This is a genomic window from Enterobacter quasihormaechei (assembly GCF_004331385.1).
Classification (GTDB): Bacteria; Pseudomonadota; Gammaproteobacteria; order Enterobacterales; family Enterobacteriaceae; genus Enterobacter; species Enterobacter quasihormaechei.
The window spans coordinates 1-57197 of the sequence record NZ_SJON01000013.1 but is presented as its reverse complement, the minus strand read 5'-3'; the positions used below and the strand labels follow the sequence as shown (position 1 = coordinate 57197).

General features: G+C 55.9%; 54 protein-coding genes and 1 pseudogene (1 of these 55 running past the window's edge). 27 read left to right on the top strand and 28 right to left on the bottom strand.

Annotation, left to right across the window (positions count from 1 at the left end):
• The 5 genes from E0L16_RS16180 to rhaM form a co-directional block, all read left to right on the top strand.
• Positions 1–1149, top strand: the 3' portion of a protein-coding gene (locus E0L16_RS16180; RefSeq protein WP_131637396.1) for a sugar ABC transporter ATP-binding protein. 354 nt of this gene lie to the left of the window's left edge; only the last 1149 of its 1503 coding nucleotides appear in the window; its start codon lies beyond the left edge, outside the window; the stop codon is at positions 1147–1149.
• On the top strand, positions 1150–2154 hold the full coding sequence (locus tag E0L16_RS16175) for an ABC transporter permease (protein ID WP_131637394.1): 1005 nt from the start codon (positions 1150–1152) through the stop codon (positions 2152–2154).
• Positions 2151–3155, top strand: coding sequence for an ABC transporter permease (locus E0L16_RS16170; protein WP_131637392.1), 1005 nt, complete (start codon positions 2151–2153; stop codon positions 3153–3155). The genes E0L16_RS16175 and E0L16_RS16170 overlap by 4 nt, the downstream gene beginning before the upstream one ends.
• Before the next feature lie 97 nt (positions 3156–3252).
• Positions 3253–4401, top strand: a complete 1149-nt coding sequence (gene fucO / locus E0L16_RS16165) for a lactaldehyde reductase (RefSeq protein WP_131637390.1) — start codon at positions 3253–3255, stop codon at positions 4399–4401.
• Entirely contained in the window at positions 4398–4712 is a 315-nt protein-coding gene (gene rhaM / locus E0L16_RS16160) for an L-rhamnose mutarotase (RefSeq protein ID WP_063449695.1), read from the top strand. The genes fucO and rhaM overlap by 4 nt, the downstream gene beginning before the upstream one ends.
• 38 nt (positions 4713–4750) lie before the next feature.
• Here rhaM and E0L16_RS16155 read toward each other — a convergent pair whose 3' ends face one another.
• The 5 genes from E0L16_RS16155 to E0L16_RS16135 form a co-directional block, all read right to left on the bottom strand.
• A complete protein-coding gene (locus E0L16_RS16155; protein ID WP_165498417.1) occupies positions 4751–5689 on the bottom strand; it encodes an Abi family protein in 939 nt (312 codons plus the stop codon).
• A 200-nt stretch (positions 5690–5889) separates the two neighbouring features.
• A complete protein-coding gene (locus E0L16_RS16150; RefSeq protein ID WP_131637386.1) occupies positions 5890–7161 on the bottom strand; it encodes an MFS transporter in 1272 nt (423 codons plus the stop codon).
• Positions 7162–7205: 44 nt separating this feature from the next.
• Positions 7206–9329: an alpha-galactosidase gene (locus E0L16_RS16145; RefSeq protein ID WP_131637384.1), complete on the bottom strand. Its 2124-nt coding sequence runs from the start codon at positions 9327–9329 to the stop codon at positions 7206–7208.
• Positions 9330–9433: 104 nt separating this feature from the next.
• Positions 9434–10429 (bottom strand): LacI family DNA-binding transcriptional regulator, encoded by a 996-nt coding sequence (locus E0L16_RS16140; RefSeq protein WP_107534245.1) that lies wholly within the window; start codon positions 10427–10429, stop codon positions 9434–9436.
• A gap of 17 nt (positions 10430–10446) precedes the next feature.
• Positions 10447–10995: a helix-turn-helix domain-containing protein gene (locus E0L16_RS16135; protein ID WP_003861973.1), complete on the bottom strand. Its 549-nt coding sequence runs from the start codon at positions 10993–10995 to the stop codon at positions 10447–10449.
• 103 nt (positions 10996–11098) lie between these two features.
• On the opposite strand from E0L16_RS16135, the gene E0L16_RS16130 reads away from it, so the two are divergent.
• Positions 11099–11758, top strand: a complete 660-nt coding sequence (locus E0L16_RS16130) for an AzlC family ABC transporter permease (protein WP_063449690.1) — start codon at positions 11099–11101, stop codon at positions 11756–11758.
• Complete coding sequence (locus tag E0L16_RS16125; protein WP_006808703.1) at positions 11758–12081, top strand: AzlD domain-containing protein; 324 nt, start codon at positions 11758–11760, stop codon at positions 12079–12081. The genes E0L16_RS16130 and E0L16_RS16125 overlap by 1 nt, the downstream gene beginning before the upstream one ends.
• 43 nt (positions 12082–12124) lie before the next feature.
• On the opposite strand, the gene E0L16_RS16120 is transcribed toward E0L16_RS16125, so the two are convergent.
• The 6 genes from E0L16_RS16120 to fdhD all read right to left on the bottom strand — a co-directional run bounded on the left by E0L16_RS16120 (position 12125) and on the right by fdhD (position 18247).
• Positions 12125–12724 carry a DUF1120 domain-containing protein gene (locus E0L16_RS16120; RefSeq protein WP_131637382.1) on the bottom strand — a complete coding sequence of 200 codons (600 nt, stop codon included), beginning with the start codon at positions 12722–12724 and terminating at the stop codon, positions 12125–12127.
• The gene (locus E0L16_RS16115; RefSeq protein ID WP_131637380.1) at positions 12715–15141 is read right to left on the bottom strand and encodes a fimbrial biogenesis usher protein; all 2427 of its coding nucleotides are present in this window, start codon (positions 15139–15141) and stop codon (positions 12715–12717) included. The genes E0L16_RS16120 and E0L16_RS16115 overlap by 10 nt, the downstream gene beginning before the upstream one ends.
• Positions 15142–15170: 29 nt before the next feature.
• Positions 15171–15854 (bottom strand): fimbria/pilus chaperone family protein, encoded by a 684-nt coding sequence (locus E0L16_RS16110; RefSeq protein WP_131637378.1) that lies wholly within the window; start codon positions 15852–15854, stop codon positions 15171–15173.
• A 64-nt stretch (positions 15855–15918) separates the two neighbouring features.
• Positions 15919–16635, bottom strand: a complete 717-nt coding sequence (locus E0L16_RS16105; RefSeq protein WP_131637376.1) for a DUF1120 domain-containing protein — start codon at positions 16633–16635, stop codon at positions 15919–15921.
• 448 nt (positions 16636–17083) lie between these two features.
• Entirely contained in the window at positions 17084–17296 is a 213-nt protein-coding gene (locus tag E0L16_RS16100; protein WP_003861966.1) for a YdgH/BhsA/McbA family protein, read from the bottom strand.
• 114 nt (positions 17297–17410) lie between these two features.
• A complete protein-coding gene (gene fdhD / locus E0L16_RS16095; RefSeq protein ID WP_107534255.1) occupies positions 17411–18247 on the bottom strand; it encodes a formate dehydrogenase accessory sulfurtransferase FdhD in 837 nt (278 codons plus the stop codon).
• 371 nt (positions 18248–18618) lie between these two features.
• Between fdhD and fdnG the strand changes: the two genes are divergently transcribed.
• Genes fdnG through fdhE form a run of 4 tightly spaced genes read left to right on the top strand, consistent with a single transcriptional unit; the run spans position 18619 to position 24142 of the window.
• Positions 18619–21669, top strand: a complete 3051-nt coding sequence (gene fdnG, locus E0L16_RS16090) for a formate dehydrogenase-N subunit alpha (protein WP_131637374.1) — start codon at positions 18619–18621, stop codon at positions 21667–21669.
• Positions 21670–21681: 12 nt separating this feature from the next.
• On the top strand, positions 21682–22584 hold the full coding sequence (gene fdxH, locus E0L16_RS16085) for a formate dehydrogenase subunit beta (RefSeq protein WP_003861960.1): 903 nt from the start codon (positions 21682–21684) through the stop codon (positions 22582–22584).
• The gene (fdoI, locus tag E0L16_RS16080) at positions 22581–23216 is read left to right on the top strand and encodes a formate dehydrogenase cytochrome b556 subunit (RefSeq protein ID WP_015569914.1); all 636 of its coding nucleotides are present in this window, start codon (positions 22581–22583) and stop codon (positions 23214–23216) included. Before fdxH ends, fdoI begins: the two co-directional genes overlap by 4 nt.
• Positions 23213–24142 carry a formate dehydrogenase accessory protein FdhE gene (fdhE, locus tag E0L16_RS16075; protein ID WP_023315053.1) on the top strand — a complete coding sequence of 310 codons (930 nt, stop codon included), beginning with the start codon at positions 23213–23215 and terminating at the stop codon, positions 24140–24142. Before fdoI ends, fdhE begins: the two co-directional genes overlap by 4 nt.
• 39 nt (positions 24143–24181) lie before the next feature.
• Here fdhE and E0L16_RS16070 read toward each other — a convergent pair whose 3' ends face one another.
• Both E0L16_RS16070 and E0L16_RS16065 read right to left on the bottom strand, forming a co-directional pair.
• The gene (locus tag E0L16_RS16070; RefSeq protein ID WP_077221056.1) at positions 24182–24553 is read right to left on the bottom strand and encodes a type II toxin-antitoxin system VapC family toxin; all 372 of its coding nucleotides are present in this window, start codon (positions 24551–24553) and stop codon (positions 24182–24184) included.
• Between the two features lie 2 nt (positions 24554–24555).
• Entirely contained in the window at positions 24556–24798 is a 243-nt protein-coding gene (locus E0L16_RS16065; protein ID WP_063449683.1) for a ribbon-helix-helix domain-containing protein, read from the bottom strand.
• Positions 24799–24996: 198 nt separating this feature from the next.
• Between E0L16_RS16065 and E0L16_RS16060 the strand changes: the two genes are divergently transcribed.
• Complete coding sequence (locus E0L16_RS16060) at positions 24997–25917, top strand: alpha/beta hydrolase (RefSeq protein ID WP_131637372.1); 921 nt, start codon at positions 24997–24999, stop codon at positions 25915–25917.
• A gap of 8 nt (positions 25918–25925) precedes the next feature.
• Here the strand turns inward: E0L16_RS16060 and fabY are convergent, their stop codons facing one another.
• The 6 genes from fabY to E0L16_RS16030 form a co-directional block, all read right to left on the bottom strand.
• Positions 25926–26867 carry a fatty acid biosynthesis protein FabY gene (gene fabY / locus E0L16_RS16055; protein ID WP_063449681.1) on the bottom strand — a complete coding sequence of 314 codons (942 nt, stop codon included), beginning with the start codon at positions 26865–26867 and terminating at the stop codon, positions 25926–25928.
• 44 nt (positions 26868–26911) lie between these two features.
• Positions 26912–27349 carry a D-aminoacyl-tRNA deacylase gene (dtd, locus tag E0L16_RS16050; protein ID WP_063449680.1) on the bottom strand — a complete coding sequence of 146 codons (438 nt, stop codon included), beginning with the start codon at positions 27347–27349 and terminating at the stop codon, positions 26912–26914.
• Positions 27346–28227, bottom strand: a complete 882-nt coding sequence (locus E0L16_RS16045) for a virulence factor BrkB family protein (RefSeq protein ID WP_063449679.1) — start codon at positions 28225–28227, stop codon at positions 27346–27348. The genes dtd and E0L16_RS16045 overlap by 4 nt, the downstream gene beginning before the upstream one ends.
• A complete protein-coding gene (gene yihX / locus E0L16_RS16040; RefSeq protein WP_063449678.1) occupies positions 28221–28820 on the bottom strand; it encodes a glucose-1-phosphatase in 600 nt (199 codons plus the stop codon). Before yihX ends, E0L16_RS16045 begins: the two co-directional genes overlap by 7 nt.
• Positions 28821–28938: 118 nt before the next feature.
• Positions 28939–29739, bottom strand: coding sequence for a DeoR/GlpR family DNA-binding transcription regulator (locus E0L16_RS16035; RefSeq protein ID WP_063865422.1), 801 nt, complete (start codon positions 29737–29739; stop codon positions 28939–28941).
• 34 nt (positions 29740–29773) lie between these two features.
• The gene (locus tag E0L16_RS16030; protein WP_131637370.1) at positions 29774–30670 is read right to left on the bottom strand and encodes a sugar kinase; all 897 of its coding nucleotides are present in this window, start codon (positions 30668–30670) and stop codon (positions 29774–29776) included.
• A gap of 155 nt (positions 30671–30825) precedes the next feature.
• Here E0L16_RS16030 and yihU point away from each other — a divergent pair, with 155 nt between their 5' ends.
• The 7 genes from yihU (at position 30826) to ompL (ending at position 39563) form a co-directional block, all read left to right on the top strand.
• Positions 30826–31716 (top strand): sulfolactaldehyde 3-reductase, encoded by an 891-nt coding sequence (gene yihU, locus E0L16_RS16025; RefSeq protein WP_041911769.1) that lies wholly within the window; start codon positions 30826–30828, stop codon positions 31714–31716.
• A gap of 17 nt (positions 31717–31733) precedes the next feature.
• A complete protein-coding gene (gene yihT / locus E0L16_RS16020) occupies positions 31734–32609 on the top strand; it encodes a sulfofructosephosphate aldolase (protein ID WP_045260226.1) in 876 nt (291 codons plus the stop codon).
• A 14-nt stretch (positions 32610–32623) separates the two neighbouring features.
• Entirely contained in the window at positions 32624–33865 is a 1242-nt protein-coding gene (gene yihS / locus E0L16_RS16015; RefSeq protein ID WP_131637368.1) for a sulfoquinovose isomerase, read from the top strand.
• A 16-nt stretch (positions 33866–33881) separates the two neighbouring features.
• Positions 33882–35906: an alpha-glucosidase gene (locus E0L16_RS16010; protein ID WP_112792722.1), complete on the top strand. Its 2025-nt coding sequence runs from the start codon at positions 33882–33884 to the stop codon at positions 35904–35906.
• 45 nt (positions 35907–35951) lie between these two features.
• Positions 35952–37334, top strand: a complete 1383-nt coding sequence (locus E0L16_RS16005; RefSeq protein ID WP_049138041.1) for an MFS transporter — start codon at positions 35952–35954, stop codon at positions 37332–37334.
• Positions 37335–37377: 43 nt separating this feature from the next.
• On the top strand, positions 37378–38802 hold the full coding sequence (locus E0L16_RS16000; protein WP_131637366.1) for an MFS transporter: 1425 nt from the start codon (positions 37378–37380) through the stop codon (positions 38800–38802).
• Positions 38803–38876: 74 nt separating this feature from the next.
• Positions 38877–39563, top strand: a complete 687-nt coding sequence (gene ompL / locus E0L16_RS15995; protein ID WP_063865415.1) for a porin OmpL — start codon at positions 38877–38879, stop codon at positions 39561–39563.
• A 79-nt stretch (positions 39564–39642) separates the two neighbouring features.
• Here ompL and typA read toward each other — a convergent pair whose 3' ends face one another.
• Entirely contained in the window at positions 39643–41466 is a 1824-nt protein-coding gene (gene typA, locus E0L16_RS15990; RefSeq protein ID WP_006808726.1) for a ribosome-dependent GTPase TypA, read from the bottom strand.
• A gap of 377 nt (positions 41467–41843) precedes the next feature.
• On the opposite strand from typA, the gene glnA reads away from it, so the two are divergent.
• From glnA to E0L16_RS15970, 4 genes are all read left to right on the top strand, one after another.
• A complete protein-coding gene (gene glnA, locus E0L16_RS15985) occupies positions 41844–43253 on the top strand; it encodes a glutamate--ammonia ligase (RefSeq protein WP_003861925.1) in 1410 nt (469 codons plus the stop codon).
• A 167-nt stretch (positions 43254–43420) separates the two neighbouring features.
• Entirely contained in the window at positions 43421–44470 is a 1050-nt protein-coding gene (gene glnL / locus E0L16_RS15980) for a nitrogen regulation protein NR(II) (protein WP_003861923.1), read from the top strand.
• A gap of 11 nt (positions 44471–44481) precedes the next feature.
• Complete coding sequence (gene glnG, locus E0L16_RS15975) at positions 44482–45894, top strand: nitrogen regulation protein NR(I) (RefSeq protein ID WP_063449670.1); 1413 nt, start codon at positions 44482–44484, stop codon at positions 45892–45894.
• A gap of 109 nt (positions 45895–46003) precedes the next feature.
• Positions 46004–46114: a YshB family small membrane protein gene (locus E0L16_RS15970; protein ID WP_017382667.1), complete on the top strand. Its 111-nt coding sequence runs from the start codon at positions 46004–46006 to the stop codon at positions 46112–46114.
• A 100-nt stretch (positions 46115–46214) separates the two neighbouring features.
• Here E0L16_RS15970 and hemN read toward each other — a convergent pair whose 3' ends face one another.
• The 3 genes and pseudogenes from hemN to E0L16_RS22365 form a co-directional block, all read right to left on the bottom strand.
• Positions 46215–47588, bottom strand: a complete 1374-nt coding sequence (gene hemN / locus E0L16_RS15965; protein ID WP_131637364.1) for an oxygen-independent coproporphyrinogen III oxidase — start codon at positions 47586–47588, stop codon at positions 46215–46217.
• Positions 47589–47776: 188 nt separating this feature from the next.
• Complete coding sequence (gene yihI, locus E0L16_RS15960; RefSeq protein WP_006808729.1) at positions 47777–48292, bottom strand: Der GTPase-activating protein YihI; 516 nt, start codon at positions 48290–48292, stop codon at positions 47777–47779.
• Positions 48293–48486: 194 nt separating this feature from the next.
• A pseudogene (locus E0L16_RS22365) lies at positions 48487–48573 on the bottom strand (hypothetical protein); the annotation flags it as partial.
• A gap of 299 nt (positions 48574–48872) precedes the next feature.
• On the opposite strand from E0L16_RS22365, the gene yihA reads away from it, so the two are divergent.
• Positions 48873–49502, top strand: coding sequence for a ribosome biogenesis GTP-binding protein YihA/YsxC (yihA, locus tag E0L16_RS15950; RefSeq protein WP_003861913.1), 630 nt, complete (start codon positions 48873–48875; stop codon positions 49500–49502).
• 97 nt (positions 49503–49599) lie between these two features.
• Here the strand turns inward: yihA and spfP are convergent, their stop codons facing one another.
• Entirely contained in the window at positions 49600–49647 is a 48-nt protein-coding gene (spfP, locus tag E0L16_RS22380; RefSeq protein WP_071892919.1) for a small protein SpfP, read from the bottom strand.
• A gap of 166 nt (positions 49648–49813) precedes the next feature.
• On the bottom strand, positions 49814–52606 hold the full coding sequence (polA, locus tag E0L16_RS15945; RefSeq protein ID WP_131637363.1) for a DNA polymerase I: 2793 nt from the start codon (positions 52604–52606) through the stop codon (positions 49814–49816).
• 439 nt (positions 52607–53045) lie between these two features.
• On the opposite strand from polA, the gene E0L16_RS15940 reads away from it, so the two are divergent.
• Positions 53046–53954: a 1-acylglycerol-3-phosphate O-acyltransferase, YihG family gene (locus tag E0L16_RS15940; RefSeq protein WP_131637361.1), complete on the top strand. Its 909-nt coding sequence runs from the start codon at positions 53046–53048 to the stop codon at positions 53952–53954.
• Between the two features lie 22 nt (positions 53955–53976).
• Here the strand turns inward: E0L16_RS15940 and dsbA are convergent, their stop codons facing one another.
• The 3 genes from dsbA to E0L16_RS15925 form a co-directional block, all read right to left on the bottom strand.
• Entirely contained in the window at positions 53977–54600 is a 624-nt protein-coding gene (gene dsbA / locus E0L16_RS15935) for a thiol:disulfide interchange protein DsbA (RefSeq protein WP_063449666.1), read from the bottom strand.
• A 27-nt stretch (positions 54601–54627) separates the two neighbouring features.
• Positions 54628–55614 carry a serine/threonine protein kinase gene (locus E0L16_RS15930; protein WP_107534275.1) on the bottom strand — a complete coding sequence of 329 codons (987 nt, stop codon included), beginning with the start codon at positions 55612–55614 and terminating at the stop codon, positions 54628–54630.
• Positions 55615–55689: 75 nt separating this feature from the next.
• A complete protein-coding gene (locus E0L16_RS15925; RefSeq protein ID WP_003861904.1) occupies positions 55690–55959 on the bottom strand; it encodes a YihD family protein in 270 nt (89 codons plus the stop codon).
• A 68-nt stretch (positions 55960–56027) separates the two neighbouring features.
• Between E0L16_RS15925 and mobA the strand changes: the two genes are divergently transcribed.
• Positions 56028–56612 (top strand): molybdenum cofactor guanylyltransferase MobA, encoded by a 585-nt coding sequence (gene mobA / locus E0L16_RS15920; protein WP_131637359.1) that lies wholly within the window; start codon positions 56028–56030, stop codon positions 56610–56612.
• A complete protein-coding gene (mobB, locus tag E0L16_RS15915) occupies positions 56609–57112 on the top strand; it encodes a molybdopterin-guanine dinucleotide biosynthesis protein MobB (protein ID WP_131637357.1) in 504 nt (167 codons plus the stop codon). The genes mobA and mobB overlap by 4 nt, the downstream gene beginning before the upstream one ends.
• Positions 57113–57197: the final 85 nt, after the last annotated feature.

The window sequence follows — 57197 nt, the reverse complement described above, 5'->3', positions numbered from 1 at the left end:
ATGCACCGCCGGGCGCAGGCCATCCTCACGCGGCTGGAAGTGCAAATCGACCCGCGCGCGACGCTGAAAACCCTGAGCATCGCCCAGCGTCACATGGTAGCGATTGCCCGCGCGCTCTCCTTTGAGGCGCAGGTGGTTATCCTTGATGAACCCACGGCGGCGCTGTCGCAGCATGAAATCCTCGAGTTTTACCAGATTGTGGAGCGCTTAAAGCAGGAGGAAAAAGCCATCCTGTTTATCTCCCACAAGTTCGACGAGATTTTTGAGCTGGCGGATCATTACACCATTTTGCGCGACGGCGCATTCGTCGGCGCAGGTGCAATAAATGAGATCACCGAGGAGCGCATGGTGTCGATGATGGTCGGGCGCGCCATTACGCAAACCTTCCCGAAAATCGACTGCGAGAAGGGCGAAACGGTGCTGGAAGTGAAAAACCTCTGCCACCCGACCGAGTTCGCAAACATCTCCTTCTCCCTGCATAAAGGCGAAATCCTTGGCTTCTACGGGCTGGTCGGTGCCGGGCGTACCGAACTGATGCAGGCGCTTTCCGGCGTTACGCGGCCAGCGTCCGGGGAAATTATCCTCAATGGTCAGCCCCGTCGCTTTCGCCAGCCTGCGGATGCCATCAAAGCCGGTATTGTCTGCGTGCCGGAAGAAAGGCAGAAACAGGGGGCGATTATCGCGCTGCCGATTGCCCAGAACATCAGCCTGCCTCAGCTCAGCACGCTCAATCCGAGCGGCGTACTGCACGACGACCGCGAATGGAAGCTGGCAGACGAGTATGCCAAACGTCTGCACGTGAAGGCCTTCAGCTGGAAGCAGGCGGTAGAGACCCTCTCCGGCGGCAACCAGCAAAAGGTCGTTATCGGCAAATGGCTGGCAACGCACCCTGATGTGATCATCCTTGATGAGCCGACAAAAGGCATCGATATCGGCTCAAAGGCAGCCGTTCATCAGTTTATGTCCGAGCTGGTCAGTCAGGGGCTGGCGGTGATTATGGTTTCGTCCGAACTACCGGAAGTGATGGGCATGGCGGACCGCATCATCGTAATGCACGAGGGGCTGATGGTCGCCGAATACCAGGCGGGAGATGCGACGGCGGAAACCATCGTCAGCGCCGCCAGCGGTGCAAAACAGGAGGCGGCATAAATGCTGAGCTCACTCTTAAAACACCGTGAAGCGCTGCTTGGCGCGGTGATTGTACTGATGATCGTCGCCATCGGCAGCCGCGTACCGTCGTTTGTCGCGCCGGGCAACCTGGTGGAAATGTTTAACGACACCGCCATTCTGATCGTCCTCGCGCTCGGGCAGATGATGGTGCTGCTCACCAAAGGCATCGACCTGTCGATGGCGGCCAATCTTGCCCTGACCGGGATGATTGTCGCCCTGATTAACTTCCACTACCCGGACGTGCCCGTCTGGGCGCTGCTTATCCTGGCAAGCACGCTTGGGCTGCTGATGGGCGCGATGAACGGCCTGCTGGTGTGGAAGCTGGGCATTCCGGCGATTGTGGTGACGCTCGGCACCATGAGCATCTACCGCGGAATTATCTTTTTGCTCTCCGGCGGCGGCTGGGTGAACGCCAACCAGATGAGCGCCGACTTCCTCGGGCTGCCGCGTGCCTCTTTGCTGGGCTTGCCGGTACTGAGCTGGTGCGCCATCGCCGCGCTGCTGCTGGTGGGCTACTTCCTGCGCTACAGCCGCACCGGACGGGCGCTCTATACCGCAGGGGGCAACGCGACGGCGGCGTACTATACCGGGATCAACGCCGGGAAAATGCAGTTCATCAGCTTTTGCCTCTCCGGACTGCTGGCCGGGTTCTGCGGCTACCTGTGGATCTCGCGCTTTGCCGTTGCGTATGTCGACGTCGCTAACGGTTTTGAATTGCAGGTAGTAGCCGCCTGCGTGATTGGCGGGATCAGCACCATGGGCGGCACCGGGCGCGTGCTCGGCTGTCTGTTTGGCGCCCTGTTCCTCGGGGTGATTAATAACGCCCTGCCGGTGATCGGCGTCTCCCCGTTCTGGCAGATGGCCATTTCCGGCACGGTAATTGTCGTTGCAGTGCTGCTGAACGAGCGCGGCAACAGGCGCAAAGGCAGGCTGATCCTGCGCGACGCCGCGCTGGCGCGTCAGAAACTGGCGGTGAAATCATGAGCAAAATGATGACATCTGAAGCAATCGAACCGACCTCTGCGACGGGCATCTTCCGGCGCCTGCTGTGCTGGGAAGGTTTCCTGCTGGCGGTGACGCTGGCGGTATTCGTGGTGAACGCGCTCGCCTCGCCTTACTTCCTCAACGTCTGGAACCTCTCCGATGCGACGTTCAACTTCACCGAAAAGGCGATCATCGTGCTGCCGATGGCGATGCTGATCATCGCCCGGGAAATTGACCTGTCGGTGGCCTCCACCATCGCGCTCAGCTCCACGGTGATGGGCTTTTGCGCGGCGGCGGGCGTCGATACGCCGCTGCTGGTCTGCGTGGGACTTGGCGTCGGGCTGCTGTGCGGACTGCTTAACGGCATCCTGGTGACGCGCTTTAATCTGTCGTCCATCGTCATCACCATCGGCACCATGAGCCTGTACCGTGGGATCGCCTACATCCTGCTCGGGGACCAGGCGCTGAACAGCTATCCGGAAAGCTTCGCCTGGTTCGGCCAGGGCTACGTCTGGGGCGCGCTGTCGTTTGAGTTCGCGCTGTTTATCGTGCTGGCCGCTCTGTTTGCCTTTGTGCTGCACCGCACCAACTTTGGCCGCCGCACCTACGCCATCGGCAATAACCCGACCGGCGCGTGGTTTTCCGGCATCAACATTAAACGCCACAATCTGATGCTGTTCGCGCTGGTGGGGCTAATGTCCGGCCTGGCGTCAGTGCTGCTCACCTCGCGTCTGGGCAGCACTCGCCCGACGATTGCGATGGGCTGGGAGCTGGCGGTGGTGACGATGGCGGTGCTCGGCGGCGTCAATATTCTCGGCGGGTCCGGCAGCATGGTGGGCGTGATTATCGCCGCCTTCCTGATGGGGCTGGTGACCTTTGGCCTGAGCCTGCTCAACGTGCCCGGCATTGTGATGTCGGTAATTATCGGCGCGATGCTGATTGTGGTGATTTCACTGCCGATTATTACCCGCCGGGTGATGCAGCGAAGACGGATCTCATAGCCGGGTGGAACTGCGTTTACCCGGCCTGCTTAACCGTAGGCCCGCGCAAGCGCAGCGCCGCCGGGCATAAAATTCACAGTAATTAAGGAGAATTATCATGAGCTTTATGTTGGCACTTCCAAAAATCAGCCTGCACGGCGCGGGTGCAATCGGCGATATGGTCAATCTGGTGGCGAACAAGCAGTGGGGAAAAGCGCTGGTTGTCACCGACGGCCAGCTGGTGAAGCTCGGCCTGCTCGACAGCCTGTTTACCGCGCTGGACGCCCATCAGATGTCGTATCACCTGTTCAATGAGGTATTCCCGAACCCGACGGAGGCGCTGGTGCAGAAAGGCTTTGCCGCTTACCAGGACGCGGAATGCGATTACATCATCGCCTTTGGCGGCGGCAGCCCAATTGATACCGCCAAAGCGATAAAAATCCTCACCGCCAACCCGGGTCCGTCAACCGATTATTCCGGCGTCGGCAAGGTGAAAAACGCGGGCGTGCCGCTGGTGGCCATCAACACCACCGCAGGCACGGCGGCGGAGATGACCAGCAACGCGGTGATCATCGATTCCGCGCGCCAGGTGAAAGAAGTCATCATCGACCCGAACATCATCCCGGATATCGCCGTGGACGATGCCAGTGTGATGCTCGATATTCCGGCCTCCGTGACCGCCGCAACCGGCATGGACGCATTAACCCACGCCATTGAAGCCTACGTGTCCGTTGGCGCGCATCCGCTGACCGATGCCAATGCGCTGGAGGCGATTCGCCTGATCAACCTCTGGCTGCCGAAAGCGGTCGACGACGGTCATAACCTGGAAGCGCGCGAGCAGATGGCCTTCGGTCAGTACCTGGCGGGTATGGCGTTTAACAGCGCCGGGCTGGGGCTGGTACATGCTCTGGCGCACCAGCCGGGGGCAACTCACAACCTGCCTCATGGCGTATGTAATGCCATCCTGCTGCCGATCATCGAAAACTTTAACCGCCCGAACGCGGTCGCGCGTTTTGCCCGCGTGGCGCAGGCAATGGGCGTTGACACGCGCGAAATGAGCGACGAAGCCGCCAGCATGGCAGCGATTCAGGCGATTCGTGACCTGAGCGCCCGCGTCGGCATTCCGTCCGGCTTCAGCCAGCTCGGCGTCACCAAAGCCGACATTGAAGGCTGGCTGGATAAAGCCCTCGCCGATCCGTGCGCGCCGTGCAACCCGCGCACCGCCAGCCGCGACGAGGTCCGCGAGCTGTATCTGGAGGCATTATGATCCGCAAAGCGTTTGTGATGCAGGTAAACCCGGACGCGCACGAAGAGTACGCCCGACGCCACAATCCGATCTGGCCCGAACTGGAAGCGGTGCTGAAAGCCCACGGCGCGCACCACTACGCCATTTATCTCGACAGAGAACGCAACCTGCTGTTTGCGACGGTGGAGATTGAGTCGGAGGAGCGCTGGAACGCGGTGGCGAATACCGACGTCTGCCAGCGCTGGTGGAAACATATGGCTGACGTCATGCCGTCGAACCCGGATAACAGCCCGGTGAGTTCGGATCTGAAAGAGGTGTTTTACTTAGCGTAACGGCAAAGCGGGTGATGCAACGCACGCGTCACCTGCTTTTAGCGCAAAGTTCTCAATCCATAAACTACCGTATCATGCTCCCAGATGATGGTTTCGTTCCTCTCTTTCGCATCGTGACAGTACTGTTCAATAACGGCAATCTGCTCGGGCGATAACGCACAAAACGGTTTCGTATAACGATAGATATTGAGCTCTTCTAGTGAGCAAACGCGTCTGGCATTCTCAAACAGCCCTACCTTTTTCATCACCTTAAGCAGATTAATATCAAGGGCTTCGATGATAAGTTCAATCTTGTTTATCTTGACTCTTATCGTATCAATCGCCGTTCTTGCGTCATTCACGTTTGGCGCTTTAACCCAGATAGGTTCGTGATGGAAAATACGGTTTCGATACTCTCTCAGTTCAAAGATGAGATCGATCAGCGCTTTTCTGACTTTTTGCGGGTTCGTGTTAATTCTGGCGTAATTTTTAAAGACTTTACTCAATGATTTTGGCCATAAATACCCATGGTTATCTCGCGGCGCGGGAGCGTTAAATTCATTGTTCAAAACATAATGCCAGGTACTAAAATCCGTTGAGGCAATAATCCGATCGTGACTCCATTCCGGGACCGGTTGCACCTGAGTATAAGCTCCTCGCCTGCGTCCCATCTCTTTTTTGCGCCATTCACGGGTAAGGCACTCTTTAGCCTTCTCGATGTTTTTATAGAAATGACACTCATCCCGATCTTTTGTGCAGTGAATCGTTTCCCACCACATATCGCCAAATCTCATCCTGGCTTCTCTGTCGACGGCGTTTCTTAAAGAGATCTCAAGGTTTTGGAGGAGAGGATAAATGGACGCTGCTGCATGCTGAGACCAGATGTATATACCGTATAATTCGCATTCATTATTTGGACGAAACGTTGTGCGATATCCGTCCAGACGTATTGATGAGATCAATGAAATAATCGGTTTATAATTAGTTACTTGCGGCATTTTTTCGTGCTCCCAGAACGATGTGCCGAAGCATACCATAGACCTGTAGATACAGTTGACGGTGGATCCTTCAACCGTTAGAATTTGGTCCTGAAAGCCTGTACTGTCTACTTCCCCTTTTTATAGGTTCTGGTTGCGTACACCATAGGCAAAGCGATTTATGAAACCCACCTCTGGTGGGTTTCGTCGTTTTACAGCGCCTATGCCTGGTTCGCCTCCACCGTGTTACTTCGTGCAGCAATCTCCCGCCTGCTGCTCAGCGTAAACGCCGACACCACCGTAATCGCCAGCACGAAACAGCCCAGCATCAGGTACGTCTCCTGAAAGCCGATCCGGTCATACATATTTCCGGCAAAGGCGGAGAGGAAAATCGCTGCCGACTGTTTGGCAAACTGGAAGCCAATCAGGTAGATAGTGGCCGACAGGCGCGTATCAAACACTCCGGTAATGTATTTGAATGCCCCCACCAGCAGGAACGGGACCTCCAGCGCGTGCAGCATCTTCAGGGCGATCACCTCCACGGCGGTGGTGGCAAACGACGAACCGATGATGCGCGTCGCCATAATTACCCCGGCAATCAGCAGCGTGTTTTTCGCGCCGATGCGGTTAATGATCCACGGCGAGCAGAACATGATAATGGCGTTACAAATCTCCCCCGCCGTGGTGGCAAAACCGAACGCCCGGGTGCCCGCTTCCGGCGTGGCGAAGAAGGTTTTAAAGAAGGTGGCAAACTGCTGGTCGAAAACGTCATACACGCAGGCCACACCAATCACGTACAGGATGAACATCCACATTCTGCGCTGGCGGAACAGGTTGAACACGGTTTTAGCGGTGATCTGCGGCTGGTTCGCACCCAGGGCGTTCATCACCTGCGCCGTCTGGTTGGGCTTCGGTTTCGCGACCACCAGTAGCAGCATCAGCAAAAGCGCCGCCGCCGATCCCATCCAGAAAACATACGACGGGTCGATGCCGAACAGGATGCCGCCCGTTGAGGCGCACAGCCCCCAGCCGAGGCAGCCAAACATGCGCGCCTTGCCGTACTCAAAGAGGCTGTTGCGGCTCACGCGTTCAATGTAGGCCTCAATCGCCCCGGATCCGGCTGAAAAAACAAAGCCGATATACAGCCCGCCGCTCAGCGCGCCCAGCCAGATATTGGTTTTCAACAGTGGCGCGAAGACGTACAGGAAAAACGGCGCGAACAGAAACAGCAGCACTGAGATTATCCACAGCAGGTGTTTTTTCAGCCCCAGCTTGTCCGAAATGACGCCCAGCACCGGCTGGAAGGCAATGGCCGACAGCGAGATGCAGGAGAAGACAATCCCGGTATGGGTTTTGTTCAGACCGATGATGTCCGACAGCCAGATCGGCAGGAACGGAAAGCAGGTGGCCATGATGAAGAAGTAGAGAAAGAAGAACAGCCCGAAGATCCAGAAGTTAGGGTTGTCTTTGTGGGTACAGGTTGTTGTGTTCATTATTTTTATCCTCAACGGAGGGCCGGCTGCCCGGCCCGTCACCTTTACACGCGTTCCACGCCAATCAGAATGGCGGTTTCCGGATCCAGAATCGGCAGCGCAATACCCGCCCGCATCAGCCATTCGCCGCTTGCCGTTTGCGGGGCTTCCATCCACGCCGGCAGCTTGCGCATGGTGTGCCCACCCTCGCCCGTGATCTGAATGTTCGGATGATCCAGCAGCGTGATGCGGTACTGCGCGCTGGCGTCTAACCCCGGCATGCGCAGCGGCATCATCAGGGTGTAATCCGGCATCGCGAGCTGGCTGACCATAAACAGCCCCTGCGTTTTGTCTTCACTCACTATACCCTGCGCCAGCGTAGTGGCATCCGGCATGTCCACGCGCCACTGGGTACCGTGATGAATCACCTCGCGCCACCGCTTATACAGCGCGGCGTAATGGCGATAACCCTCACGCTCCTGCGCATCCACGGTGAGCGGATCCAGCTCCAGCCCCATATGCCCAAACAGCGCCGTCAGCCCACGGAAAGCGATGCTGTGCTGGCGGAAGGTGGCGTGACATTTATGATGACCGATATGCGCCCCCATCACCTCCGGCGGGAAGAAGTAGCTCATGCCGCGCTGGATCGTGTTGCGCTCCAGCGCGTCGTTGTTATCAGACGCCCAGAAGCGGTGGCTGCGGGTCAGCACTTCATAATCGATTCGCCCTCCGCCAGAGGAGCAGGATTCAAACTCAATGTGCGGGAAACGCTCGCCCAGCACGTCCAGCAGGCGGTAAAACTGGCGGGTCTGCGCGTCGGCGGCGGCTTTACCGTTATGCCCGGGCTGCACCAGCTCGCGGTTCATGTCCCATTTCACGTAGTCGACAGCATGTTCGCCAAGCAGCCAGCTCATGCGCTCCACGAGATAATCAAAGGCCTGCGGGATGTTCAGGTTGAGCACCAGCTGGTGCCGCCCGGTCGCCTGCGCGTAGCCCGGCAGCGCCAGCACCCAGTCAGGATGCGCGCGATACAGATCGGAATCCGGGTTAATCATCTCCGGCTCGATCCAGATGCCAAACTCCATGCCGAGCCGTTTAACGTGACTGATGACCGGCGTCAGGCCGTTCGGGTATTTTTTTTCATCCAGGTACCAGTCGCCCAGTGCGGCGCGATCGTCGTTGCGGCCTTTGAACCAGCCGTCGTCAATAATAAAGCGCTCCACGCCCAGCGCGGCGGCCTCATCGGCCATGCGCATGATGTAGTCCGGATCGTGATTAAAGTAGATGCCTTCCCAGGTATTGAGGTGGACCGGGCGCGGTTTGTTTTCCGGGAAGCGGATGATGTTGTCGCGCAGGTAGCGGTGGAATTGCTGGCTCATGCCGTTCAGCCCGTGCGGGGAGTAGCTGGCATACAGGCGCGGCGTCCAGAGCGTTTCGCCCTCTTCAATCGCCATTTCACCCGGCAGGTAAAGCGCTTCGGCCTGTATATAACGGCGACCATCGGTTTTCGCTTCGGCGCGCAGGCGGTGGTTGCCGCTCCAGCCCAGATGCACGCCCCAGACGTCGCCCTGCATTTCGCTGAACGATGGCGTACCGGCGATCAGCGCCGGGAAATGTTCGTGGGACGTTTTACCCCGACGGTTTTCAATGACAACGCTGTCGTGTTCAAGCGTGACGCGGTGCGGCTGAAATTCCCTGATCCAGCGTCCGTGAAAGGCCATTACCTCCTGCGCGCGCTCGGCCACCGGCAGCGTGACGGCGAATCGGTCCACCTGCCACGCCTGTGCTTTCAGGTTGGTTAACCCGTGGCGCACCACCAGCACGCCGCTGGCCTCCAGCACCAGCTCGCTGGTCAGGCGCAGGCCCGCCTGTTTATCCTCCGCCGTTACCGTCAGGGTGTGTCCCTGCTGCTGCATGTCTGTAGTGGTAAAGACGGGGGAACCGTCCAGCCCCTCGCGATGCCCCTCAATACCGGGCGAGCCAAACAGCCCGTGCCCCAGCTCGGCCATCAGCGTCACCGGGGAGTCCACGTCCAGCCTGCCGTTTGCCACCGGCCGCGCCAGCGTAGCGACATCCTGCGGCGAAAAGTGCTGAAGGTGCGGTCCCCAGTAGAGAATTTCGGCGAACGGATGGGTTTTTAGCACCACGTCAACCGTGGTGCTTTCGAGTCGTAAAATGGCCTCTTGCATCAGACATCTCCTGTCGTCGGGATGCCTTGAGTGTTGATCCGAAACGTTTCGGATACAAACCAAAACGTTTCGGATCTGTGATCGGGTTTGGAAATTTGCCCGGTTTAGGCCGTCTGGCCCGGGAAGAATTCCGGCTGCCAGAGCACCTGGAGCCGTTCGACGTCATCGCCGTTGATCAGCTGGCGCACCATGTCCGCAATCTGCTTTCCAACGCCCTGGCGGGTGGACTGGATCACCGCCGCCACGTCAATATCGACAATGCTGTCCTGCGGTAAACCGTCGTAAACCACCAGCGAGATGGCCTCGTCGCCGGACAGGCGCCCCATCTGCGCCAGCGCCATCGCCGCGCCGTCGCCGTGGGTGTTGCAGTCGGTAATGATGGCCGTGGGCGGCTGCGGCAGAGAGAGAAGTTCTTGCGTGGTCGCATAGCCTACGCGGCGCGAAGGGGGCATAGCGCGCAGCCATTCGCTGGAGAGCCCGGCTTCCCGCAGCGCGTCCAGGTAGCCCTGCCGCCGCTGGGTGATGAATGCCTGATTGTTGCTTTCGCCCAGCAGGGCGATGCGGTGATGGCCTTTCTCGATCAGCCAGCGGGTGGCCTGGTACGTGCCGGCATAGTTGTCGAAATCGAACCACGCGTACGGCTGCGGTAGCTGGCTGCGGCCAAGCGCCAGGAACGGGAATCCGGCGGCCTGAAGCTGCTCAAGACGCGGGTCGCGATCCAGCGTATGGGCCACAATCAGCGCATCCACGCGCCGGCTTTGCACCATGCGCATATAGCTGTGTTTGTCCGCCAGATCGTCGTCAGCGATGAGCAGCAGATCGATCTCATGTCGCGCCAGTTCGTGGCTAATTTCGCCGACCATGTCCATAAAAACGCTGTTATTGAGCGGAACAGGATGCACGGGAAAAACGAGGCCGACGGCATCAATTTTGCCCATCTTCAGGCGGCGCGCAAACGTATTAGGTCGGTAGCCACGGCGCTGGGCCTCCGCCTCCACGCGGGCGCGCGTCTCAGCAGAAACGTCGTCATACCCGTTGAGGGCGCGGCTGACGGTAGTGACGGACAGCCCCAGTTCTTTAGCAATGGCTTTGAGCGACATGATTTTCCGTATCTTCGTTAATTTTGTTCCGCCACCAGAAGGGCGTGCGTATCCGGCTCCAGCGCCTTAAAAATATGCGGCTGGTCGGCGGGGTAGCAAATGTAATCGCCCGGGCCGAGTTCTTCCGCCGCGTCGATCAGGCCGACCATCGCCCGCCCCTGGGTCACGATAATGTGCTCAACCGACCCCGGCGGATGCGGCTGGGAAATACGGTCTGCGCCCGGCTGCGTCAGCAGCAGATAGATATCACGACGCGCCCCCGGCGGACACGCCGCCAGCAAAATCGCCTCGTAGTTCGCCTGCCCGGCAACCACCTTTGTGCCCTCGCCGCGGCGGATCACCTGCGTGACGGGTTGCTGCGGCTCCAGTAGCCGGGCAAACGGAATATCCAGCGCCACGCAAAGCGACCAGAGCGTTTCCAGGCTGGGATTGCCGTTGCCAGACTCCAGCTGGGAAAGCGTGGATTTGGCGATCCCGGCACGGCGGGCAATTTCCGCCAGCGATAGCCCGGTTCGCAGGCGTTCCCGCACCAGGCTTTTGGCGATCACGCTGATTGGCTGCGTCATAAAAACGGCCTCTGTCTCTCTATAACGAACGATTCGTTCATCTTGTAAAACGATCTTGATGCGTTCATTATAATGGAAATACGTTCGATATGGCTAAAAGGGTATGAAGAATCACCTCTCTTGTCTGAAAGGCGACACGATAAAAGCGATAATTTTGGTCTGCCTCGCGGTAGGCGTGGTCGGCATGTCTTACGGCTCGCTGGCGATGGCCTACGGCTTCCCGCTGTGGGTGCCGTTTGTGCTTTCCCTCACGGTGCTGGCGGGCGCATCCGAGTTTATGTTCATCGGCATCGTGGCGAGCGGCGGCAATCCGCTGGCAGCGGCGGCGGCCGGTTTGCTGGTTAACGCCCGCCATGTGCCGTTCGGCGTGACGGTACGTGAGCTGGTGGGCAAGCGCGGCCTGAGCTTTCTGGGCTGTCATATCATGAACGATGAAAGCGTGGTGTTCGGCCTGTCGCAAAAAACCGCCGAGCAGCGTAAGGCGGCCTACTGGCTGTGCGGGCTAGGCGTGGCAATCATCTGGCCGCTGGGGGCGGTGCTGGGGGCAATGGTCGGCAAGCTGCTGCCGGACCCGGAAACCATCGGGCTGGACGCGGTGTTTCCGGCGATCCTGCTGGCGCTAGTCGTGCCGGCATTCAAAAACCGCACCACGCTGATCCGCGCCTGTAGCGGCGCGGTGTTGTCGCTGGCAGCGGTGCCGTTTGCGCCGGTGGGCCTGCCGGTGCTGCTCTCTTTGCTCGGTCTCGCCGCGAGGAAAAAATAATGGAAAACATGACGGTCTTTATTCTCGGCATCGCCATTCTTTCTGCCGGAACCTATCTGATGCGTCTTGGCGGAGCAAAGCTCGGCAACCGGCTGGCGCTTTCTGAACGATCGCAGGCGCTGCTTTCCGATGCGGCTACCGTTTTGCTGTTCTCCGTCGCGCTGGCAACAACGTTTTATGAAGGGGAACATTTTGCGGGGATGGCGCGCGTGTTGGGCGTGGGGTTCGCGGTGTTTCTGGCCTGGCGAAAAATGCCGTTAATTGTGGTGATCGTCGCGGCGGCGGTGGTGACGGCGCTGCTGCGTCTGGCGGGGATCCACTAAAAGAAATGCCCGGCATAGTCGGTCTGCCGGGCATCAGCGGGGATTACTGCGCCGGAAGGGTGTCGGCGCTCAGCGTCAGCGTCTCGGTAAAATCGGTCTCGTTGGTTGTGCTAAAAGCTTTATCTGACAGGTAGGTTGTCACCATCATCGTTGCGGTGAACTGCTCCCCCGCGACTTCCGTTCCGTTAACGGCAGCCAGCGTTTTTTCCGGCGGTAACGTCACCTCTGACGCTCCACCCTGAACGGCCACCGCGCCGGTATCAACAGCGGCCAGTTGCACCGTATTCCCGTCCACGCGGCCATCCCTGAACGCAATCTTCATTGCGCCGTTATCTGAATATCGCCAGGCCCTGTTTTGTCGGGCCGCGCCGGTGATGGAGATGCGCATTTTACGCGCATCCGGGCATATCACCGACACCTGAAGTTCCCGCGTGACCGAGGCATAACCGTTATAGACCTGGCCCACATGCTCAGCAGAACCCTTTCGCATATCCTCTTTACGGTAACGACCATAGTCGACGGTCTTTACGGCGGACATCATTTCACACTCGCCCTCATCGGCCTGCGCGGCTGCCGGCATCCCCGCCCCGCCGCAAAGCAGCGCGACCATCATCACGTACTTATGAACGTTATTTAGAGACATGTCCCTGTCACCTCTTCATAGAATTTATTCGGTTCTGCCTCCGGCAGGGTATACGTCAGCCTGCATCGCCCCTCATCCAGCTTCGCGTAGAGCTGCTGGTTGGCGGAGATATCGTTGAGGAAGATCACGCCGTCTTCGGGTGCTGTCGTGACGTACTCACCCGCTCCGTCCACGATGGAGACGCCTTCCGGCAGCGGCGTACCGTCCGCGCGGCTGATAGCCAGCAGCACGCGGCGCTGGCTTAACGTCGCAAACTCCCACTTCGCCACGGCACCGTGAGAAGCCTTGATCGCCGTTCTGCCGTTTCGCACATCCAGGTTGCCAGGCAGTTTTTGGGTGTTGACCTCAATCGTGCTTTCGCGGAACGGTGACAGTGCGGGGATCACCGCCTGGCCCCATTTATCCGTCCATACCGGACCACGTGAGGTGCCAATCTCGACGCCTGCCACCGGTTTATCCAGCTTAGCGATGGCATAGGTGTCAGCCACGCGGTACGGCGAGAAGGTCACGCCATCGCCGTGCGCCACAATCCCGCCGCTCAGCGCTGCGGAGTAGTTGGTATTGCTGTCGTTATCGCCCCCTGCCGCCAGCGACAGGCTGGTGTAATGCAGGTTGCTGCTCAGCGAGCTGTCCCAGCTGGTGGTGTTATTGTCCTGATCCTGAGAAACGCCAACCGTGTACTGGTTCGCCTCGTTAAGCGATCCCATTGCGCGCGTGCCGTACGAGCTCTTACCTTCACTCTCACGATACCAGGAGCTGGTATTTACGCCCGTACGTCCAAGTGGGATCGACACGTTCACGTAAAACAGATCGTTATCGCTGTCATCGTTACGGCTGACGTCCGATTCCCAGTTCACGCTTACGTTGAAATACTTAAAGGACTGGGACCACGAAGAGATGAAGCGGCGGCTGTCGTACTCGCTGTTCCAGCTCTCGTTGCGGTAGTAGCTGAGGGAGAAACGGCCGAGCAAGCTGCTAGACCAGTTGATACCCACGTTGGTGTCATATTTGGTTTGCGACATATCGTCGTCGTCACCGTACAGCTCCGTCATCTCGCGATAATCCGGCGTGCCGTAGCTGCCGCCCATCGAGAGGCCGATGCCCCACGGCAGAGAATATCCCAGGTCGAGCGTGGTTTTGTTGCCGTCCGTTTGCGACTGGTTGTCTATCGACGCCAGAAAACCGAGCGAGGCATACAGGTTCTGCATCGGTACGGTGTCCAGATTGCCGGAGAAACCGTAATAGTGATTATCCGCCATCACCATTCCGGCGAGGAAATTGACGCGCTTGTTGATGGACCAGCCGTTATTGGCAGAGACCACCCACGGTTTTTCGTAGCGCGAATCCATGTCGTCTTCAACACGGCCTACCGCCATGGTAAAGCCCGGTGCGCGGCCCACGTGGTTGCTGCGGAACGTACTCGCCGACACGGTAAAACGGTTTTCGCTGCCGTCTGTCTCGGTCACCGTCACGTTCAGGTCGGTGTTGAGGTTAGCCAGCGGTACGTCATCCAGGTTAAACGGCCCGGCAGGCACCAGCGTCGAGTAAATCAACTGTCCGCCCTGGCGGATATCTACACGCGCCTGAGGGTTGCGGGCGATACCGCTAACTTCCACGCCCGTACCGCCCTGAGGCAGGAGGGCGGTATCCGGCATCATCTGTACCCCATAGATAGACGGAATACTGAAGCGGCTGTTGGCCACGTTAATCTGGCCGCCCTGCACCATCACGCCATAGTCGGTGAAGGTACGCTGGGCGTAAGTATAAAGGGATTCAACGTCAAAGCTTTGATCGCTACCGTCGCTGACGAACTGCGTGCTGCGCACAATCCAGTCCCCGGCGTTAAAGCCCATTTCGAAGGTGGACTGAAAACGGTCGGCTTTTTCATCGTCATACTGGTTATGGGTGCCGAACATGGAATAATTCAGCATTGCCGCACGGCCACCCTGAACTTCCGCGAACTGGCGTCCGAAATCAGGATCCAACGCTTCCGGTGGAACCACGACCGATATCTCTTCAATATCCGGTGAAGACTGAATAGTCGATCCGGACCAGTACTGATGAATTTTAGGGCAGGTACCGCGTCTGGTTTTTTTAATCAGACCCGCATTTTCCAGAAACTCGTCATCAATACAGGGCGTACCGTCCTCATCAAACTTCACCGGCATCAGCGTTCGCTTATTCCCGTTAATATTCACGGTTACGTTATGGTAGCCGGGAGAAAAACGAGGAGCCATGGAGTAGTATTCAGCAATCGCAGGATCCAGCCCCTGATTTTTTAATGCGTCGGTGTCGAATATCGCTCTCGCCAACTCCATTGATTCATTTGCGGTAGGGGTTATTTCCGCCCGAATGCTGAAAGCCAGCGCCGTAAGGCAAAACGCCAGCATTCCCTTTTTACAGGAAACCGTTAACATAACCACTCCATGTGCTGTTAAATTAATTGTTATTTTAAATCGGCAATATAACTTTGAGCTTTGTAGCCATAACGGGTAGCGGGATAAATTTCAATCTGCTTTTCTGAGGGCGTTATTTTCCCTTTTATGCTTACCGTCATTTTTTCGCCAGGCAATATATAGGGCTTCGAGAATTGTGCAGCCGTACCTGATGGCAATAATTTTGCTTTTTGTTCCATACGCACAACGTAAGGGGTTTTATTCTCGACGGTGACGCTGCCGTTGTTAACCTGCCATTTTAAGTCTTTCCATGGCTCCAGATTTACCGCCAGCCCGGCCGGACGAATAATAACGGGCAGATTCTGGCTAAAGGTGACCTTCACCTTGTTTTTTTCACGCTGCGGAATAGCGGTAAAAATAACGCGCTTTAAATGTTCCACCTTCAGCGGCTCGGCGCTGTTTTTTAGCACAAAACGCACGCGCTGGGTTTTACCCGCGTCCACGCGCACCACCGGCTGCGTCACAATCAGGCCGGGTTTAGGATCATCGGGCAAATCAACCAGTTTCGTGTACAACAACTGGGCGTCGGCATCCGTGTTTTTGACGTCCATACTGGCACCCTGCTCGTCTTCTTTCACAATCAGCAGTGAGGTTTCCGGCACCATTCCGGCTGCCAGCGTGTTAAAAGAGGCGAACAGGCAGGCACAAATCAGCGTTCTTTTTAAAAGCGGCATAATATTAGTCCATTAATATTTAAATAACACTCCACTGACGTGGAGTGTTGAGTCTGTGACGTTATTACAGATAAACCAGCTCTACGTTGGTTAAACCGTCCAGCGTGGCTTCGTCGACAATATTGAGATCGTTGGTTGGGTTGATCTGCGCTCTGATGCCCACGTTGAAGTTAATCTGTTTCTGTGCAACAGGTGCATCACCACTCTCACTGTCGGTGAAAGAGTACGTCTCACTTTTATCCGTAGAAATTTGCATATAATGCATGCCGGATTTTATACCCCAACCAGAAGCTGCGCCGGCAACCTTCGTGAAAATTGGATACAGATTATCACCCGTATCATTTGTCACTGTACCCTCATCCTTCTGAATACCCATTGCATAAGCACCAATCTTCTGGCCGTTATACATACCCAGCCCTGCTGTATTATCAACGGCTGTTCCAAAATCCAGATCGCCAAAATTGACTGGCAGAATGTCGGTTGGCGCTGAGTCAGCATGCGCATCGTTAAACGTTACGCCAATACGTGTAGGAGATTCGCAGGAGATGGAAATAGGGATAATTTTAGTCTCCGCCAGCGCTGTTGCCGTGGTGTCATTCAAAGAAGCAGCTTTTATCGTACCATAATCAGCAATACCGCCCCCGCTCACAAAAGAAGGCGTACAGGAAGCTGGCACAATTTTACCTGTAACCTGAATATCAATGCTGGATGCCGCCATGGCAGAAGACGCCGCTACAGCCAGCACGGACGCCAGCATTCCTTTTTTAAACATCGCGTTCATTTAATTTCCTTATATAAGTGAAATACAAAATAAACCAGATAATAAATATCTGGCCTGGGGTTATTACCTAAAACAGTTTGTTCTGGGAAAATAGCATCACAGATAAACTCAATCAATGCTTCAAAATCCTTTTAGGATTTACACCTGAGGAATTCCTTAAAACTCAAGATCAATCATATTTGCGCTGAATGTGAAACCGGTAATACAGCATCAAAAAAACACAATTCATTCTTTTGATAAATATATGCAGAAAGCTGGTCTGACCTTATATTTGAAATGTGTATGGAACTGTTCTATTTCAAACAAAAGTAACTAAAGAAGGGAAACTTTTACAGTTATTGTTTCGTTAATCAGGATTATCCTGGAAGACAGGCGGGAGATTCGGGGAAGAAACAGCAGAAAATAAACCTGTCCCGGCTCCGAAGAGCAGGGACAGCGGCGGCATAACTTATTTGTTCAGTTCAGCGGTCATGTGTACGCGGTTACCGGTGAACGCCTGGGTAATTTTATAGGATGACGCGCCCGCTTCCTGAGCCTGTGCAGCGATTTTAGCTTCAGCACCGTCCAGCGTAGAGGCGGATGCGGTCACTGTCTGCGCAGCGAAAGAACCAAAAGAAGTAGCCAGAGCGATTACTGCGACAAAAGTTTTGATGCTTTTCATGAGATAAACCCTTTCGTTAAGTTGTTTTGGTAAGGCACCGTGCCTTGATGAGATAAATAGTAGTCCTCATCCCGATCAACTAAAAGCGGAAGGATTTGCCTATATTATTCAAAATTACTGATCAACAATTAACCGCTGAGGATGGGTGTAAATGGTTGCCCTACCCGGCTTGCAGAACCCCACCAGCGTCAGGTTACAGCGCTCCGCCACGTCCACCGCCAGCGTGGTTGCCGCCGACACCGCAAACAGGATTTCCACGCCGCACATGGCGGACTTTTGCACCATCTCATAGCTGGCACGGCTGGAAACGAGCGCCGCGCCCTGCTGCCAGACGTTGTTTTCCCGTGCGCGGCGGCCTAACAGCTTGTCCAGCGCCACGTGGCGGCCAACGTCTTCATGCCCGCCTGCAATACTCCCCGACGGCAATACCCACGCCGCCGCATGCGTACAGCCGCTGAGCTGGCCGATGGGCTGAACGTCGTTCAGATGCTCAAGCGCCCGGTCAAGATGCGCCAGATTAAACGTCTGGGTGAACGGCAGGGGAACAATCGGTTTACCAATATCGTTAAGCTGTTCAACGCCGCACACGCCGCAGCCGGTACGTCCGGCCAGCGCCCGTCGACGCTCTTTAAGCCCCATAAAGCGGCGGCTGGAGAGTTCGATTTGCACTTCGAGACCGTTGCAGGCTGGCACGACGTCCATGCCGTAGATCTCCTGCGGATGGGCAATGATGCCTTCCGAGAGGGAGAAACCGATGGCGAACAGCTCAAGATCTTTCGGCGAGGCCATCATCACCACATGCGAAATACCGTTGTAAACCAGCGCAACGGGGACTTCTTCCGCCAGAAAATCTGGCGTGGCATCTGAGATATGGGGCGGTCTGTGTACCGACAGTTCCACAATGCCCGCAGGCAGTGTCGACGCGTGGGCAGCACGGTTTTGTTTAGACACAACGGTATTCCTGAACAACCACGGAAGTGAGCCTGCTATTGCAACACAAACAGCAGACCTTACGCATAGTATGGATCAACTTTTCAGCAACCATTCTCCTACTCAATTCGGAGGGGTGCAACCGGTCGCCTGCTACACACCCTTAACATCCCCAGAGAAAAATGTGACTGATATCACATTTTATAATCAATGCCGTGATAATACGTTCACTTTGTTTTAACGCCGTTGGAACAGGCGTACCGACATTGTGGTATTCTGCGCTTATCCCTCGGAGAAATGGGGGTTTAATGCAAATTTTTCTCCTTTGCGGTTAATTCTCAACCGCAAAGTAAAACTACATAGCAATGTCGTAATGAACCAAGGAGTGACCCATGCAGGTCAGCAGAAGGCAGTTCTTTAAGATCTGCGCTGGCGGTATGGCAGGCACCACGGCGGCGGCACTGGGCTTTGCGCCCGGCGTAGCGCTGGCGGAAACGCGGCAGTATAAACTGCTGCGTACCCGCGAAACCCGTAACACCTGTACGTACTGCTCCGTCGGCTGTGGGCTGTTAATGTATAGCCTCGGCGACGGTGCGAAAAACGCCAAAGCATCTATTTTCCACATTGAAGGCGATCCGGATCATCCGGTCAACCGTGGTGCGCTGTGTCCGAAAGGGGCCGGTCTGGTAGATTTTATCCACTCCGAGAGCCGCCTGAAGTTTCCTGAGTATCGCGCGCCAGGCTCTGATAAATGGCAGCAAATCAGCTGGGAAGAGGCGTTCGATCGCATCGCTAAGCTGATGAAAGAAGACCGCGATGCCAACTTTATCGCGAAGAATGCCGAAGGCACCACCGTTAACCGCTGGCTCTCCACCGGGATGCTGTGTGCTTCAGCCTCCAGTAACGAAACCGGCTATTTAACCCAGAAATTTACGCGCGCACTCGGTATGCTCGCGGTCGACAACCAGGCGCGTGTCTGACACGGACCAACGGTAGCAAGTCTTGCTCCAACATTTGGTCGCGGTGCGATGACCAACCACTGGGTCGACATCAAGAACGCCAACCTCATTGTGGTGATGGGCGGTAACGCCGCTGAAGCGCACCCTGTCGGGTTCCGCTGGGCGATGGAAGCCAAAATCCACAACGGTGCAAAACTGATTGTGATCGATCCCCGCTTTACGCGTACGGCGTCAGTGGCGGATTTCTACACCCCTATTCGTTCAGGTACTGACATCACTTTCCTGTCAGGCGTATTGCTGTACCTGATGACCAACGAAAAATATAACCGCGAATACACCGAAGCCTATACCAACGCCAGCCTGATCGTGCGTGAGGATTACAGCTTCGAGGATGGCCTGTTCAGCGGTTATGACGCCGAAAAACGCAAATACGACAAAACCAGCTGGAACTACGAGCTGGACGAAAACGGCTTTGCGAAGCGCGACACCACCCTGCAACACCCGCGCTGCGTGTGGAACCTGCTGAAAGAGCACGTTTCCCGCTACACGCCGGACGTTGTCGAGAACATCTGCGGGACACCGAAGGCAGACTTCCTGAAGGTGTGCGAGCTGATTGCGGAAACCAGCGCGAAAGATAAAACCGCGTCGTTCCTGTATGCGCTCGGCTGGACGCAGCACTCCATCGGCGCGCAGAACATCCGCACCATGGCGATGGTTCAGTTGCTGCTCGGCAACATGGGGATGGCTGGCGGCGGCGTAAACGCCCTGCGCGGTCACTCTAACATCCAGGGTCTGACCGACCTCGGCCTGCTGTCTCAGAGCCTGACGGGCTACATGAACCTGCCAAGCGAAAAACAGACTGACCTGCAAACTTACCTGACGGCCAGCACGCCAAAACCGCTGCTCGAAGGCCAGGTTAACTACTGGGGCAACTATCCGAAGTTCTTCGTCTCGCTGATGAAAGCCTTCTACGGCGACAAGGCGACGGCGGAAAACAGCTGGGGCTTTGACTGGCTGCCGAAGTGGGACAAAGGTTACGACGTCCTCCAGTACTTCGAGATGATGCACCAGGGGCAGGTCAACGGCTATATCTGCCAGGGCTTTAACCCGGTCGCGTCATTCCCGAACAAGAACAAGGTTGTCGAGTCTCTGTCGAAGCTGAAATTCCTGGTGACGATTGACCCGCTCAATACCGAAACCTCGACCTTCTGGCAGAACCACGGTGAGTCGAACGACGTCGATCCGTCGAAGATTCAGACCGAGGTGTTCCGTCTGCCGTCTACCTGTTTCGCGGAAGAGAACGGTTCTATCGTCAACTCTGGCCGCTGGTTGCAGTGGCACTGGAAAGGCGCGGACGCCCCGGGCATTGCCCTGAACGACGGCGAGATCCTGGCCGGCATCTTCTTACGCCTGCGTAAGATGTACGCCTCTGAGGGCGGCGCAACGCCTGAGCCGGTGCTGAACATGACCTGGAACTACTCGACGCCGGAAAACCCTGCGCCGGAAGAAGTGGCCATGGAGAGCAACGGTAAGGCGCTGGCGGACGTTATCGACCCGGCGACCGGTGCGGTTCTGGCGAAGAAAGGCGACCAGCTCAGCACCTTCGCGCACCTGCGCGATGATGGTACGACGTCAAGCGGCTGCTGGATCTTTGCCGGTAGCTGGACGCCGAAAGGCAACCAGATGGCCAACCGCGACAACGCCGACCCGTCGGGCCTCGGTAATACGCTGGGCTGGGCATGGGCGTGGCCGCTTAACCGCCGCATCCTCTATAACCGTGCCTCCGCTGACCCGCAGGGCAACCCGTGGGATCCGAAGCGTCAGCTTCTGAAGTGGGACGGCGCGAAATGGGGCGGCGTGGATATTCCGGACTACAGCACTGCCGCACCGGGCAGCGACGTTGGGCCGTTTATCATGCAGCCTGAAGGGATGGGGCGCCTGTTTGCTATCGACAAGATGGCGGAAGGGCCGTTCCCGGAACACTACGAGCCGTTTGAGACGCCGCTGGGCACCAACCCGCTGCACCCGAACGTGGTCTCTAACCCGGCAGCCCGTATCTTCAAGGGCGACTTTGAAGCGCTGGGTAAAAAGGACAAGTTCCCGTACGTGGGCACCACTTACCGTCTGACCGAACACTTCCACTACTGGACCAAGCACGCGCTGCTTAACGCCATCGCGCAGCCGGAACAGTTTGTGGAGATCGGCGAGAAGCTGGCGAACAAGCTCGGCATTGCCCATGGCGATACCGTGAAGGTCTCTTCCAACCGTGGCTACATCAAAGCCAAAGCGGTAGTGACCAAGCGTATTCGCACGCTGAACGTTCACGGTCAGCAGGTGGATACCATCGGTATTCCGATTCACTGGGGCTATGAGGGCGTGGCGAAGAAAGGGTTCATTGCGAACACCCTGACGCCGTTCGTCGGCGATGCGAACACGCAGACGCCGGAGTTTAAGGCCTTCCTCGTGAACGTGGAAAAGGTGTAACGGAGACGACTTATGGCTTATCAATCTCAAGACATTATCCGTCGTTCCGCGACTAACGGTTTCACGCCCGCGCCTCAGGCGCGGGACCACCAGCAGGAAGTGGCGAAGCTTATCGACGTGACCACCTGTATCGGCTGTAAAGCCTGTCAGGTGGCCTGTTCAGAGTGGAACGACATCCGTGACGAAGTGGGTCACAACGTCGGGGTGTACGACAACCCGGCAGACCTGACCGCCAAGTCCTGGACGGTAATGCGTTTCTCGGAAGTGGAGCAGAACGACAAACTGGAATGGCTTATCCGCAAAGACGGCTGTATGCACTGTGCGGATCCGGGCTGCCTGAAGGCGTGTCCGTCAGAAGGGGCTATCATTCAGTATGCCAACGGCATCGTCGACTTCCAGTCCGAGCAGTGCATTGGCTGCGGCTACTGCATCGCGGGTTGTCCGTTCGACGTGCCGCGCATGAACCCGGAAGACAATCGCGTCTACAAATGTACCCTGTGCGTAGACCGCGTAAACGTCGGCCAGGAGCCAGCGTGCGTGAAGACCTGCCCAACCGGCGCTATCCACTTTGGCTCCAAAGAGGATATGAAAACGCTGGCGGCAGAGCGCGTGGGCGAGCTGAAAACCCGTGGTTACGATAACGCAGGCCTGTACGATCCGGCCGGGGTTGGCGGGACGCACGTGATGTACGTGCTGCACCACGCCGACAAGCCGAACCTGTATCACGGCCTGCCGGAGAATCCGGAAATCAGCGCCACCGTGAAGTTCTGGAAAGGCATCTGGAAACCGCTGGCCGCGGTCGGTTTTGCGGCTACCTTTGCAGCGAGCATCTTCCACTACGTCGGCGTCGGTCCGAACCGCGCGGAAGAGGAAGACGATAATCTGCATGAAGAGAAAGACGAGGTGCGCAAATGAGAAAACGTGACACCATCGTGCGCTACACCGCGCCGGAACGCATCAACCACTGGGTCACCGCCTTCTGTTTCATGCTGGCGGCGATAAGCGGGCTGGGGTTCTTTTTCCCCTCCTTCAACTGGCTGATGCAGATCCTGGGCACGCCGCAGCTGGCGCGCATCCTTCACCCGTTCGTGGGTGTGGTGATGTTTGCCTCGTTTATCATCATGTTTTTCCGCTACTGGCACCATAACCTAATCAATCGGGATGATATCTTTTGGGCGAAGAATATTCGTAAGATCGTCGTCAACGAGGAAGTGGGTGATACCGGGCGTTATAACTTCGGTCAGAAATGCGTATTCTGGGCGGCGATTATCTTCCTGGTCCTGTTGCTGGTGAGCGGCGTGATCATCTGGCGTCCGTACTTTGCGCCTGCTTTCTCAATCCCGGTGATCCGATTTGCGTTAATGCTGCATTCATTTGCCGCAGTGGCGTTAATTGTGGTTATCATGGTGCATATTTACGCCGCCCTTTGGGTGAAAGGCACCATTACCGCGATGGTGGAAGGATGGGTAACCAAAACGTGGGCGAAGAAACATCACCCGCGCTGGTACCGTGAAGTCCGCCAGAAACAGGAAAAGTCATCTGAATGAGTATTCGCATAATCCCGCAAGATGAGCTGGGGTCGAGCGAGAAACGTACGGCGGAGTATATTCCGCCGTTGTTATTCCCCAGACTCAAGAACCTCTACAACCGCCGCGCAGAGCGTCTGCGCGAGCTGGCAGAGAACAACCCGCTGGGCGATTTTCTGCGTTTTGCCGCGCTGGTCGCCCATGCGCAGGAGGTGGTGCTGTACGATCACCCGCTGCAAATGGACCTGACCGCGCGCATCAAAGAAGCTAACGAGCAGGGCAAGCCGCCGCTGGATATTCACGTCCTGCCGCGCGACAAGCACTGGCATAAGCTGCTGCATTCGCTGATTGCCGAGCTGAAGCCGGAGATGAGCGGCACGGCGCTGGCGGTCATTGAGAACCTGGAAAAAGCGTCAGAGCAAGAGCTGGAAGAGATGGCGAGCGCGCTGTTTGCCTCCGACTTCTCGCTGGTCAGCAGCGATAAAGCGCCGTTTATCTGGGCCGCGCTGTCGCTTTACTGGGCGCAAATGGCGAGCCTGATCCCGGGCAAAGCCCGCGCCGAATACGGCGAAGCGCGCCAGTTCTGCCCGGTATGCGGCTCAATGCCGGTCTCCAGCATGGTGCAGATTGGCACCACGCAGGGGCTGCGCTACCTGCACTGCAACCTGTGTGAAACCGAGTGGCACGTGGTGCGCATCAAGTGCAGCAACTGCGAGCAGACTCGCGATCTCAACTACTGGTCGCTGGAAAATGAAGACGCGGCGGTGAAAGCCGAAAGCTGCGGCGACTGCGGAACTTACCTGAAGATTCTGTATCAGGAAAAGGACCCGAAAGTCGAAGCGGTGGCCGACGATCTCGCCTCGTTGATTCTGGACGCCAAAATGGAGCAGGAGGGCTTTGCCCGTAGCTCGATTAACCCGTTCCTGTTCCCGGGTGAAGGGGAGTAATCTCCTGTAAGCGTGCCGGGCGGCGCGAGCTTGCCCGGCCTACAGTTGGTAAGGGGAAACAACCCCGGCTATTCCGGCAAAGTCTTTGGTATTGCGGGACACCAGGGGACAATTTCTGCTCTGGGCTGTGGCCAAAATGATGGCATCAGGTAGTTTCATCCCGTGTTTCTCACGGAGCACAACGCTTCTTTCAGCGATATCCCGCGAAACGTCGATAATTTCAAAAGCGCCCATGACAGCTGCCGTTTTCGCTTCATGACCATGCCTGCGCGCGCCGACCATGACCTCCATCCACGTGATAAGGCTAATCGCCCGATGCGAGGCCGTACGATCGATCGTATCGGCAGCTTCTACGTGATTGTTAAAGAGATCGATGAGAATATTGGTATCAAACACTGCCATGTGTTCCATGATTACCACTCCTCACGCAGCTTGCGTTCGTACTCCAGCCCATCTTCTTGCTGATTTCCCCACAAACCAAGCGCATCACGAATTACCGAAGAACTCTGCTGATCGAGATATTGTTCAATGGCTTCCCGAAGCAATTCGGCGCGGGGCTGGTTACGCAGCTGCTTCAGGTTATCCAGCCGTTGAATTACGTCATCAGACAAATCAATCAGTATTCTGCCCATCTCAAAATCCGCCAAAAGACTCATATATCACCTTAGTATATCATCTGCGGTTAATTTTCAGGCAAAATACGCTTAAATACTTTAGGGTTAAAGTGCATTTTTTTGGGAAGAATGAATTTTGCGAGCCGCTTTCCAGAACGTCCACCTTTTCACATTTCTCTGTTTTCATCTGTTGTAAATCAGGTTATAAACTGTATAAAAACACAGTAAAAGGACGTAGCCATGGCGCTGGAAAAGGGTATTGATAAGCTTGTACAAGAGTTTATTGCAGCAGGACGGCCTTCCTTTCGGAAACAGAGTATTGATGACCGGAGAGCCGGGTATGTAGCCAGCACAGCGCTGGCTGGGGTGACAGAAACGCGCGTCCAGATTGAAACGCTTGTTCTTGAGGATCTGACCTTTCGGGTATTTTCACCTCTCAATGCTCCTGAAACGTTACCGTCTGCCCTTTACTATCATGGAGGATGTTTTGTCAGCGGTGGGTTTGAAACCCATGATAATCAGCTTCGCCAGCTGGCGTTTTACGGTAATTGCCGGGTCATTGCGGTTCAGTACAGACTCGCCCCCGAACACACGTTCCCCGCTGCGCATGACGATGCAGAGAGAGCGGCAGAACTTGTCTGGCAAAACGCAGAGAAGTTAGGCGTGGATAAAAACCGGATTACGCTTTGTGGAGACAGTGCGGGAGGACATATTGCGCTGGTAACCGCGCTTCGGCTCAAGGCCAAAGGTCTCTGGGATCCGGCGCAGCTCATTCTTATCTACCCCATGCTTGACGCCACGGCCAGTTTTGAAAGCTATACCCTCAATGGCATAGATTATGTGATTACTCGCGATACCCTTCTGAGCGGCTATGAAATGTATCTGGCCGGAGCCGACCGCCAGCATCCTGAGGTCAGCCCCCTTTGGCGCAAGGACTTTAGCGGCCTGCCGAATGTCCATATTGTTATCGCTGAGTATGATCCGTTATGCGACGAAGACGAGGCGCTTTATCAGCGCCTCACCGAGCAAGGCGTGAAATGTACCGCTCAGCAATGGCAGGGTGTAATACACGGCTTCTTCCAGTTGGGTGGAATTAGCCACTCAGCACGAGACGTAATGCGGGATATTGCCTGGCGCATTCAGCATGCCGGGCGAGAGTAAAGAGGAGGTTACTCCTCCTCGTTCCCCCCCTCTTCATACGCGCCATACGGCTTCGCAGGAAGAACGATATAGGTGCCTTCAAACACCGCGCCTGGCGTATCATCGCCAAACAGCTCAACCTGCATCTGCACGCGTGCTTTACGTCCGCGCGCCAGGCGGTCGAGATCGCCGCCCAGAGCGCCCAGGTCGGCCACCGCGCTCGGCTTGCCGCTGATCGGCGCGCTGTAACGAATATGGGCATCGGCAAGAATAATAGTGCCGCCGAGATGACGCTCGCGCAGCATCAGCCAGATCAGCCCCCAGCCGGTGAGCGTGGCGAGAGAAAACAGGCTGCCGGCAAACAGAGTATGGTGCGGGTTCTGGTTGCCGGTTTCCGGCATGGTGGTGATAAATTTTTGCCCGGTATACTGCTGAATACGCACGCCCATTTTTTCACTGAGCGGTATGTGCTGATACCACGCCTGCTGGAGCTGTCCGCACCAGTCGGCGCGATGGAGAATATCATCCAGGGTGGCGATAGGTTTGATCATCAAAAAGTGACGAATCGGCGTGGTTTGCGGGGCGCTGATTTCACCCTGATTCACAAAACCGAGCTTGGCAAAGAACTCAACGGCATCTTCGCGGGCGCTACAGGTGACGCGCTTAACCCCTTCCTGACGGGCAACGGATTCCAGCGTCATCGCCATCAGCGTTCCGAGGCCTTTGTCCTGCACGGAGGGGTGAACGGCCATAAAGCGAATAGAGGCTTCGTTGTCGGCATTGATATACAGACGCCCCACGGCGACGAGGTTGCCCTCTTCATCCACCACCATCTGATGATGCGCCATCGCATCCCAGGCGTCGCGTTCAGATCCTTTCGGCTGATGTAATGGCTTGCGCAGCATTTCCCAGCGGAAATGGTAATAAACCTCTAACTCTTCTTCCGTTTGCGGTACTCGAAGGTGATACATAGCTGTACTCTCTCTTGTTACCCGCGGCCAGGCCGCCAGCTGGCTCAAACCTGGAGCCAGAATGTGACGGGGCCATCGTTCACCAGCGAAACCTGCATATCCGCAGCGAATCGTCCGGTTTGTGTATTCATGTCCTGTTGGCGACAGCGCTCAACAAAATACGCGTAAAGGGCTTCTGCGCGATCCGGTGCCGCGCCCTTCGAAAAACTCGGGCGCATGCCGCGCTCGGTATCGGCGGCCAGCGTAAACTGGGAGACCACCAGCACGCTGCCGCCAGCCTGCTGAACGTTCAGGTTCATCTTGCCTTCCGCATCGCTGAATATGCGGTAGCCCAGCACGCGCTCGCACAGGCGGTTGGCTTTTTGTTCGTCATCATCCTTTTCGACACCCAGGAGCACCAAAAGTCCTGGGCCAATTTCACCCGTCACCTCATCCTCCACGGTGACGCTGGCACGGGTTACGCGCTGAATCAATGCAATCATGGTTGGTCTGCTTCTTGTTGTTTTTCAGCTTCTGCTGCTTTTTTGAGTTCGCGGTAGACCCCGAGAGTGACAGTTATTTCGGCGCCAAGCAAGACGATACACCACGTCCAGTAGACCCAGACAAACAAAATGGGGATCACCGCCAGCACGCCGTAAATCAGCTGATAAGAGGGGAACATGGTGATATAAAGCGCGAATCCCTTTTTCCCCAGCTCAAAGAGCAACGCCGCGACCAGCGCGCCAACCACGGCATCCCGGTTAGGTACACGCGTGGTTGGCACCACGCTATAAAGCAGCCAGAACGAAAGCCACGATAAAATCAGCGGGAAGATGCGCAGCATGTTATCGATCACGCTGTTTAAGTCACTCGCCCAGCGCAGCGAAAGAAGGTAGGAACTGATCGCCAGGCTCGCCCCCGCCAGCAAGGGGCCGAGGGTTAATATCATCCAGTAGACGGCAAAGGAATAGACCTTCGGGCGAACTTTTTTGCTCCGCCAGATGGTGTTGAGCGCGCTGTCGATGGAGTACATCAGCAGCAGCGCGGTGACAATCAGCCCACACGCACCCACTGCCGTCATCTTGCTGGAGTTAGCGACAAACTGTTCGATGTAGTTCTGGATCACGTCGCCGGTGGCAGGAATGAAGTTCGCAAAGACGAAATGACGAAGCTGCATACTCACATCGGCAAACATCGGAAACGCCGAAAAAAGCGCAAAAATCACCGCCACCAGCGGAACCAGCGAGAGCAATGACACGTAGGCGAGATTGCCTGCCAGCGTGGTCATGTTGTCCTCGTCAATGCGGTGCCAGAGGAGTTTCAGCCACGCCCTGAGCGGGCGCGTGTGGTGGTTGGCTTTTTGATGAACGGTTTTTAGCATAACTGCTTCGCAAAGTAGTTCGGTATCGTCTCTTTTCCGGTCACCAGAACGGAGGTGATGCCTAACTGGTTAGCCCCTTCTATATTATCGGCGTTGTCGTCAAAAAAGACCGCATCCGCCGCCGTGAATCCTTCTTCCTGCAACACCGCCTGGTAGATGCGCGCCTCCGGTTTACGCATCCCCATCTCCTGGGAGAGATACACTTTATCAGCCGCAGCGTGGATCTCCGGGTATTCATCCGGCCAGAAGGTGGTATGCAGGCGGTTGGTATTAGACAGCACAACAACGCGATGCCCCTGCTCGCGCAGCTTGTGCATGATGTCGATCACTTCGGGGCGGATCGCGACAAATATGGCCTGCCAGCCGTGGGAAAACTGCTCGTAGCTTAACGAGAGACCCATTTCCTGACAGAAACGCTCTGCGAACGTTTCATCGCTGATCTCACCGCGCTCGTGTAGATGGAAAGTCTCGCCCATCGCGAAATTCTGCTTTAACGTCGCCAGCGGAACACGGCTAAAATCGCTCCATGCGCCCAGCACCCGGTTAAAATCGATATCGACGATTACATTTCCTAAGTCAAAGATATAAAGCATGTTTATCTCCTTTCGCCGTGGAAAAGTAACTGTAGCGGGAAAGAGAAACTTTAGCTATGCGCCAGATTCAGCTTAGAGAAAGGAAAGGCCCGAATCGACATATCGGGCCATCAGAAGGTCAGCCAGCCTGCTGCTCTTCTCCGGAATTGACTTCGACAACCTCAACCTTGCTGGATTTGAGGTGGTTTTGCAGCGCCGAGCCGGGCAGCTCATCGGTGAACAGCGCCGTCGCCTGCGCCACGTTGCCAATTTCAACCGCCGCGGAGGCGTGGTATTTCGTATGATCGGCCGCCAGTAAAATGTGGCGGGAGTGGGCAATCATGGTTTTCACCACGCTGGCTTCGTTGACGTCAAACTCCATCATCGCGCCGTCGTGTTCAATTGCCCCGACGCTGGTCACGAGATAGTCCGCCCGAAAGCCCGACACAAACGCCGTCGCCGCCGGGCCGATAATGCCGCCGTTGTGCGGGCGCAGCGTGCCGCCCGGCACCATCACTTCAAAGCGCGGGTTCTTATACAGAATATGCGCCACCCGCAGGCTGTTGGTGATGATGCGCAAATGATTATGGTTAAGCAGCGCCCGGGCAACGTGCTCCACGGTCGTGCCGATGGTGATGAAGATGGTGGAGCCATCGGGAATATAGTCCGCAATCGCCTCGGCAATCGCCCGCTTCTCTTCGGTCAGCGAGACTTCGCGCTGCTCGAACGCCGTATTTACCACGCTGGACGCCCTGCCCGCGCCGCCATGATGACGCGTAATCAGCCCCTGCTCGCTGAGCTTACGGATATCCCGGCGCACCGTTTGCGTCGACACGTCCAGCAGCTGCGCCAGTTCATCAATGTTCATATAGCCACGATCGGCAATCAGCGTCAGCAGCTGATCGTGACGCGGGTTGCCGGTCAGTTCGGTAAGGCTCATGGGCTGTCCTCTGAAAACCATCACGCCCCGCATTTTATACAAAAAGTGACAAAAAAGAGCGGGTTTGATCACAGTCGGGTATACCTGCGCGCCCGCCGGGCTTTGTGCATTTCAGCGCTGCGACGGCGCTGGCAAAACGCACGGCGTCTGCGGCGGTGGATTGCTGTCCCAGGCTGAACGCCAGCGCACCGTGGAAAACGTCGCCCGCCCCGGTGGTATCAATGACGTTCACCTCAAAGCCAGGCTGATGACATAGCGTGTCATTTTCCAGCCAGAAGCAGCCCTCTCGCCCCTGCGTGACATACACATGTCCATTTGTGAGCGTTTGTGCTTTTCTCAGGGCATTTTCCGTTTCGTCCCGCTGCGTAAGGCGGCGCAGCCCCGGCGCGGAGAAGGCCGCGTGGTCGCTTAAGGCGATCAGCTCCGCGATATCCTGCGGGGTAACATCCGCATCAAGTACCGTCGGTACGCCCTGCTGACGGGCCAGGGTAAATGCCTGTTTTGCCCCGTCATGCCAGCGCACGTCTGCTAATACAATATCCCACTGGGAGAAGTCGATTTCATGCAGCCAGTCTGCCTCGGCAGGGAGATCGGGGCTGGGGTAATTCGCTATAACGCGCTCCCCGCTGCCATCCACCAACACCGCCGATTGTGACGATCGGGCACCGTTAAACACGCGCGTGTAACGGGTGTTCACCCCTAGGGATTCCAGCTCCGCGAGCAGCCGTCTGCCGGTATCGTCGTCCCCCACCCGGCCAATAAAATCCACTTCAGCACCCAGCTTTGCCGCTGCCACCGCCGCCGTGGCCGCCGGGCCGCCGCCCACTTCCGTGTAGTCTTTTGCGACATATTTCCCACCTTCTTTCGGTAAATCATCGAGATACCAGATGCGATCCAGCACGGTAATGCCGACACAAACGATGCGAGTCATGGTGATTCCTTCTGCGATTTCTGATGCCTTCATTTTAATTTCACCAAATGTTTAAAAAGTGACCCGTGTCAATTTTTTGACTATAAATTACAAATACGATCAAAAACAGACAACACAAACGCGCAGAAATTGACACGATGTGACAGGAGAGAGGCATGTCAGCAATCGCATTTATCGGTTTAGGGCAGATGGGCGCGCCAATGGCGAAGAATCTGTTGAAGCAAGGTCACCAGCTTAACGTCTTTGACGTGAACCCGCAGGCGGTTCAGGCGCTGGTGGAGAGCGGTGCACGGGCGGCGGCTACGCCCGCTCAGGCCGCAACGGACGCCGAATTCGTCATTACCATGCTGCCAAACGGCGACCTGGTGCGCAGCGTACTGTTCGGCGAGCACGGCGTGTGCGAAGGGTTATCCCGCGACGCGCTGGTGATTGATATGTCCACCATCCACCCGCTGCAAACCGACGCGCTGATCCGCGACATGGCTGAGCGGGGCTTCAGCCTGATGGACGTGCCCGTGGGACGCACGTCTGACCATGCCATCGCCGGCACGCTGCTCCTGCTGGCGGGCGGCACCGCGCAGCAGGTGGAACGCGCCACCCCCGTCTTAATGGCGATGGGCAATGAGCTGATTAACGCCGGCGGGCCGGGCATGGGCATCCGCGTGAAGCTCATCAATAACTACATGAGCATCGCCCTGAACGCGCTTTCCGCCGAGGCGGCGGTACTGTGTGAAGCGCTTGGCCTCTCCTTTGACGTGGCGCTGAAGGTGATGAGCGGCACGCCGGCGGGTAAAGGCCACTTCACCACATCATGGCCGAACAAGGTACTGAAAGGGGATCTTTCACCCGCCTTCATGATCGACCTTGCGCATAAAGATCTGGGGATCGCCCTGGACGTGGCTAACCAGCTCCACGTTCCGATGCCGCTGGGCGCGGCGTCCCGCGAAGTTTACAACCAGGCTCGCGCCGCCGGGCGCGGGCGCGAAGACTGGACGGCCATTCTTGAACAGGTTCGCGCATCTGCCGGGCTGAAAAAATCACACTGATACGAAAGGACTGAGGAATGACGATGTACACCCTGAAAGATATCACCCGACCTTCCGGCGGTTTTGCAATGCTGGCCGTGGATCAGCGCGAAGCGATGCGCCTGATGTTTGCCGCCGCAGGCGCGCCGGTGCCGGTAACCGACCAGCACCTGACGGATTTTAAGGTCAACGCGGCGAAAATTCTGTCGCCGTACGCCTCTGCGATCCTCGTCGACCAGCAGTTCTGCTATCGCCAGATTGTCGAGCAGCAGGCCGTAGCCAACAGCTGCGCGATGATTGTGGCCGCCGACGAGTTCATTCCGGGGAACGGTATTCCGGTCGACAGCGTGGTGATCGACAAAAGCATCGACGCCCAGGCGGTCAAACGCGATGGCGGCAAGGCGCTGAAGCTGCTGGTGCTGTGGCGCAGCGATGAAGATCCGCAGCAGCGCCTGGAGATGGTGAAAGCGTTCAATACACTGTGCCACGACAACGGGCTGCTGAGCATTATCGAGCCGGTGGTACGTCCGCCGCGTCGCGGAGCCGAATTTAACCGCGAACAGGCGATTATTGATGCGGCGAAAGAGCTGGGCGACAGCGGTGCCGACCTCTACAAGGTGGAGATGCCGCTGTTTGGCAAGGGCACGCAGCAGGAACTGCTGGCGGCCTCGCAGAAGCTGAACGAGAACATCGCCATGCCGTGGGTGATCCTCTCGTCCGGCGTGGACGATAAGCTGTTCCCGCGCGCCGTGAGCGTGGCGATGCAGGCAGGGGCATCGGGCTTTTTAGCCGGTCGCGCCGTCTGGTCCTCGGTGATTGGCCTACCGGATACCGAGCTGATGCTGCGTGACATTTCCGTACCAAAACTTCAGCGTCTGGGTGAGATTGTCGACGAAATGATGGCTCGCCGTTAAGAAAGGACCCGAACATGAAATGGTTTAACACCCTGAGCCACAACCGCTGGCTCGAACAAGAGACCGACCGCATTCTTGATTTCGGCAAAAACGCCGCCGTACCGACCGGCTTTGGCTGGCTGGGCAATAACGGGCAGGTTCGCAGCGATATGGGCACGCATCTGTGGATCACCGCCCGTATGCTGCACGTGTACGCGGTAGCGGCGAACATGGGCCGTCCCGGCGCGTATGCCCTGGTTGAGCACGGCATTAATGCCCTCAACGGCCCGCTGCGCGACAAACAGCACGGCGGCTGGTACGCCTGCGTAAACGATGAAGGCGTAATGGATGCCTCCAAGCAGGGCTATCAGCACTTCTTCGTCCTGCTGGGCGCGGCGAGCGCCGTCACCACCGGTCACCCGCAGGCACGCAAGCTGCTGGACGATGCCATCGAGGTGATTGAGCGCTACTTCTGGAGCGAACAGGAGCAAATGTGCCTTGAGTCCTGGGATGAAGCCTTCAGCAAAACGGAAGATTACCGCGGCGGTAACGCCAACATGCACGCCGTGGAAGCCTTCCTGATTGTCTATGACGTAACTCACGACCGTAAGTGGCTCGACCGCGCCCTGCGCATCGCCTCGGTGATTATTCACGACGTGGCGCGCAAGGGCGAGTATCGCGTTAACGAGCATTTCGACACCAACTGGAACCCGATCCGCGATTACAACATCGATAACCCTGCTCACCGCTTCCGCGCTTACGGCGGCACGCCGGGACACTGGATTGAGTGGGGCCGCCTGATGCTGCACCTGCGCGCCGCGCTGGAAGCGCGCTTTGAAACCCCGCCGGAGTGGCTGCTGGAAGATGCGAAAGGCCTGTTCCACGCCACCATCCGCGACGCCTGGGCACCCGACGGCGCCGACGGGTTTGTCTACTCCGTGGGCTGGGACGGCAAGCCTATCGTTCGCGAACGCGTGCGCTGGCCCATCGTCGAGGCGATGGGCACGGCCTATGCCCTCTATACCGTGACCGGCGAAGCGCAGTACGAAGCCTGGTATCAGAAGTGGTGGGATTACTGCATCACGTACCTGATGGATTACGAAAACGGTTCCTGGTGGCAGGAGCTGGACACCAATAACGAAGTGACCACCAAGGTCTGGGACGGTAAGCAGGATATTTACCATCTGCTGCACTGCCTGGTGATCCCCCGCCTGCCGCTGGCGCCGGGCTTAGCGCCTGCCGTCGCCGCCGGATTGCTGGATAGCCAGGCCAAATAATAAAGACGGAGTTTTTATGCGTACCCTACACAATATTGACCTGAAAAATAACGAACGTGGCTTCACCCTGCGCTGGCAGGATCGCCTGATTTTGTCCCACTCCGAAGAAGCGCCTTGCCTGTGGATCGGAGCAGGCGAGGCCGATATCGAGATGTTTCGCGGCAATTTCAGCATTAAAGACAAGCTCAACGAAAAGATTGCCCTGACGGACGCGACCGTCACGCAGCAAAGCGCGGGCTGGGCCATCCGCTTTACCCGCGGCGATGCGGTGAGCGCCACGCTGCTGGTGGGCGTGGATGCGGAAGGCCGTCTGGAGCTGAAGCTGAAAAATGATGCCGCCAGCCATAACCGCATCTGGCTGCGGCTGGCGGCGCAGCCGGAAGATCATATCTACGGCTGCGGCGAGCAGTTCTCGTACTTCGATCTGCGCGGCAAGCCGTTCCCGCTGTGGACCAGCGAGCAGGGCGTGGGCCGCAACAAGCAGACCTACGTCACCTGGCAGGCCGACTGCAAAGAGAACGCGGGCGGCGATTACTACTGGACCTTCTTCCCGCAGCCTACCTTCGTGAGCACCCAGAAGTACTACTGCCACGTGGATAACAGCTGCTACATGAACTTTGACTTCAGCGCGCCGGACTTCCACGAGCTGGCGTTCTGGGAAGATAACGCCACGCTGCGCTTCGAATGTGCACAAACCTACGTCGATCTGCTGGAAAAACTCACCGGCCTGCTGGGGCGCCAGCCTGAGCTGCCGGACTGGGTTTACGACGGCGTGACGCTGGGCATTCAGGGCGGCACCGAGGTGTGCCAGCAGAAGCTCGACGCCATGCGCGAGGGTGGCGTGAAGGTGAACGGCATCTGGGCGCAGGACTGGTCCGGCATCCGCATGACCTCCTTCGGCAAACGCGTGATGTGGAACTGGAAGTGGAACAGCGAGCTCTATCCGCAGCTTGACGAGCGGATCGGGCAGTGGAAGCAGGAGGGCGTACAGTTCCTCTCCTATATCAACCCGTACGTCGCCAGCGATAAAGATCTCTGCGAAGAGGCGGCGAAACGCGGCTATCTGACCAAAAACGCCGACGGCGAGGATTACCACGTTGAATTCGGCGAGTTCTACGCGGGCGTTATCGACCTGACCAACCCGGAAGCCTACGGCTGGTACAAAGAGGTCATTAAAAAGAACCTTATCGAGCTGGGCTGCGGCGGCTGGATGGCCGATTTCGGGGAATATCTGCCGACTGATACCTTCCTGCACAACGGCGTGAGCGCAGAAATCATGCATAACGCCTGGCCTGCCCTGTGGGCGAAGTGTAACTACGAGGCGCTGGAAGAGACCGGCAAGCTCGGAGAGATCCTGTTCTTCATGCGCGCGGGCTACACCGGCAGCCAGAAGCACTCGGTGATGATGTGGGCGGGGGATCAGAACGTTGACTGGAGCCTGGACGACGGTCTGGCGTCCGTCGTACCTGCGGCTCTGTCGCTGGCGATGACCGGGCACGGCCTGCACCACAGCGACATTGGCGGCTATACCACCCTGTTCGAGATGAAGCGCAGCAAGGAACTGCTCCTGCGCTGGTGCGACTTCAGCGCCTTTACGCCGATGATGCGTACCCACGAGGGCAACCGCCCTGGCGACAACTGGCAGTTCGACGGCGATGCGGAAACCATCGCGCACTTTGCGCGCATGACCACCGTGTTCACCACCCTGAAGCCGTATATCAAAGCTGCGGTTGCGCAGAACGCGAAAAGCGGCCTGCCGGTGATGCGTCCGCTGTTCCTGCACTACGAGGACGACGCGCGCGCCTACACGCTGAAATACCAGTACCTGTTTGGCCGCGATCTGCTTGTGGCACCGGTTCATGAAGAGGGCCGCCGGGACTGGTCGCTCTATCTGCCGCAGGACAGCTGGGTCAATGCGTGGACGGGGGAAATCTGCCAGGGCGGTGACGTGACCGTTGATGCCCCGATCGGCAAGCCGCCGGTCTTCTATCGCCAGCACAGCGAATGGGCAGATCTGTTTAGCACCTTACGTGATATCTGATAAGGCTCGCCCGCAGGGAAACCTGCGGGCAGACGGAGAACAATAATGAGTCAACATACTTCCGATCCGGCAACCCTACGCCTGCCGTTTAAAGAAAAACTCGCCTACGGGATGGGCGATCTCGGCTCTAACATCCTGCTGGATATCGGCACGCTCTATTTGCTGAAGTTTTACACCGACGTGCTGGGGCTGCCCGGCACCTACGGCGGGATCATCTTCCTGATTGCGAAGTTTTTTACCGCCTTCACCGATATGGGCACCGGGATCATGCTCGACTCCCGGCGCAAAATTGGCCCGAAAGGGAAATTCCGCCCGTTCGTGCTGTATGCCGCCTTCCCGGTGACCTTACTGGCGATTGCCAACTTCGTCGGTACGCCATTTGAGATGACCGGCAAAACGGTGATGGCGACGGTGCTGTTCATGCTGTACGGCCTGTTCTTCAGCATGATGAACTGCTCTTACGGCGCGATGGTGCCCGCCATCACCAAAAACCCGGACGAGCGCGCCTCGCTGGCGGCCTGGCGTCAGGGCGGCGCCACGCTCGGCCTGTTGCTCTGTACGGTGGGCTTTGTCCCGGTGATGAACCTGATTGAGGGTAACGACCAGCTTGGCTACATCTTTGCCGCCACCCTCTTCTCGCTGTTCGGGCTGTTCTTTATGTGGTGGTGCTATAAGGGCGTCACCGAGCGTTACGTCGAGACGCAGCCTGCTAACCCGGCGCAAAAGCCGGGGCTGTTGCAGTCGTTTCGCGCCATTGCCGGGAACCGTCCGCTGTTTATCCTGTGCATCGCGAACCTGTGCACGCTGGGCGCGTTTAACGTTAAGCTCGCCATTCAAGTCTACTACACGCAGTACGTGCTGAACGACCCGATCCTGCTGTCGTACATGGGCTTCTTCAGCATGGGCTGTATTTTTATCGGCGTCTTTATGATGCCCGGCGCGGTGCGGCGCTTCGGCAAGAAAAAGGTCTACATCAGCGGGCTGATGATTTGGGTGGCGGGCGATCTGCTCAACTACTTCTTCGGCGGCGGCTCGGTGAGCTTTGTGGCGTTCTCCTGCCTGGCGTTCTTCGGCTCCGCGTTCGTGAACAGCCTGAACTGGGCGCTGGTGTCCGATACCGTGGAATACGGCGAGTGGCGCACCGGCGTACGCTCCGAGGGGACAGTCTATACCGGCTTTACCTTCTTCCGTAAGGTCTCGCAGGCGCTGGCGGGCTTCTTCCCGGGGATCATGCTCACGCAGATCGGCTATGTGCCCAACGTGGTGCAGTCCGCCGGGACGGTTGAAGGGCTGCGGCAGCTGATATTTATCTACCCGAGCCTGCTGGCGGTCATCACCATCGTGGCGATGGGCTGCTTCTACAACCTCAACGAGAAGATGTATGTGCGCATCGTGGAAGAGATCGAACTGCGCAAACGTACGGCATAAATGACGTGATAGAGCGCCCTGCGGGGCGCTCTGAGGATCGACCATGACACACAATACTGATCCGTTAACCCTGAAATTGAGCCTGCGAGAGAAGTGCGCCTACGGGATGGGCGATTTTGGCTCGAATCTGATGCTGTGTATTGGCACGCTGTACCTGCTGAAGTTTTACACCGATGAACTGGGGATGCCCGCGTTCTACGGCGGCATTATTTTCCTGGTGGCAAAGTTTTTTACCGCCTTTACCGACATGCTTACCGGGGTGCTGCTGGATTCCCGGCGAAACATCGGCGCGCGGGGAAAATTCCGGCCATTCATTTTGTATGCCTCCGTGCCGGTGGCGCTGGTCGCGACGGCGCAGTTTATGGCCAACGACTTTAGCCTGACGGTCAAAACGGCTATCGCCACCGTGCTGTTCATGATGTTTGGGCTCTGCTACAGCCTGATGAACTGTGCCTACGGTGCGATGGTGCCGGCTATCACCAAAAACCCGAACGAGCGCGCGCAGCTTGCCGCGTGGCGTCAGGGCGGTGCAACGGTGGGGCTGTTGCTCTGCACCGTCGGCTTTATGCCCATTCAGGCGCTGTTCGTCAGCCAGCCTTCTCTCGGCTATCTGGTGGCCGCGCTGGTGTTCGTCACCGGCGGCCTGTTCTGCATGTGGTGGTGCTACAGCGGGGTGAAAGAGCGCTACGTCGAGATCACGCCCGATCACCATAAGCCCGGCATTCTGAAATCGTTCTGCGCGATTTTCCGCAATCCGCCGCTGCTGGTGCTGTGCATCGCCAACCTCTGCACCCTCGCCGCGTTTAACATCAAGCTGGCGATTCAGGTCTATTACACCCAGTACGTGCTAAACGATCTGCATTTACTGTCGTGGATGGGCTTTTTCAGCATGGGCTGCATTCTGATTGGCGTGTTTCTGGTGCCCGGCGCGGTGAAGCGCTTTGGCAAGAAGCCCGTCTATCTGGGCGGGCTGGCGCTGTGGGCGGTGGGCGACGTGCTGAACTTCTTCTGGGGAACCAGCTCCCTGCTGTTCGTGCTCTTTTCCTGCATGGCCTTTTTCGGCACCGCATTTGTAAACAGCCTGAACTGGGCGCTGGTGCCGGATACCGTTGATTACGGCGAGTGGAAAACCGGCATCCGCGCCGAGGGATCGGTTTATACCGGCTACACCTTCTCACGCAAAATCTCCGCCGCCCTCGCCGGCTTCCTGCCTGGCATCATGCTGACCCAGATCGGCTACGTTCCCCACGCCGTGCAGAGCGCGGGCACGCTGCTGGGTTTGCGTCAGCTTATTTTCCTCTGGCCGTGCGGTCTGGCAATCATCGCCGCCGTGACCATGGGGCTGTTTTATAAACTCAACGAAGCGCGCTTCGCCTTTATCATCGAGGAGATTGGAAAACGGAAAAAACAGTCAGCGAATTCCCCTGAGATAACATCCAACAATAAAGCGTCAGCAGTCACTTTATAACAATAAATTCGGCCCGTATTTCCTTCCTGTTCATCAGGAGGGAGGCCTTTCTGTACCTGATACATGGACAAATTATGAAAAGAATCATCACTGTACTGATCGTGTCGTCTGTGTCCTGCCCGGTATTCGCCGGGGCCTATGTTGAAACCCGTGAAGCCTACAATACGGCCTCTGAGCTGCACGAAGTGATCCTGCGTGCCGGCTATAACTTCGATATGGGCGCGGGGCTGATGTTCACCAACGCCTACAACGTGGGGAGATGGGATGAGCTCAAGCACAGCTATAACGAAATAGAGGGGTGGTATCCGCTCTTTAAACCGACGGATAAACTCACCTTTCAGCCCGGCGGGTTGATCAACGACAGCAGCGCCGGTTCGGGTGGCGCGGTGTATTTAGATACCAACTATAAATTCACGGACGGGTTTAATCTGACGTTCCGCTATCGCTATAACCGTAACAATTACGATACGCCGGACTATAACGGGCAGATGGATAAGAACGACACGCACGAATTCGCCAACTACTGGAATTTCAAAGTGACGGATGCGTTTTTCTACACCTTTGAGCCGCACTTTTTCCAGCGGATAAATGATTACCACAGCAAAAATGGCAAAGACCATCACTGGGAAATAACCAACAAGTTCAGCTATAAGATCGACAGAAACTGGCTGCCGTACCTCGAACTTCAGTGGCTGGACCGATGGAATGATTACAACCGCGAGCAGTACCGGATTCGGTTAGGGTTAAGGTATTCGTTCTAATAAAAAAGCCGCTGATCGCTCAGCGGCTTTTTCGTTGCCGGGTGGCGCTTGCGCTTACCCGGCCTACGGCATAACCGAATTACTCTTCTTTCGCACCGCGCATAGCACGTTTACGATCGTTCTCGGTCAGGTGACGTTTACGGATACGAATTGACTGCGGAGTCACTTCTACCAGTTCGTCATCATCGATGAACTCCAGAGCCTGCTCCAGGGTCATCTTGATCGGTGGAACCAGAACCGTTGCTTCGTCAGTACCGGACGCACGCATGTTGGTCAGTTTCTTACCGGTCAGGCAGTTTACCGTCAGGTCGTTAGAACGGCTGTGAATACCGATGATCTGGCCTTCGTAAACTTCAGCACCGTGACCCAGGAACAGCTTACCGCGATCCTGCAAACCGAACAGCGCAAACGCAACCGCTTTACCCTGACCGTTGGAGATCAGCACGCCGTTGTTACGCTGGCCCACTTCACCCGGACGCACGTCGTCGTAGTGGCTGAAGGTGGAGTACAGCAGACCCGTACCGGAGGTCATGGTCATGAACTCAGAACGGAAGCCGATCAGGCCACGGCTTGGGATCACGTAGTCGAGACGTACGCGGCCTTTGCCATCTGGATTCATGTTTTTCAGGTCGCCTTTACGCTCGCCCAGCGCCTGCATCACAGAACCCTGGTGCTGCTCTTCAACGTCCAGCGTTACGTTTTCGAACGGCTCTTGTTTACGGCCATCGATTTCGCGGAAGATAACTTTCGGACGGGAAACCGCCATCTCGAAACCTTCACGACGCATGTTTTCAATCAGAACGGACAGGTGCAGCTCACCACGACCGGAAACGCGGAATGCATCAGCGTCTTCAGTTTCTTCAACGCGCAGCGCAACGTTGTGCACCAGCTCTTTGTTCAGGCGGTCAAGGATCTGACGAGAGGTAACGAACTTACCTTCTTTACCACAGAACGGAGAGGTGTTGACGTTGAAGAACATGGATACGGTTGGTTCATCAACGGACAGGGCTGGCAGCGCTTCAACGTTCTGCGGATCGCAGATGGTGTCGGAGATGTTTAGCTCACCCAGACCGGTGATGGCGATGATGTCGCCCGCTTCAGCGATGTCGCTCTCGATACGCTCAAGACCCAGGTGAGTCAGGACTTTACCGACTTTACCGTTACGGGTTTTGCCTTCGCTATCGATGATAGTGACCTGCTGGTTAGGCTTCACTTTACCGCGCTTGATACGACCAATGCCGATTACGCCAACGTAGTTGTTGTAGTCGAGCTGGGAGATCTGCATTTGCAGGGTGCCTTCCAGGTCAACGTTTGGCGCAGGAACGCGGTCAACAATCGTCTGGTACAGCGGAGTCATGTCTTCAGCCATGTCTTCGTGATCCAGACCCGCGATACCGTTCAGCGCAGAGGCGTAAACGATAGGGAAGTCCAGCTGCTCGTCGGTCGCGTCGAGGTTAACGAACAGGTCGAATACCTGGTCAACAACCCAGTCAGGACGCGCGCCAGGACGGTCAACCTTGTTGATCACAACGATAGGTTTCAGGCCGTGGGCAAATGCTTTTTTGGTCACGAAGCGCGTTTGCGGCATAGGGCCATCAAATGCGTCAACCACCAGCAGCACGGAATCCACCATGGACATCACGCGCTCAACTTCACCACCGAAGTCGGCGTGCCCTGGGGTATCAACGATGTTGATACGGTAGTCATTCCATTTGATAGCGGTGTTTTTGGCGAGGATGGTAATCCCACGCTCTTTCTCCAAATCGTTGGAGTCCATCACACGCTCTTGAGTTTCGGCACGAGCATCAAACGTACCAGACTGCTGTAGCAGCTTATCAACCAGGGTAGTTTTACCATGGTCGACGTGCGCGATGATGGCGATATTACGCAATTTTTCGATCACAACTTTGCCTCAGGCATTTAGAAATAGCGCGTTATTGTACACGGATTAATCGCACTACAAAACAGGATCACAAACATCCCCCGCAAACAAGTATTGCAGAGATGCTTTGTGATCGCTTTCACGGAGCGGTAAAAGGGCACTTTAACGTAAATTGCACCAATATGGTGCTCAATGTTCACATTGAAGCACTATAATGGTGCAACGAATCCAATGTGGTGCAGCCCTTCTGCACTATGGTGCGCATGATAACGCCTTTTGGGGGTGTTTTAAAAGTTGGCACAGATTTCGCTTTACAGAAATACAGTAAAAATATGGCAGCCCAGCCGATTTGAAGACCTCGTTACCACGACGACAATGACCAATCTGGAGAGTTAAGTATGTCCGCTGAACACGTTTTGACGATGCTGAACGAACATGAAGTGAAGTTTGTTGATCTGCGCTTCACCGATACCAAAGGTAAAGAACAGCACGTCACGATCCCTGCTCATCAGGTGAACGCCGAATTCTTTGAAGAAGGCAAAATGTTTGACGGCTCCTCCATTGGCGGCTGGAAAGGCATCAACGAATCCGACATGGTTCTGATGCCAGATGCAACCACTGCGCTCATTGACCCGTTCTACGAAGAACCTACGCTGATCATCCGCTGCGATATCCTGGAACCCGGCACGCTGCAAGGCTATGACCGTGACCCACGCTCCATCGCAAAACGCGCTGAAGAGTACCTGCGCTCTACCGGCATCGCAGACACCGTTCTGTTCGGGCCAGAGCCAGAGTTCTTCCTGTTCGACGACATCCGTTTTGGTGCTTCCATTTCTGGCTCCCACGTGGCTATCGATGACATCGAAGGCGCATGGAACTCTTCCACCAAATACGAAGGCGGTAACAAAGGTCACCGTCCAGGCGTGAAAGGCGGTTACTTCCCGGTTCCTCCGGTCGATTCTTCACAGGACATCCGTTCTACCATGTGTCTGATCATGGAAGAGATGGGCCTGGTTGTTGAAGCGCACCACCACGAAGTGGCGACGGCTGGCCAGAACGAAATCGCTACCCGCTTCAACACCATGACCAAAAAAGCGGATGAGATTCAGATCTACAAATACGTTGTGCACAACGTTGCGCACCGTTTCGGTAAAACCGCGACCTTCATGCCAAAACCAATGTTCGGCGATAACGGTTCCGGTATGCACTGCCACATGTCCCTGTCCAAGAACGGCACCAACCTGTTCTCTGGCGACAAGTACGCGGGTCTGTCTGAGCAGGCGCTGCACTACATCGGCGGTGTTATCAAGCACGCTAAAGCAATCAACGCCCTGGCGAACCCGACCACCAACTCCTACAAGCGTCTGGTCCCAGGCTACGAAGCACCGGTGATGCTGGCTTACTCTGCCCGTAACCGTTCTGCGTCTATCCGTATCCCGGTGGTGGCGTCTCCGAAAGCGCGTCGTATCGAAGTGCGCTTCCCGGACCCGGCGGCTAACCCATACCTGTGCTTCGCAGCACTGCTGATGGCCGGTCTGGACGGTATCAAGAACAAGATCCACCCAGGCGAAGCAATGGACAAAAACCTGTACGACCTGCCGCCAGAAGAAGCGAAAGAGATCCCACAGGTTGCCGGCTCTCTGGAAGAAGCCCTGCAAGCGCTGGACGCAGACCGCGAGTTCCTGACCGCTGGCGGCGTGTTCACCGATGAAGCGATCGACGCTTACATCGCGCTGCGTACCGAAGAAAACGACCGCGTTCGCATGACGCCGCACCCGGTTGAGTTCGAGCTGTACTACAGCGTTTAATTGATTTGTTTTGCCCGGCGCTTTCGCGTCGGGAGTAGTTGCCGTGGAAACTTTAGCCCATCTTCGGATGGGCTTTTTTCTCCACCAACAACCTGATCTCACGCGCTTTTTACCTTTAAAACGCTATACTGCACTAAAATAGTGCAACTACTCCAGGAGACTGCTGAATGGCAACTGGCACGCTGCCCGATGCTGGGCAGATCCTCAATTCTTTGATTAACAGTATTTTGCTGGTCGACGACGAGCTGGCGGTGCATTACGCCAACCCGGCGGCGCAGCAGCTGCTCGCCCAAAGCGCCCGTAAGCTGTTTGGCACGCCATTGCCGGAACTGCTGAGCTATTTCTCGCTGAATATTGGCCTGATGCAGGAGAGTTTGCAGGCGGGCCAGGGCTTCACCGATAACGAAGTGACGCTGGTGATTGACGGACGCTCGCATATTTTGTCCCTCACCGCCCAGCGCCTGCCGGATGGCATGATTCTGCTGGAAATGGCGCCGATGGATAACCAGCGTCGTCTCAGCCAGGAACAGCTTCAGCATGCGCAGCAGATTGCGGCGCGCGACCTGGTGCGCGGGCTGGCTCATGAGATTAAAAACCCGCTGGGCGGCTTACGCGGTGCGGCACAGCTCCTGACCAAAGCGCTGCCTGACCCTGCCCTGGCGGAGTATACCAACGTCATTATTGAGCAGGCGGACCGTCTGCGTAATCTGGTCGATCGTCTGCTCGGGCCACAGCAGCCGGGGATGCACGTTTCAGAAAGCATTCACAAAGTTGCGGAGCGAGTGGTGAAACTCGTCTCTATGGAGCTGCCGGATAACGTCACGCTGGTGCGTGATTACGACCCAAGCCTGCCGGAGCTGGCGCACGATCCGGACCAGATTGAACAGGTGCTGTTGAACATTGTGCGTAACGCGTTGCAGGCGCTGGGCCCGGAGGGTGGCGAAATTATTCTACGTACCCGCACCGCGTTCCAGTTGACGCTGCACGGCGTGCGTTATCGTCTGGCGGCACGTATTGATGTGGAAGATAACGGGCCGGGGATCCCGCCGCATCTCCAGGACACCCTGTTCTACCCGATGGTCAGCGGTCGCGAAGGCGGCACCGGGCTGGGGTTATCCATAGCCCGTAATTTGATTGACCAACACTCCGGCAAAATTGAATTTACCAGTTGGCCGGGACATACCGAGTTTTCGGTTTTCCTGCCGATTAAAAAATAAAGGTGACGTTTATGCAACGAGGGATAGTCTGGGTAGTCGATGACGATAGCTCCATCCGTTGGGTGCTTGAACGCGCGCTCACGGGAGCGGGATTAAGCTGCACGACGTTTGAGAGCGGCAGCGAGGTGCTCGATGCGCTTACCACCAAAACGCCGGACGTGCTGCTCTCGGATATTCGCATGCCGGGAATGGACGGACTGGCGCTCTTAAAGCAGATCAAACAGCGCCACCCTATGCTTCCGGTCATCATAATGACCGCCCACTCCGACCTGGATGCCGCCGTCAGCGCATACCAGCAGGGGGCGTTTGATTACCTGCCAAAACCGTTTGATATCGACGAAGCCGTTGCTCTGGTCGAACGCGCCATCAGCCACTATCAGGAGCAACAGCAGCCCCGCCACGCGCCGGATTTCGGGCCTACGACGGACATCATCGGTGAAGCGCCGGCCATGCAGGACGTGTTCCGCATCATCGGGCGTTTGTCCCGGTCGTCCATCAGCGTATTGATTAACGGTGAATCGGGCACCGGTAAAGAGCTGGTCGCGCACGCCCTGCATCGCCACAGCCCGCGGGCGAAAGCACCCTTTATCGCCCTCAACATGGCGGCGATCCCCAAGGATTTGATTGAATCTGAACTGTTTGGCCACGAAAAAGGGGCGTTTACCGGCGCGAACACCATTCGTCAGGGACGCTTTGAACAGGCTGACGGTGGAACGCTTTTCCTGGATGAAATCGGCGATATGCCGCTGGATGTTCAGACCCGTCTGCTGCGCGTGCTGGCAGATGGTCAGTTTTACCGCGTGGGCGGATATGCGCCGGTGAAGGTGGACGTGCGTATTATCGCCGCGACGCACCAGAACCTGGAGCTGCGCGTGCAGGAGGGCAAGTTCCGTGAGGATTTATTCCATCGCCTGAACGTGATCCGCGTGCACCTGCCGCCGCTGCGCGAGCGTCGGGAAGATATCCCGCGCCTGGCGCGTCATTTCCTGCAAGTGGCGGCCCGCGAGCTGGGCGTGGAAGCCAAGCAGCTTCACCCCGAAACGGATGCCGCCCTCACCCGTCTGGCGTGGCCGGGCAACGTGCGTCAGCTGGAAAACACCTGCCGCTGGCTGACCGTGATGGCCGCCGGACAGGAGGTGTTGATTCAGGATCTCCCTGCCGAACTGTTTGAAGCCACCGTGCCCGAAAGCAGCACCGGACATGCGCTGCCGGACAGCTGGGCGACGCTGCTGGCGCAGTGGGCCGATCGCGCGCTGCGTTCCGGTCATCAAAATCTGCTCTCCGAAGCGCAGCCTGAGATGGAGCGCACGCTGTTGACTACCGCGCTTCGTCATACTCAGGGCCACAAACAGGAAGCGGCTCGCCTGCTGGGATGGGGTCGAAACACCCTGACGCGCAAGCTGAAAGAGCTGGGAATGGAGTGATCTCTACCGCAGTGTAAAGATGATTAATTGAGCGCAAATTGCCGTTATTTTGCGCTTTACTGTTCCGATGAGTTTTGTATGATCGTGCCCGGAAATTGGGGGGAGCATCATGCTGGAATCATTAGTGACTTTGCTTTCGAGCGGAGCAGCGGAAAGCCACACGCCACAAACTGCCGTTGCGGCGGTGCTGTGTGCGGCGCTGGTTGGGCTGTTTAGCTAGCGAGCTGTTGAGGAAAAGCCGGGTGGCGGCTTTGCCTTACCCGGCCTACATAAGTGCGAGATGTAGGCTGGGTAAGCGAAGCGCCACCCGGCATTGCAGCTCAAATCACCCGCGAGAACTGCTGCATACGCGCTTTCTGGCGCAGATAGGCGTCGAAGCACATGCAGATATTACGAATCAACAGACGCCCTTTCGGCGTGACCTCAATCGCGCTCTCCGACACATCCACCAGCCCGTCTTTCGCCAGCGGCGCCAGAAGCTTCAGGTCTTCGGCAAAGTAATCGCTGAAGTGCAGATCCCATTGCGACGCCACCTCGCTGAAATCGAGGCGGAAGTTGCAGATCAGCGCCTTAATCACATCACGACGGATGCAGTCGTCGCGCGTTAACGCGATGCCGCGCCACAGCGCGTTGCCGGTTTCGTCTACCTGCTGATAGTACAGCTTCAGCTCTTTCTGGTTCTGGGCGTAGCAGTCGCCAATCATGCTAATGGCGGAGACGCCCATTCCGAGCAGATCGGTATCGCCCTGAGTGGTGTATCCCTGGAAGTTACGGTGGAGAACACCTTCGCGCTGGGCAATCGCCAGCTCGTCGTCCGGACGGGCAAAGTGATCCATACCGATAAACTGATAGCCGGTTTCGGTCAGCGAGGCGATGGTCTCCTGCAAAATGTCCAGCTTCTGCTGGGCGGAAGGCAGATCCGCATCTTTGATTTTGCGCTGAGCGGCGAACAGTGTCGGCAGGTGCGCATAGTTAAAGACGCTCAGGCGGTCCGGGTTGAGCTCAGCCACGCGTTTAAGCGTGAAGGCAAAGCTCTCCGGCGTCTGCTTCGGCAGGCCGTAAATCAGGTCGATGTTCGTTGAGGTAAAGCCGATTTCACGCGCATGGTTGAGTAAGGCAAAGATAAACGCTTCGTCCTGCTCGCGGTTGACCAGGCGCTGTACTTCTTTGTTGAAGTCCTGCACGCCCATGCTCAGGCGGTTGAAGCCCTCGGCGCGTAAATGATCGAGCACATCCAGCTCGATTTCACGCGGATCGACCTCGATCGAGATTTCGGCGTCGTTGATGAAGTTGAAGTTCTCGCGCAGCAGCGTCATCAGGCGGCTAATTTGCGCTTTATTCAGGTAGGTTGGCGTACCGCCGCCCCAGTGAAGCTGGCTGACGTGGCGCCCGGAAAACAGCGGTGCGCGGTGCAGGATTTCCTGCTCTAGCGCATCGAGGTATTGGTCTGCTTTGTGCTGCTGGCGGGTAACGATTTTATTGCAGCCGCAGAAGTAGCAGAGCTTGTGGCAGAACGGAATATGGACGTAGAGCGACAGCGGGCGCTCGGGGTAGCGCGCGACAGCCTGCTGAAAATCCGCCTCGCCGAAAGCGTCAGAGAACTCCAGCGCGGTGGGGTATGAAGTATAACGCGGCCCGGAATAGTTATATTTCTGGATCAGGGCCAAATCCCAGTCGATAGATGGTACAGACATGCTCACTCCTTCCGTTGGTGTCGCGTTCGTATACGGCGGCCCGTTCTGGTCCCGTTGCGGGCCATCATTCGGGTGCGCAGCCACTTCTGTCGCCGCGACAACCGCCGTAGTTTAACGAATAACCACACCAGATAACATATAACCGGAAGGGTTATAAGCAGGACGAGTGTACCTGCCGGGTGCAAATGTTAGTTTCCACCTTTCAGCAGACGCATCATATCTTCCTGCTTTTCGTCTTCCTCTTCGTCTTCTTCATCATCGTAGGACAGACCCAGCTTTTGCATCAGTTCATCAATGCGGTCCAGTTTGGCGTCCACCCAGGACTGCTCTTCGGCGGTCAGGGTTTCACCCTCTTCAAGACGTTCCAGCAGCGCGTCCAGGCGCTCATCGTTCTCCAGCATATCCAGCTCAGCCTGCGGTGAAAGCATAGGTTTCTCGCTCTTTGGTTTGTGCTGCTTAGTGACCGGCGTGTCTGTCACGCCCAGTGGAATGGGAGTTTTACTGCCGATACGAGGATCTTTCTGCTGTTTGCCTTTTGCAGAAGCGCCTGCGGCACCGCCACCGTTAGCACGGCTACCCGAAGCATGGCCACGGTGTTTTTTATCGCGTTTGCGATCGCGCGCTTCCTGATTCAGTTCTTCGCGCGTTTTGCGGCGTGCTTTTGCAGGGCGTTTCGCACCCGCAGCGGAGGTCGGTTTTTTCATGATGTTTTATCTTTAAGTCGTTTTCTTCAGTATAGAATTGCGGCGAAATCTAGCAGAAAGCAAGCAAAGAAAAAAGGCGACAGAGCAATCTGTCGCCTTTTTTCCTGACTCACAACCCTTAACGGGTCAGACATTCCGTGTTTGCCTACAACAAACCCTGTTTATCCCTTGGCTACTACCGTCCGTGATACGGTTCCGTTTCCTGTTAAAAACGCCTCCAGGCGCCGGTCGTCCTGACAATCCTGAGTCTTCGCCTCCTGGCGCTCCTGACCCTTATCCTTAAGTCGTTATCCTGCTGGCATCCTCGCCTTGATGCACACTTTACCTTGTTCTCTTAAACTAACAAGCAACGAAAAGGTACTAAACCGGATTTTCAGATAATTACTCATTATTAACTCTTTGAATATTAATGTTTTGATTCTTTTAGCGCCTGCGATTTCTCTTAAATTTCTCATACGCATAAAGGCAGATCTCTCACACGCCGCAGGGTCTTTACTTACAGCTCAATGACGATGGGAAAAGCCTTTTGCCTGCATTCAGGTATAATCCCCCGCAGATTACGATTTTTGGAGACGACCACGTGACTACCTGGAACTACCAACAGACGCATTTTGTCACCAGTGCGCCCGATATTCGCCACCTGCCCTCAGACACAGGGATTGAAGTGGCATTTGCTGGCCGCTCCAATGCGGGAAAATCCAGCGCCCTGAATACGCTGACCAATCAGAAAAACCTGGCGCGTACCTCAAAAACACCTGGCCGTACTCAGCTGATTAACCTGTTTGAAGTGGCTGAAGGCAAACGCCTGGTCGACTTACCGGGCTACGGTTACGCGCAGGTACCGGAAGAGATGAAGATCAAATGGCAGCGTGCGCTGGGTGAATACCTGGAAAAACGCATGTGTCTGAAAGGTCTGGTGGTGTTGATGGATATTCGACACCCGCTAAAAGATCTCGACCAGCAGATGATTGACTGGGCGGTGGCAAGCGATATTGCGGTGCTGGTGCTGCTGACAAAAGCGGATAAGCTGGCGAGCGGCGCGCGCAAGGCGCAGGTGAACAAGGTTCGTGAGGCGGTGCTGGCATTCAACGGTGATGTGCAGGTTGAACCGTTCTCCTCGCTGAAAAAGCAGGGCGTGGACAAACTGCGGCAGAAGCTCGACAGCTGGTTTAACGACCTGGAACCGGCGACAGAAGCGGAAGCAGAGTAACAACAGGCGCGGCGATGACCGCGTTTTTTTCGCCCGAAACTTTCCTTGCCGCAATAAAAAACGCCCCAGTCATTACTGACTGGGGCGGCTAAAATATTCAGCCAAATCCGATTACGTGAAGTAAAAGGTCTGAAAGATAGAACATCTTACCTCTGTACCCTACATCGCTAACTCTACTCTTTTTTTATCGCTGGAAAAAGCACTTTTTGTAGTTTTTTTTCATTCTTTACATAGGGAATTCTAATGATCGTCACAAAATGCGCGTTCTTATGTTGCTTACTTACATAAAACGCGCGTTGTTCCGTGAACCTTTAGTGAGCCTGATCCCAGTTTTCGCCGCTGCCTACTTCCACCAGCAACGGAACATCCAGCTTCATGCTGTTTTCCATCAGTTCATGGATTTTCTGTGAGACCGTATCCAGGTCGTCTTTATGAACTTCAAATACCAGTTCATCATGTACCTGCATGATCATTTTTACGCGCGGTTTCTCTTTTTCCAGCCAGGCATCAACGGCGATCATCGCACGTTTAATGATGTCTGCGGCCGTGCCCTGCATCGGGGCGTTGATCGCAGCACGTTCAGCACCCGCGCGGCGCGCGGCGTTGCTGGATTTGATGTCCGGAAGGTAGAGACGACGACCGTCCAGCGTTTCAACGTAGCCTTTCTCTTTCGCCTGCGCGCGGGTGCGCTCCATATATTCCAGCACGCCCGGATACCGCTCGAAGTAGAGATCCATATACTTCTGCGACTCTTTACGCGGAATGTTGAGCTGACGTGACAGGCCAAAGGCACTCATGCCGTAAATCAGACCGAAGTTGATCGCTTTTGCGCTACGACGCTGTTCGTTCGTCACGCTCTCCAGCGGCAGCCCAAACACTTCGGCAGCGGTTGCCCGGTGGATGTCTTTCCCTTCGGCAAACGCCGTCAGCAGGCCTTTGTCACGCGACAGGTGCGCCATAATGCGCAGTTCGATTTGCGAGTAGTCTGCGGAAACAATCAGATAATCCTCTGGCGCAATGAAAGCCTGGCGAATACGGCGGCCCTCTTCATTACGCACCGGAATGTTCTGGAGGTTAGGATCGGTTGATGAAAGGCGCCCGGTCGCCGCCACGGCCTGATGATAAGAGGTGTGTACGCGGCCCGTTTTCGGGTTGATCATCAGCGGCAGTTTGTCGGTATAGGTCGATTTCAGCTTCGCCAGACCACGGTATTGCAGAATAACTTTTGGCAGCGGATAGTCCAGCGCCAGCTCTTCCAGCACCTCTTCAGAGGTTGAAGGAGCGCCACCCGGGGTTTTCTTCAGCGGCTTAATACCCTGTTTTTCAAACAGGATGGTTTGCAGCTGTTTCGGGGACGACAGGTTGAACGCCTCGCCCGCCAGCTCATGCGCTTTCTGTTCCAGCTCGGTCAGTCGCTTCGCCAGCTCGCCAGAGTGGTTATGTAGCACGGTTGGGTCGATTTTAACGCCGTTACGCTCAATGCGGGACAGCACCGGCACCAGCGGCATCTCAATGTTCTGGAACACATTCAGCGGCCCTTCGTGCTTCTGCAATTTTGGCCACATTTTAAGGTGCAGCTGTAGCGTGACGTCAGCGTCTTCCGCGGCGTAGCGGCCAGCTTCTTCCAGCGCAATCTGGTTAAAGGTCAGCTGATTTTTACCCTTACCGGCAATTTCTTCAAAAGTGATGGTTTTGTGCTTCAGCCAACGGTCAGATAAGGAGTCCATATCGTGGCGGCCCGCCACGCTGTCCAGGATGTAAGATTCCAGCATGGTGTCAAAAGCGATACCACGCAGCTCAATGCCGTAGTTTTGCAGAATACCGCGGTCGTACTTCAGGTTTTGCCCCACCTTCAGCGCTTTCTCGTCTTCCAGAATCGGCTTCAGCAGTTCTAAGGCGCGCTCGCGGGAGATTTGCTCTGGCGCATCCAGATAGTCATGCGCTACCGGAACATAGGCTGCAATACCCGGCTCCGTTGCGAATGACAGGCCCACCATATTGGCAGAAATATTATCGAGGCTGTCCGTTTCGGTATCGAAAGCAAACACGGGTGCTTTTTTCAGCTTTTCAATCCAGGCGACGAGCTGTGATTCCTCAAGGAGGGTTTCATAGTTGTCGAAGGAGAGCGCTGCCGCCTCTTCTTCTTCCTGCTCTTCAGCATCAACGACGAGGGTCTCTTTCGGCTTCGCCGCAGGTTTTGCCCCTTTCGCCTGAAGCCATTTCCCGGCTTCGACATCCGTGGTCCAGCGTTTAAATTCGTATTTTCTGAACAGGCCAAGCAGTTCGTCTGCCGCGGGTTCCTGCACTTCAAGCTGCTCGCAGGTAAGCTCCAGCTCTACGTCGGTTTTGATGGTGGCCAGCTGATAGGAGAGATAAGCCACCTCTTTGTTATCGGCGAGCTTTCCGGCCATGGTTTTTGCGCCACGGAAGGTAAGCCCGGCAATTTTGTCGGACTCTGCGTACAGCGTATCCAGCCCACCCAGCCCTTGCAGCAGCGCCTGAGCCGTTTTTTCGCCCACGCCCGGCACGCCAGGAATGTTATCTGAGGAATCCCCCATCAGGGCGAGGAAATCAATAATGAGTTCTGGCGGCACGCCATATTTGGCGACAACTTCTTCCGGGCCAAGAATGGTATTGGTCATGGTGTTGATCAGCGTGATCCCCGGCGTTACCAGCTGCGCCATGTCTTTATCACCGGTGCTGATCAGGACCGGGCGGCCGGCTTTTTCCGCTTCGCGCGCCAGAGTACCTATTACGTCATCAGCTTCAACACCTGAGACCGCCAGTAATGGCAGCCCCATCGCTTTCACCATAGCGTGCAGCGGTTCAATCTGTGCACGCAGATCGTCAGGCATGGGAGGACGGTGAGATTTGTAATGCTCAAATAATTCATCGCGGAAGGTTTTACCCTTCGCATCAAACACCACGGCCGCATGGGTTGGGTGATATTGCAGAATGAGGCTGCGCAGCATATTCAGCACGCCGTACATTGCGCCGGTAGGTTCCCCTGCGCTGTTGGTCAGAGGAGGAAACGCATGATACGCCCGATACAGGTAAGAAGAGCCATCGACGAGTATAAGTGGGTTTTCTGGGATCTGAACCATAATGTCCGTGCCTGTTATGAATTTATGGGTAAAGGATGCCACAGAAGGATGAAAACATCAGGTTTTAGCGCTTTATACAGAAAAAGATTTTGCGATCGTGAAGATCGCTCGCAAAATCAAACTGTGGATAAGTTTGTGCATATTTTTAATACAGGTGAATAACAGTTCAATAAAGCTGATGAGGCAAACTTATTTATTCAAGAAAAACAATTGGTTGAATTGAGATCGGTTAAGAGCCCTTCCCACTGGTGGTTATTTAGTCTATGTGGATATAAGCCTTAAGCACCGTGTCTATATAGAGAATTTTGCTGCATAGCAGGAAAAGCAGCAGCCTCTTCGTGTGAAAGCGCCCTGGTCTGGGCGTATTTCTGATAAGATCGGCGCCCAGCACCGGATAGCCGGCTGCTCAATTACAGCTAACTATCTGAAAATATTCATTATGTCGAGACTACTCGCTGCGATAACATTATTGCTAAGCGTCATTTTAACTATTCTGGTTACCATCGCCTGTTCTGTGCCAATCATCGTTGCCGGAATAATTAAGCTCCTGCTGCCCGTCCCTCCGGTATGGCGCGCAGTGTCTGCTTTTTGTAATTTTATGATGTACTGCTGGTGTGAAGGGCTGGCGATCCTGTTGTGTCTGAACCCCTGGCTGAAGTGGGATGTTCAGGGCCTGGAGAAGCTGAACAAAAAGCACTGGTATCTGCTGATCTGCAATCACCACAGCTGGGCCGATATTGTTGTATTGTGTGTGCTGTTTCGCAAACACATCCCGATGAACAAATACTTCCTGAAGCAGCAGCTGGCCTGGGTGCCCTTCATTGGTTTGGCCTGCTGGGCGCTGGATATGCCGTTTATGAAACGCTATTCACGCAGCTATTTAATTCGTCATCCGGAACGACGCGGAAAGGATGTGGAAACCACACGCCGTTCTTGCGAGAAGTTTCGCGCGCATCCCACCACCATCGTTAACTTCGTCGAAGGGTCACGCTTTACCGAAGAGAAGCGACAGCAGACGCGCTCTCCCTATCAGAATCTATTGCCGCCAAAGGCCGCGGGTATCGCGATGGCGCTCAACGTGCTGGGCGAGCAGTTTGATAAGTTGCTGAACGTAACGCTCTGCTATCCGGAAAACGACAGGACGCCGTTTTACGATATGCTCAGCGGCAGGCTGACACGTATCGTAGTCCGCGTTGATATGGTGCCCGTAGATGCGGCGCTGCACGGTGATTACGTAAACGATAAGAACTTCAAACGTCGTTTCCAGCTTTGGCTTAATACACTCTGGAAAGAGAAAGACGAACAGATAGCGAAGATTAAATCTTCATACAAAAACGCCGGTCAATGACCGGCGTTTTTCTTTATGTTTGTTACTTTTTCTCAACCAGGTGTTTCACGGTATCAGCGTACTGTTGTACGAAGATATCCATGCTGGTCGTGTCCATACCACGCATATTCACCTGGTATTTGCCGTTAACATACATCGCCGGCACGCCCTGCAACTGGAAGTCAGCGGCAGCTTTTTCCTGCTGTGCCACGAGAGATTTCACCACAAAGCTGTTCCAGGCTGCATCGTAGTCTTCACCTTTCACGCCGGCATCCACGAATACTTTACGGATATCTGCCGTGGTCTGTACGGTCTGGGTTTTCTGTACCGCTTCAAACATTGGCGCGGTGATCTTATCTTCCACACCGAGCGCGATCGCCACCGCCCACGCCTGAGTCAGGTCTTTACCCAATGGGCCAAGGAACTCAACGTGGTATTTCGTCATTTTGGTGCCTTCCGGCAGCTTTTTCTTCACGTTGTCAGAAACATGAAGCACCTGCTCAAACTCGTAGCAGTGCGGGCAGTAGAAGGAGAAGAACTCCAGCACCTGAGGCTCGCCAGCAACAGGCTTGTCCAGCGTAATGTACTGCTTGCCGTCGGTAAACTGCGCAGCAGTTGCGCTAAATGCCAGAATCATACCAGCCAGCGCCAGCCAAATTTTTTTCATGATTAACTCTCTCCTGAGTGTGTCCAATTAATACATCGGCGTTAATTGCAAAGGGGGTTCCTGAAGAACCTTAACCTGCTCGGTAAATGTGGATATCTGGCTGCGCCAGTAATCCTCCCCGGTAAGCCAGGGGAAATTTCGGGGAAAAGCCGGGTCTTCCCAACGCCTGATTAACCACGCGAGATAATAAACAAATCGCATCGCACGTAAAGGCTCTATCAAGGCAATTTCATCTGAATTAAAGGGGCTAAATTCTTCATAAGCTTCAATTATGGTCTCAAGCTGCATGCGCTGCTCGGCTTTATCACCGTTGAGCAGCATCCACAGATCCTGAACCGCAGGCCCCATACGTGCGTCATCGAGATCGACAAACAGGGGGCCATCACGCCAGAGAATATTCCCGGCGTGGCAATCACCGTGCAGGCGCAGAGCGGTAATATCATCCCGCCAGCAGGTTTTTACCGCATCAATAAGCTTATCGGTCGCCGTAAGAAATTTATCCTTAAGCGCCTTCGGGATCAGCGCCGATGTTTCGAATACCTGTCGCGGCTCAATAAGGTATTCCTGAACACCAATCGTCGGACGGGCAACAAACGGTTTTTTGCGTCCCGTCTGATGAATGCGCCCCAGATAGCGGGCGACCCATTCCATCTGATCGATATTATCCGCCTCAAACTGTCTTCCGCCCAGGCTCGGAAATATCGCGTAGTAAAAGCCCTGATGGCTCAGCAGCGTTTGGTTATTGAATTTGATCGGTGCCGCAACGGGAACATCGTCAGCCAGCAGATCGTGGGCAAACTGATGCTCTTCCTGAATTTGTTCTGCGGACCAGCGCTGCGGACGGTAGAACTTTACGACAAAGCGCTGGCGCTCTTCGTCCTGGAATTGATAGACGCGGTTTTCGTAGCTGTTTAAAGGGGTTAACCCGGAATCCACCCGGATACCCTGCTCGAACAGCGCATCCACAATGGTATCCGGGTGTAATGTCTGGAAAGTAAAAGCCTGGTCGTTCATCCGATCGTCCGGAAATTATACGAATGATTCAGGATATCATCTTGTGGCGATTTCGGTGGCTCCGCTTACAAGCTTTTACTCTTTAATTACGCCTCGGGCGCGCAGTAATGCGGTTTTAAAATCCTCTTCATAATCTTTCTGAATGCCAGGGATTACAGCATCTTTAGCCGAGTCACGCATTTTGAGGTGGTAGATCAGGATGTCGTCAGAAAGGTCTGCCAGTTCACCATCAAAACCTGACTCTTTCGCCAGTTTCTGTAAAAATTGCATCAGATTCAGCTCTGGCTCTTTTTGCCAGGCCGGCTGGAGAAGCTCAATGACTTCATTAAGACGTTTACATTTCATGGTAGTGCTCCTTTCATTTAGAGAGACACGTTAGCAGGGTCAATCCCACAATAAAAGAGGCGATATTCGTGAATCAATGCCAGCAAATCATCGGGGTCGTTCTGGCCGGGGGCCGGGCAACGCGAATGGGCGGAAAAGATAAGGGTCTTCAGCTCCTGAACAATACCCCCTTATGGCAGCATGTTGCTGATACGCTGGCAAATCAGGTGTCGTCGATGGCGATCAGCGCTAACCGGCATATCGATATTTATCAGCGCAGTGGATATCCGGTTTATCAGGATAACCTGGTGAACTACCCCGGCCCGCTGGCGGGAATGCTTTCCGTTATGCAGCAGTCACACGGAGAGTGGTTTCTCTTTTGTTCATGTGATACGCCCTTCATCCCGTCCTGTCTGGCTGAACGTCTGGTGCAGCGGCGCGATGGTGCTCCCGTCGTCTGGGTGCACGACGGTGAACGCGACCATCCAACGATCGCATTGATTCACCGCGCGTTAATCCCCGCGCTGGACACTTATCTGGCTTCAGGAGAGCGACGCGTAATGGTATTTATGCGCCAGTCAGGGGGGCACGCCGTTGATTTTAGCGACATGAAATCGGCGTTTGTGAATGTAAACACGACGGAAGATTTGCAGATGATGCAGGAGAAGAAATGATACCCGTTTTAGCGATCTCTGCCTGGAGCGGCACGGGGAAAACTACGCTGCTAAAAAAACTGATACCTGCACTTTGCGCTAAAGGCATTCGTCCCGGACTGATTAAGCACACGCACCATAACATGGACGTCGATAAGCCGGGGAAAGATAGCTATGAGCTGCGTAAGGCTGGCGCTGCGCAAACGATGGTGGCGAGTAACCAGCGATGGGCGTTAATGACAGAAACACCGGATGAAGCACCGCTGGATCTCGCTTATCTTGTCAGCCGGATGGATCACTCCACGCTGGATCTGGTGCTGGTTGAGGGGTTCAAGCATGAGGCTGTTGCGAAGATCTTGCTGTTCAGAAGCGATGCGGGGCATAACGTAAATGAGTTAACGCTGGATGAGCATGTTATTGCCGTAGCCAGTGACGTTGCGTTGTCGCTGGACGTACCGGTTCTGGATTTGAATAACGTGGATGTGATTGCAGAGTTTATTGTGGAGTGGTGTGCAGTCTGAGATCTGCCAGGTGACGGCTTCGCCTTACCTGGCCTACATTTTTTCGATGTATAAACGCAAAAAGGCCATCCGCAAGGATGGCCTT

Coding starts and splice junctions, on each gene's coding strand:
- E0L16_RS16175 (WP_131637394.1), top strand. CDS start 1,150: ATGCTGAGCTCACTCTTAAAACACCGTGAAGCGCTGCTTGGCGCGGTG.
- E0L16_RS16170 (WP_131637392.1), top strand. CDS start 2,151: ATGAGCAAAATGATGACATCTGAAGCAATCGAACCGACCTCTGCGACG.
- fucO (WP_131637390.1), top strand. CDS start 3,253: ATGAGCTTTATGTTGGCACTTCCAAAAATCAGCCTGCACGGCGCGGGT.
- rhaM (WP_063449695.1), top strand. CDS start 4,398: ATGATCCGCAAAGCGTTTGTGATGCAGGTAAACCCGGACGCGCACGAA.
- E0L16_RS16155 (WP_165498417.1), bottom strand. CDS start 5,689: ATGCCGCAAGTAACTAATTATAAACCGATTATTTCATTGATCTCATCA.
- E0L16_RS16150 (WP_131637386.1), bottom strand. CDS start 7,161: ATGAACACAACAACCTGTACCCACAAAGACAACCCTAACTTCTGGATC.
- E0L16_RS16145 (WP_131637384.1), bottom strand. CDS start 9,329: ATGCAAGAGGCCATTTTACGACTCGAAAGCACCACGGTTGACGTGGTG.
- E0L16_RS16140 (WP_107534245.1), bottom strand. CDS start 10,429: ATGTCGCTCAAAGCCATTGCTAAAGAACTGGGGCTGTCCGTCACTACC.
- E0L16_RS16135 (WP_003861973.1), bottom strand. CDS start 10,995: ATGACGCAGCCAATCAGCGTGATCGCCAAAAGCCTGGTGCGGGAACGC.
- E0L16_RS16130 (WP_063449690.1), top strand. CDS start 11,099: ATGAAGAATCACCTCTCTTGTCTGAAAGGCGACACGATAAAAGCGATA.
- E0L16_RS16125 (WP_006808703.1), top strand. CDS start 11,758: ATGGAAAACATGACGGTCTTTATTCTCGGCATCGCCATTCTTTCTGCC.
- E0L16_RS16120 (WP_131637382.1), bottom strand. CDS start 12,724: ATGTCTCTAAATAACGTTCATAAGTACGTGATGATGGTCGCGCTGCTT.
- E0L16_RS16115 (WP_131637380.1), bottom strand. CDS start 15,141: ATGTTAACGGTTTCCTGTAAAAAGGGAATGCTGGCGTTTTGCCTTACG.
- E0L16_RS16110 (WP_131637378.1), bottom strand. CDS start 15,854: ATGCCGCTTTTAAAAAGAACGCTGATTTGTGCCTGCCTGTTCGCCTCT.
- E0L16_RS16105 (WP_131637376.1), bottom strand. CDS start 16,635: ATGAACGCGATGTTTAAAAAAGGAATGCTGGCGTCCGTGCTGGCTGTA.
- E0L16_RS16100 (WP_003861966.1), bottom strand. CDS start 17,296: ATGAAAAGCATCAAAACTTTTGTCGCAGTAATCGCTCTGGCTACTTCT.
- fdxH (WP_003861960.1), top strand. CDS start 21,682: ATGGCTTATCAATCTCAAGACATTATCCGTCGTTCCGCGACTAACGGT.
- fdoI (WP_015569914.1), top strand. CDS start 22,581: ATGAGAAAACGTGACACCATCGTGCGCTACACCGCGCCGGAACGCATC.
- fdhE (WP_023315053.1), top strand. CDS start 23,213: ATGAGTATTCGCATAATCCCGCAAGATGAGCTGGGGTCGAGCGAGAAA.
- E0L16_RS16070 (WP_077221056.1), bottom strand. CDS start 24,553: ATGGAACACATGGCAGTGTTTGATACCAATATTCTCATCGATCTCTTT.
- E0L16_RS16065 (WP_063449683.1), bottom strand. CDS start 24,798: ATGAGTCTTTTGGCGGATTTTGAGATGGGCAGAATACTGATTGATTTG.
- E0L16_RS16060 (WP_131637372.1), top strand. CDS start 24,997: ATGGCGCTGGAAAAGGGTATTGATAAGCTTGTACAAGAGTTTATTGCA.
- fabY (WP_063449681.1), bottom strand. CDS start 26,867: ATGTATCACCTTCGAGTACCGCAAACGGAAGAAGAGTTAGAGGTTTAT.
- dtd (WP_063449680.1), bottom strand. CDS start 27,349: ATGATTGCATTGATTCAGCGCGTAACCCGTGCCAGCGTCACCGTGGAG.
- E0L16_RS16045 (WP_063449679.1), bottom strand. CDS start 28,227: ATGCTAAAAACCGTTCATCAAAAAGCCAACCACCACACGCGCCCGCTC.
- yihX (WP_063449678.1), bottom strand. CDS start 28,820: ATGCTTTATATCTTTGACTTAGGAAATGTAATCGTCGATATCGATTTT.
- E0L16_RS16035 (WP_063865422.1), bottom strand. CDS start 29,739: ATGAGCCTTACCGAACTGACCGGCAACCCGCGTCACGATCAGCTGCTG.
- E0L16_RS16030 (WP_131637370.1), bottom strand. CDS start 30,670: ATGACTCGCATCGTTTGTGTCGGCATTACCGTGCTGGATCGCATCTGG.
- yihU (WP_041911769.1), top strand. CDS start 30,826: ATGTCAGCAATCGCATTTATCGGTTTAGGGCAGATGGGCGCGCCAATG.
- yihT (WP_045260226.1), top strand. CDS start 31,734: ATGACGATGTACACCCTGAAAGATATCACCCGACCTTCCGGCGGTTTT.
- yihS (WP_131637368.1), top strand. CDS start 32,624: ATGAAATGGTTTAACACCCTGAGCCACAACCGCTGGCTCGAACAAGAG.
- E0L16_RS16010 (WP_112792722.1), top strand. CDS start 33,882: ATGCGTACCCTACACAATATTGACCTGAAAAATAACGAACGTGGCTTC.
- E0L16_RS16005 (WP_049138041.1), top strand. CDS start 35,952: ATGAGTCAACATACTTCCGATCCGGCAACCCTACGCCTGCCGTTTAAA.
- E0L16_RS16000 (WP_131637366.1), top strand. CDS start 37,378: ATGACACACAATACTGATCCGTTAACCCTGAAATTGAGCCTGCGAGAG.
- ompL (WP_063865415.1), top strand. CDS start 38,877: ATGAAAAGAATCATCACTGTACTGATCGTGTCGTCTGTGTCCTGCCCG.
- glnA (WP_003861925.1), top strand. CDS start 41,844: ATGTCCGCTGAACACGTTTTGACGATGCTGAACGAACATGAAGTGAAG.
- glnL (WP_003861923.1), top strand. CDS start 43,421: ATGGCAACTGGCACGCTGCCCGATGCTGGGCAGATCCTCAATTCTTTG.
- glnG (WP_063449670.1), top strand. CDS start 44,482: ATGCAACGAGGGATAGTCTGGGTAGTCGATGACGATAGCTCCATCCGT.
- E0L16_RS15970 (WP_017382667.1), top strand. CDS start 46,004: ATGCTGGAATCATTAGTGACTTTGCTTTCGAGCGGAGCAGCGGAAAGC.
- hemN (WP_131637364.1), bottom strand. CDS start 47,588: ATGTCTGTACCATCTATCGACTGGGATTTGGCCCTGATCCAGAAATAT.
- yihI (WP_006808729.1), bottom strand. CDS start 48,292: ATGAAAAAACCGACCTCCGCTGCGGGTGCGAAACGCCCTGCAAAAGCA.
- polA (WP_131637363.1), bottom strand. CDS start 52,606: ATGGTTCAGATCCCAGAAAACCCACTTATACTCGTCGATGGCTCTTCT.
- E0L16_RS15940 (WP_131637361.1), top strand. CDS start 53,046: ATGTCGAGACTACTCGCTGCGATAACATTATTGCTAAGCGTCATTTTA.
- dsbA (WP_063449666.1), bottom strand. CDS start 54,600: ATGAAAAAAATTTGGCTGGCGCTGGCTGGTATGATTCTGGCATTTAGC.
- E0L16_RS15930 (WP_107534275.1), bottom strand. CDS start 55,614: ATGAACGACCAGGCTTTTACTTTCCAGACATTACACCCGGATACCATT.
- E0L16_RS15925 (WP_003861904.1), bottom strand. CDS start 55,959: ATGAAATGTAAACGTCTTAATGAAGTCATTGAGCTTCTCCAGCCGGCC.
- mobB (WP_131637357.1), top strand. CDS start 56,609: ATGATACCCGTTTTAGCGATCTCTGCCTGGAGCGGCACGGGGAAAACT.